This is a genomic window from Massilia norwichensis, assembly GCF_024753245.1.
Lineage (GTDB): Bacteria > Pseudomonadota > Gammaproteobacteria > Burkholderiales > Burkholderiaceae_D > Telluria > Telluria norwichensis.
The window spans coordinates 1-54,378 of sequence record NZ_JANUGX010000039.1 but is presented as its reverse complement, the minus strand read 5'-3'; the positions used below and the strand labels follow the sequence as shown (position 1 = coordinate 54,378).

The following is a 54,378-nucleotide window of genomic DNA, read 5'->3' as shown; positions in this document are numbered from 1 at the left end:
GTTTGCAGGTCGGGCAAGAAGGTCAATCACGTGCGAGCGCGCTACACCAAGGACAACGCAAACAGGCTTTACTGCCCGTCCTTGTCCAATAAGGGTGAGCGCGCAATCCACTTTTTTTCGCGAGCCAGCTCGACCGCTTCGCGCAGGATCTCCGCTTCCATGGTTTTCTTGCCCAGCATGCGCTGCAGTTGTGCGATCTGGGCGCGTGCCGCTGCCAGCTCACTCGCTGGTACGACCGACTCACCGGAATGCACCGCGACCAGGGCGCCTTCCCGCTCGAGCTTGCGCCAATTGAACAGCTGGCTGGCACTGATGCCATGTTTGCGGGCCACCAGCGATACGCTCATGCCCGGCTCGTACGTTTCCTTGACCAGCGCAGCTTTCTCCTGCACTGACCAGCGGCGGCGTCGCTCTTCGGACACCGTCACGACTTCGATGGTTTGGTTGTTTCTAGTCATACTCACAGTCTTATTCCTATACGTAAGGATACAGCATCGACTGTGTCTGGTACTTCAAGGGGCTATCTCAGCAGCGCCCCAGCTCAGATGGACCATGTCGCCAAAGGCTTTGACTGCGAAATACACAAGCATTCCTATTGCGACTGCGAAAATTGCAAGAAGCGCTATTTGGGGCTCATCTCGACGCATACTATTCACCATGTAAATTGTTTAATTTAGTTAACATATTGATATGATGTGGCGCGTCGATATCTTGGCATGGCTGGGCTCTCAAGACTTGAAGCGACGCAGCTCTCATGCTGGATCGGCTGAACCGTGTTGCATTTGATGAGCAAATTTGGATAAAGCGGTGAGGGCGAGTCGACCACCTTCGCAAGGGGCACGCAGAGAGACTTCAGCCTTGTGGCATACGCGAGTGGGAGCTATGCTTAACCACGGCAAGCGTTGCAAGTGACAACTCAAGGAGACCGGGTAATGTCACTTTATAAACGCGGAAGTACGTGGTGGATCGACTTCACCACGCCATCAGGGGCGCGCGTCAGGCGCTCGTCTGAAACAAGCAACAAGGTCGAAGCGCAGGAACTGCATGACCGACTGAAGGCGGAGCACTGGCGGCTACAGAAACTCGGGGAGCAGCCCAGGCGCACGTGGGACGAGGCAGCAAGCAAGTGGCTGAAGGAGACCGCCCATAAACGTACTCATCACGAAGATGTGCTAAAGCTGGACTGGTTGCGGCAGTTCCTGCGGAATCGAGTGTTGGCTGACATCACGCGTGACGAGATCGCGGCGATTGGCGCACGCAAGAGGGCCGAGTCGAGCAATGCGACAGCCAACCGCTACCTCGCGCTGATTCGTGCAATCTTGCGTAAGGCATCCTTGGAGTGGGAGTGGACCGGCCGGGTGCCAAAAGTGAAGATGTACCCGGAGCCAAAGCGCCGTGTTCGGTGGATCACGCCGAAGCAGGCAAAGGCGCTGTTGGACGCGCTGCCTGAGCACCAGCGGGACATCGCGTTGTTCGCGCTCGCAACCGGGCTAAGACAGGGCAATGTGGTACGTCTGCAATGGTCGCAAGTTGACATTGAGCGTCGTACAGCCTGGATCGCAGCCGATGAGGCAAAGGGCGGCGAGGATATCCACGTTTCGCTGTGTGACCTGGCGGTGGAAGTACTGGAAGGCCAGCGTGGCAAGCACTTGGAACGCGTTTTCACGTACGACGGAAACCCGATCAAGTACGTGAACACGAAGGCCTGGCGCAATGCGCTGAAGCGGGCCGGCATCGCAGATTTCCGCTGGCACGATCTGCGCCATACCTGGGCCAGTTGGCTGATTCAGAACGGCACACCGTTGTACGACCTGCAGGAGATGGGCGGCTGGAAGTCGGCAGCGATGGTTCGGCGGTACGCGCATCTGGCGCCGGCACACATGGCGCGTCATGCGGCGGTAGTAGATGGACTGCTGCGCGTCACAAGTACGGCACAGTAGGTAGAAGAGGGGACTGCCGGAGATACAAAAAAAGGCGTCACGATCACTCGCAACGCCTTGATTTGATACTGCAAATTCGTGGTAGGCCGTGCTGGGCTCGAACCAGCGACCAACGGATTAAAAGTCCGCTGCTCTACCAACTGAGCTAACGACCCGAAGAAGCAAGATTATATGTTCAATCTGCCGGGCTGTCAAACGCGCAAGGTACTTACTTCAGCGCGGCCAGGCGGTCCTTGGCCGTTGCCGCGGCGGCGGTGTCGGGGAACTTCGACACCAGCTGCTGCAGCACCTTCTTGGCGTTCTTCTTGTCCTTCAGCTCGATGTAATTGCTGGCGATGTTGAGCATCGCGTCCGGCGCCTTGCTGCTGGTGCCGTAGTTCGAGACCACCGCTTCCTGGGCTGCGATCGCGTTCTTGTAGTCGCGCTGGGCGTAGTAGGCGTTGCCGAGCCAGTACTGGGCGTTGGCAGCGTAGGCGGAGTCCGGATAGCGGCGCACGAAGTCCTGCAGTGCGTTGGCGGCGGCCTTGTAGTCGCCCGACTTGAACAGCTCCATGGCGGTGTCGTAGGACTTCTTCTCGGTCGGCAGCACCTCGGCGGTCTGGCCGTCGATGGTCTCCTGGCGCGGCTCGAGTTTCTTGATGCGCGCGTCGAGGTCGGCGTACAGGTCGCGCTGATTCTTTTGCGAAGTCGCGATCTGGTTCGCCAGCACTTCGAGTTGGCCGCGCAGGCGGGCGATTTCCTGCATCGTCTCTTCCTGGTGGTTCAGCATTTCCAGGGTCGCGGTCTTGTCGGACTTGGCGTCGATGCGGGCGTTCATGTCGCGCGACAGGGCGTCGACCTTGGCGCGCAGGTCGAGGATGGCGCGGCGCGCTTCATCGTCGTCGAGCAGGCCGGCGCTCGCGTGCAGGGGCAGCCAGGCGGCGAAGGCGAGGGCGATGGCCGCAAGGCGGGACTGGGACGTTTTCATCATTATCTGGCTCTTCCTAAGCAATACGGGGCGGGATGCAGTCTGCACTGCATCCCGCCCCGCTGTCAATCAACCGGGTGCGCCGAGCCGTATGGGACGGCGTCGGCAGCGTACCGATTATTGGTAGACGATGTCGGCGCGGCGGTTTTCAGCCCAGGCCGCTTCGTTGCTGCCGGTTGCTTTCGGCTTTTCTTCGCCCAGCGACACGGCTTCCATCTGGTTCTCGGCCACGCCCAGGGCAGCCATCGAACGGCGCACGGCTTCGGCGCGCTTCTGGCCCAGGGCCAGGTTGTACTCGGTGCCGCCGCGTTCGTCGGTGTTACCTTGGATCAGCACTTTGCGCTGCTTGTTCTTGGTCAGGTAAGCCGAGTGGTTTTCGACGACCGGCTTGCCGTCGTCGCGCACGACGTAGCTGTCGTAGTCGAAGTAGACGCTGCGGTTCGCCAGGACGCCTTTCGGGTCGTTCAGCGGATCGACGGCACCGGTTTCGACCGGGCGGACGTCGCGGCTGGTGTCAGCCGGCGGTGCGGTTTCGGCGACCGGGGTCTTCTCGACCACCGGGGTTTCCTGCAGTTTGGTCGACGAGCAAGCCGACAGCAGGGCTGCAGCCGAGGCGATGAAAGCGATAGTTTTAATGTTGCGCATGGTTTTTCTCCTGGTCAAAAAATTTTACTTCATAAAGGGGCCCCAGCTGGGCTCCTTGATGTTTCCCGCCTGCGTCGAAAGACGCTGTTTCACACGACCGTCGACGGACACGACTGCCAGCGAGGCACGTCCGCCGGCTTTGTTGGCATACATGATGTATTTGCCGTTCGGCGAAAAACTCGGTTCGGTGGCCCCATCGGCCAGGCGCTGTTCCTGGCCGCTGGCCAGGTCCATCGCGTACAGATTGAAGCCTCCATCGCGTTGCGAGATCCACGCCAGCGTCTTGCCGTCCGGGGATATACGAGGAGAAATGTTATAGCTGCCATTAAAGGTGACGCGGGTGGCCGGGCCACCGTTCACGCTCATCTTGTAGATCTGCGGACCGCCGCTGCGGTCGCTGACGAAATAAATGCTCTGGCCGTCGCCCGAGAATTGGGGCTCGGTATCGATGCCATTGGTATTGGTCAGGCGGCGCATGCCGCTGCCATCGGCGTTCACGATGAAGACCTGGGTGCTGCCGGTCTTCGACAGCGACAGGGCCAGCTTGGTGCCGTCCGGCGACCAGGCCGGCGCCGAGTTGCTGCCCTTTTCATTCGAGATGATGGCGCGCTGGCCGGTCACCAGGTTCTGCACGTAGACGATCGGCTTCTGCTTTTCGAACGAGACATAGGCGACCTTGGTGCCGTCCGGCGACCAGGCCGGCGAGATGATCGCTTCGCGGCCGAAGGCGGCCACCTGTTCGTTCTGGCCGTCGGCATCGGCGACCACCAGCTCGTAGCTGTGGTTGCCATTGCCGCGATTTACCTTCACATACGAGATGCGGGTCGAGAAGATGCCGCGCGTGCCGGTCAGCTTTTCATAGACATCGTCGGCGATGCGGTGGGCTTCGAGGCGCGTGTTGCGCGGGCCGACCGCGTCCGACAGCTGCGAAAGCTGGGTCTGCTTGACGGTGTCCATCAGCTTGTAGCGGACCTGGAGGCGGCCGTCGGCCAGGCGGCTGACCGAGCCCACCACGAGGGCGTCGGCGCCGCTGGCCTTGAAGGCGCCGAGGTCGATGCTGGCGCTGTCCGAAATCGCGCGGCCGGCGTCGATCACCTTGAACACGCCGCTGCGCTCGAGGTCGGCGCGGATGATGCTGGAAACTTGCTCCGGTGCGATCGATTCATCGGCGAAGGCCGCCACCGCGACCGGGATCTGGGTGCCGCTCACGCCGGCGATTTCGACGCGCACCTGGGCATGTGCAGCCACGCCCATCAGGAGCGAGGCCGAAAACAGCAGGGTATGTAATTTCTTCATATCAGTTCATTTCCTTCAGTTTGAAACCGACCTGTACAGATCGCTCTACCGTACCATCTTTCTTCTTTGGTAGCGGTGACGATTTGTTAATGCCGCGTTCCACGGCTTCGTCGAAGGCAGGAATGCCGCTGCTCTTGGTCTTGCGCACCGAAAGAATTTCGCCGGTCGGTAGTTGCTCGACCTGGAACACCACTTCCGGATTGCCGGGTACATCGGTGCTGCCCGGATAAGTCGTATTGCCCTTGATCTTTGCTGCGATGCTGGCGATATAACCCTTGTCGATGCGCGGTGCGGTCGATTTCTCGGCGCTGCCGCTGCTGCCCGGGCTGCCGGCGCCAGCCGTCAGGCGTTTCATTTCCTCGGCGCGCAGTTTATCCAGCTTCGCGGCTTCCGCCTTTTCGGCTTTTGCCTTGGCCAGTTTCTCGGCCTTGTCCTGCTCGGCCTTTTCCTTTTTCTTCTTCTCGGCTTCTTCTTTCTTAGCCAGTTCCTGGGCTTTTTTCTTTTCCGCTTCTTCTGACTTCTTCGCCAGTTCCTGCTCTTTCTTTTTCTCTTCGTCGCGCGCCTTCTTATCGGCCAACGCTTTTTCCTTTTTCTCCTGCGCGCGCTTCTCCGCCAACTCGCGCTCGATGCGCTCTTCTTCCTGGCGCTGCTTCAGTTCTTCTTTACGCTTCTTTTCGCGTTCCAGCGCGATATCCGGCTGCTTCGGCGGCGCCGGCTCGACTTTCGGCGGCGGCTCGGCCACGCGCTGCATCGGCGGCGGCGTTTCCGGCTGCGGCTGCGGTTCGGGTTCGACCACGGGCTGCGGCGCCGGCGGGGCAGCCTGCTGCACGCTGGTATCCCAGACCTCGGCCTCGACCGCCACCGGCTGGTTGTTGGTCCAGTTGATGCCGATGACCAGGAAGGCCAGCAACAGGGCGTGCACACCCACCGCCAGGCCGATCGAGGGCCAGCGGTTCGGTTCCGGCGGCACCTGATAAGGCGAACCGCCGGCGGCGTTGCTGTTGTGCTTCGTTGCCGACATTATTTCGTAGCCAATCCAACCCGGTTGATGCCCAACTTCTTGGCTTCCGAGATCAGCTGGATCACATCGTCGTATTTGCTTTCGCGGTCGCCGGAAATCATCACCGGATAATCCGGGTGCTCGGCATGGATCGCGCGCAGGCGGTCGATCGCGGCGGCGCGGTTATCCACGTCCTCGAAGGCTTGCGCCTGCTTGCCGATGATGCCGATCTGCAGACGGGCATCGCTCTTCACGGCGATGTTGATGTAGTCGTCCGGCGGCTGGGTCGAGCGCTCGGCGCTGGGCAGCTTGATCTCGCTGGGATTCTGCGACTGCGGCACCGCCATGAAGATGATGAGCAGCACCAGCATCACGTCGATGTAGGGCACGACGTTGATTTCGGATTTCAGCTTGCGGCGGCTGCTCCGCAGATTGCTGTTGAATGCCATGTTCTTTTAGCGCGACTGGCGCTGCAGGATGTTCGAAAATTCCTCGACGAAGCTTTCGAAGCGGATCGCGAGGCGGTCGATATCGTGGGTGAAGCGGTTGTACGCGACCACTGCCGGGATTGCCGCGAACAGGCCGATCGCGGTGGCGATCAGTGCTTCGGCGATGCCGGGGGCGACCACGGCCAGGGTTGCCTGCTGCACGTTGGCCAGGCCGCGGAAGGCGTTCATGATGCCCCACACGGTGCCGAGCAGGCCGATGTACGGAGACACCGAGCCGACCGAGGCCAGGAAGTTCAGGTGGGTGTCCAGGTGATCGAGTTCGCGGTGGAAGGCGGCGCGCATCGCGCGGCGGGCGCCATCCAGCACGGCGCCGACGTCGAGGGCGTCGCGGGCGGCCTGCTTGCCCTTGATGAATTCGCCCATGCCGGCCTCGAAGATGCGGGCCAGCGGACCGCTCTGGTCGCGCTGGTTGCTGGCGCTCTGGTGCAGCGTGTGCAGATTGCCGCCGGCCCAGAAGCTGCGCTCGAACTGTTCGGTCAGGCGGCGCGCGGCGCGGATCGCAAACACCTTGCGGAAAATATAGGTCCAGCTGATCACCGAAATCGCGAACAGCAGGGCCATGATCAGCTTGACGAGGAAGTGCGCGTGAAGGATCAGTTCAATAAAGGAGAGGTCTTGGACTGCGTTCATCAGTATCGGTTATTTGGTCAAATGTTCAGTCGGCGCGCATTTTAGCAGCGGCGGAATCGGGGATGGAGCGGGGGCGCATCGTCTGCGCATCCACGCAGCCCACTTTCACGTTGGCGGTCGACAGCAGGGTGTCGCCGCGCCAGGCCTGTTGCGCGAACTGGACCGAAGCGCGGCCGAGTTTTTCCACGCTCAGGCGCAGGGTCAGTTCGTCATCCAGGCGCGCGGACGACAGGTAGTCGACGCTGGCGCTGCGCACCACGAAGGCGGCGCTTTCCTCGTCGAGCAGGTTTTGCTGGTGAATGCCGAGCGAGCGCAGCCATTCCGTGCGCGCACGTTCGAAGAACTTCAGGTAATTGGCGTAATACACGATGCCGCCGGCGTCGGTGTCTTCGTAATAGACCCGCACTGTCCAGGTGAAAACTGAAGGCATTTCAGCTGCCATAAATGAAAATGGGAAACATTTTACGCGATTTTCTACTTGTTTATGTACGCTGGCATACATAAACATCCGAAATGCGCGTGGGACCAAATGGCTGGTCCGATGTTAAATGGGCATGAGTAAACGCCAAGTGTGCATACTCAGCCAAGAACTGTAACACTTTCTCACAACCTGCGTCGCCACAGACACACGCTTGAGGAAACACAAACCGGGGTCAGACACCGGTTTGTGCGAATTCAAGCTTAGGTGCGCTTGATGTTGAAAGGCGAGAAGCCCTGGCAGGTCGGCATCATTTCGATCAGATTGACGTTGACATGCGGCGGCAGGGTGGCGATCCAGTAGGCGGTCTCGGCGATGTCTTCGGCGGTCAGCGGCTGGGTGCCTTCGTAGACCTTGGCGGCGGCTGCGTCGTCGCCCTTGAGGCGCACGTTCGAGAATTCGGTGCCGCCGCACAGGCCCGGCGCCAGGTTGGTGGCGCGCACGCCGGTGCCGACCAGGTCGGCGCGCAGGTTCAGCGTGAACTGTTCGACGAAGGCCTTGGTTGCGCCGTACACATTGCCGCCCGGGTAGGGGTAGTGGCCGGCCACCGAGCCGAGGTTGATGACCAGGCCGCTGCCGCGCTCGACCATCGAAGGCAGGACCGCATGGGTCATGGTCACCAGGCCCTTGACGTTGGTGTCGATCATGGTGTCCCAGTCTTCCAGCGGGACTTCATGCGCCGGCTTGGTGTTGAGCGCCAGGCCGGCGTTATTGATCAGGACGTCGATCTGGCGCCAGGACTGCGGCAGCATCGACAGCGCTTCCTCGATCGAGGCCTTGCTCGTCACGTCCATGGCGACCGGCAGCGCCGATTCGCCGAGCTCGCGGGCCAGCGACTCCAGGCGATCCTTGCGCCGCGCCGCGAGCACCACCTGGTGGCCGTTCCTGACGAAGGTGCGCGCCATCGCGGCGCCGAAGCCGGCCGATGCGCCGGTAATGAAAACGATCATGATGGAATCCCGGGTATTGGAGGGTGAAGATGAACTGCGAGATTGTAGCCGAAATGATCATTGCTTACCCCATGTGTCATCCTTTACAATCGGCAGTTCCATTACGTCTCACGTAACTGGCGAAAACCGCCTCCGCAGGCGGCCAAGGTGGAGATCCACCGGGGAGCGTGAGATGTCGTTTGCCGTTCGCCTGGGCAGCCTTCGACGGGTACGCTTCGTATCGCGGCTGCCGTGTATTCGCTCCCGCCCCGGTTCAGCGCTGCCTGTTGCCTGGTACTCTTATCGATTGGAGTTTTTTTCATGTTTGCAAAAGATCACACGCTCGCCAACGTCGACCCGGAACTGTGGGATGCCATTCAGAAGGAAAACACCCGCCAGCAAGACCACATCGAGCTGATCGCATCGGAGAATTACACCTCGCCGGCCGTGATGCAGGCGCAGGGCTCCCAGCTGACCAATAAATATGCGGAAGGCTATCCGGGCAAGCGCTACTACGGCGGCTGCGAATACGTCGACGTCGCCGAGCAACTGGCGATCGACCGCGTCAAGCAGCTGTTCGGCGCCGAAGCGGCCAACGTGCAGCCGAACTCGGGCTCGCAGGCCAACCAGGGCGTGTTCTTCGCCATGCTGAAACCCGGCGACACCATCATGGGCATGTCGCTGGCCGAAGGCGGCCACCTGACCCACGGCATGGCCCTGAACATGTCGGGCAAGTGGTTCAATGTGATCTCCTACGGCCTGACCGAGAAGGAAGACATCGACTACGAGCAGATGGAGCGTCTGGCCCGCGAGCACAAGCCGAAGCTGATCATCGCCGGCGCCTCGGCCTTCTCGCTGCGCATCGACTTCGAACGCTTTGCCAAGGTTGCCAAGGAAATCGGTGCGTACTTCATGGTCGACATGGCCCACTATGCCGGCCTGATCGCAGCGGGCGAGTACCCGAACCCGGTGCCTTACGCCGACTTCGTCACCTCGACCACCCACAAGTCCCTGCGCGGCCCGCGCGGCGGCATCATCCTGATGAAGGCCGAGCACGAAAAGGCCATCAACTCGGCGATCTTCCCGGGCATCCAGGGTGGTCCGCTGATGCATGTGATCGCCGGTAAAGCGGTCGCCTTCAAGGAAGCGCTGTCGCCGGAATTCAAGGCCTACCAGCAGCAGGTGGTCAAGAACGCGAAGGCCCTGGCCGACGCCCTGATCGCACGCGGCCTGCGCATCGTCTCGGGCACCACCGAGTCGCACGTGATGCTGGTCGATCTGCGTTCGAAAGGCCTGACCGGCAAGGAAGCGGAAGCCATCCTGGGCCAGGCGCACATGACCTGCAACAAGAACGGAATCCCGAACGACCCGCAGAAACCGTTCGTGACCTCCGGCATCCGCCTCGGCAGCCCGGCCTTCACCACCCGCGGCTTCAAGGAAGAAGACGCGACCAAGGTGGGCAACCTGATCGCCGATGTGCTGGACAACCCGCACGACGCCGCGACCATCGAGCGCGTCAAGGCCGAGGTCAAAGTCCTGACCGACAAGTATCCGGTCTACGCTTCGTAATCTCTGACGCCACAGCGGCCCGGCAACGATGAAATGCCCGTTCTGTCAGCATGAAGACACCCAGGTCCTCGATACCCGCGTATCCGAGGAGGGCGATTCCATCCGCCGCCGGCGCCGCTGCGCGCAGTGCGACAAGCGCTTCACGACCTACGAGCGCGTCGAGCTCTCGATGCCGATCATCGTCAAGAAGAACGGCAGCCGCACCGAATTCGAATCCTCCAAACTGCGCGGCAGCCTGATGCTGGCCCTGCGCAAGCGTCCCGTAGCCGCCGGCGCCATCGACGCCGCCGTCTCCTCGATCGAGGAAAAACTGCTCACCAGCGGCCGCCGCGAAGTCGACAGCGTCTACGTCGGCGAGCTCGTGATGCAGGAACTCAAGCGTCTCGACAAGATCGCCTACATCCGTTTCGCCTCCGTCTACAAGAACTTCGAAGACCTGGCCGAGTTCCAGGAAGCGATTGCCGAAGTCGGGCCGGGCGCGAAAACACCGCCTGTATAAAGTTCCGTCCTTTAGATTGAGCACCCGCCACGGCTGACCTGAGCCCGCCTGATAACTTCTCGTCTCCCTGAACCGAGACTGGAGGTAGAGCATGGCCGGCCATCGAGCCCATCGTCCTTGCGCCGGCTTCACGCTGGTGGAAGTGCTGGTGGCCCTGTTCGTCGTGGCCCTCGGCGTTGCCGGGGCCGCGGCCGTGCAGGCGGTGGCCGTGCGTGCCGCCGGCGAGGCAGCGCGGCTGGCCGACGGCATGCGCCTGGCCGATTCGCTGGCCCAGCGCATGCGCGCCAATCCCGCGGCGATGGCACTGCCGGATGCCGCCAATCCCTATCTGCAGTTCGACGTACAAGCCAGCGCCTTGCCGGCCGCGCCGGCGTCCTGCTATGGCAGCGCCGATTGCGGACCCGCCGAACTGGCGGCCTTCGATCTGTTCGAGACCGCCGCGCAGCTGGCCGGCCGCTTTCCCGGTGGGCGCATGCGCGTCTGCCGCGATGCGCAGACGCCGGGCGCGACCGGCCTGCTGGCCTGGGACTGCACGGACACGCCCGGTGCGCCGGTCACGGTCAAGCTGGGCTGGCATGACAGGCAGGCTGCCCCCGATGCGCCCGAGGCACCGGCCGTGTTCCTGACGCTCGGGGAGGGCGCGCCATGATCGGCTTGTCGCGCGCCAGCCAGGCCGGCCTGACCCTGGTCGAGATGATGGTGGCGATGGCCATCGGCCTGGCCGTGGTGCTGGCCGCCGCGCGCCTGCTGGGCCTGGCCAACCATGCCTACGCCGCCCAGGTCGAAGCCGCCGCCCTCGACGATGCCGGCCGCTATGCGCTCGATATCGTCGGCCGTGCCGTGCGCCAGACGGCCCATGCCGATCCGCTGCAACTGGACTTGTCGGCGCCGGTCGACGTGCTGCCGGCACGCCTGGCTGGCCTCGATGCGCGCTCGCTCGGCAGCAGCACGGCGGGCATCGCCACGCCGCTGGCGGCGGTCGCGAACGGCAGCGACGTGCTGGCCGTGCGCTTTCCCGGCGCCGGCGGCGGCACGAATGGCGACGGCAGCGTTCTCAACTGTGCCGGCTTTGCCGTCCCTTCGTTCGAAGAGGGCTGGAGCATCTTCTATGTCGCCAAGAATGGCGACGGCGAGCCCGAGCTGCGCTGCAAATACCGTGGCAGCGGCAGCGGCAGCTGGAGTGCGCACGCCGTCGTCGCGGGCGTCGACAGCTTCCAGGTGCTGTATGGCATCGACACCGATACCCCGCGCGACGGCGCCGCCAACCGCTACCTCAACGCCGACGCGATCCAGGCCCTGGACGCTGCCTTCGCCGGACTGCCGGCGCAGGAGCTGAATCGGCGCACCTGGTGGAAGCGTGTGGTCAGCGTACGTGTTGCCCTGCTGCTGCACGGTGCGCGGACCACGCGGCACGGGGCCGTGAATACCGAGTTCCAGTTGTTCGGGCCGCTGCACGCGGCGGAGGCGGCGGCCGGCGATACCGGGACCGTGGTGCGCGAGGATGCCTTGCCGGACCAGTTGCGGCGGCGCGAACGCAGGCTGTTCTCGATGACGGTGGCGCTGCCCGCGGGCGCTTTATGAGCTTGCCTGCAATGAGCTTACCAACGATGAGCCTGCCAGCGATGCGCTTGCGCCACGGCCACCGCCACCACCACCGTCAGCGCGGCGCGGCCCTGGTCTGCGCGCTGGTGCTGATGATGGCGGCCATGCTGGTCGGCGTATCGGTCTGCCGCGCCGTGTTCGCTTCCATCGCCTCCGCCGGGGCCGAGCGCGAGCGCAGCATTGCGCACGAGGCTGCGGAAGCGGCGCTGCGCGATGCGGAGCGCGACATTGCGTCGGATGCTTCCGGCACCGATCCGGCGCGGGCTGCCCAGTTCACGGAGCCTGGCGCCGGTGGCTTCGTCGACGGTTGCGGCCGCGCCGGCTCGGCGCGTGGACTATGCCTGGCGTCCTCGCCGCCGGCCTGGCAGGTACAGGATCTGGTTGAACCCGACAACCCCGCGCTCGTGGCCTACGGGCACTACACCGGCGCGCAGCTGGCGACCGGCCAAGGCTTGCTGCCGGCACGCCCGCCGGCCTACCTCATCGAAAAGATCGTACCGCCGGGTGCCGGCGAAGCGCTCGGCAGCTTTTACCGGATCACGGCAGTCGGCTTCGGCAGCCGTGGGACGATGCAGGTCGTGCTGCAGTCGGTGTACCGCAAGCCCAAGCCCGCGCCGCCGCCACCGTCATCTGCGCCGGGCGAGGCCGGCGACATCGGCCAGGCACCGGATGCCGCGGCAGCGCCGCCAGATGGGGCTGGACCGCCCTCCGGCAATCCAGCGCCGGCGCCGGCGCCCGTCCAGCTCCCGGCCGGACGCATCGGCTGGCGCGAAATCGTCAACTGGCCGCAGCTGCACGCCCAGGCCATCGAATAAGCAAAGCAATGAAAACGAAGTGAAAACAAAACGAGGGATCCATGAACATGAAGAGCGGTTTTACCCTGATCGAAATGCTGGTGGTGCTGGCCATCCTCGCCATCCTGGTGTCGGTGGCCTACCCGAGCTATGCCGGCCACGTCGTGCGCACCAAGCGCACTGAAGGACAGATCGCCTTGTTCGAAGCGATGCAGCAGCAGGAACGCTACCACTTGCAGCACAACACCTATGCCGAGTTTTCCTCGAGCAGCGAAGACGCGGCGCCGCAAGGTTTTCGCTGGTGGTCGGGCGCCACCGCGGCCGCGAGCCTGTACGAGCTGGACGCGCATGCCTGTCCGGGTCGCGACATCGCCGATTGCGTCGAGCTGCGCGCCACGCCCGGCACGGCCAAGGTCGACGCGCGCTTCCGCGACCCCGAATGCGGCGTACTCACCTTCGACAGCCAGGGCAGGCATGCGGCGGCGGGGAGCGGGCGTTGCTGGCCGTGAATCGATGGCCTGGCAGGGCGGCGCGCCAGGCCGGCTTCTCGCTGATCGAACTGCTCGCCGTGATGGCGATCCTCGTGATCCTGTTGGCGGCCGGGGCCCCGGACCTCGGTCAGCTGGTCCGCACCCAGCAGCTGAAGGCCGCCACCGCCGACCTGTTCGCCGCCATCGGCCTGGCGCGTGCCCAGGCACTGGCGCGCGGCGAGCTCGTCACCCTGCTGCCGAAGGGCGCGGGCGGCGCCGACTGGCGCCAGGGCTGGACCGTATTCGTCGACCGCGACGGCGACCGCCTGCCGGGGCCAGCTGACACCATCCTGGCCGAGCACGGCCCGCTGGCGCAGGGCATCGCCGCCGACTTTTCCTTCACGACCTCGGCGCCGCCTTTCTATATCGCCTACAATGGCGCCGGACGTAGCTGCCGCGACAGCAACCCGGCGGCGGCGCGTTACGGCACGCTGTCGCTGTTCCATGGCGGCGGCATCCGCCGTATTAAAATCAATATGCTGGGCCGGGCCCGCAGCTGCGACCCGGCGCGCGATGCCTCCTGCGACGGTCCCGCCGCGCCGCCATCGTGAACCGGGCGAACCGAGCGAACTGAGCAAACCGAAAAGAGACAAGTGCTGATACTGAGCGATACCGAAGGCATGGCCCTGGCCCTGGAATGGGCAGCGAAGGGCATGTACATCACGGCGCCGAACCCGCGCATCGGCTGCGTGATCGTGCGTGACGGCGAAGTGATCGGCGCCGGCCACACCCAGCCGGCCGGGCAGGCGCATGCCGAGATCCAGGCGATGCGCGATGCCCAGGCACGCGGGAACGATGTGCGCGGCGCCACCGCCTACGTCACGCTGGAGCCGTGCAGCCATTACGGCCGCACGCCGCCATGCTCGAACGCGCTGATCGAGGCCGGGCTGGGGCGCGTGGTGGCGGCAATGGTCGATCCGAATCCGCTGGTGGCCGGGCGCGGCCTGGCGCAGCTGGAAGCGGCCGGCATCGCGGTCAGTTCGGGCGTCATGGCCGACGAAGCCTACGAATTGAACATCGGCTTCTTCAACCGCATGCGCGTCAAGAAGCCCTGGGTGCGCCTGAAGACGGCCGCCAGCCTGGACGGCATGACGGCGCTGGACAGCGGCGAGAGCCAGTGGATCACGAGCCCGGAAGCACGCGCCGACGGCCATGCCTGGCGCGCCCGCGCGCAGGCGATCCTGACCGGCATCGGCACCGTCAAGGCCGACGATCCGCAGCTCACGGTACGCGGCATCGATACGCCGATGCAGCCACGCCGTGTGATCGTCGACAGCCGCCTCGAGATCGATCTCGGTGCGCGTATCCTGCAGGGCGAGCCGTGCTGGATCGTCGCCGCGCAGGCGAGCCCGGAAAAGGAGGCGGCATTGCGCGCCGCCGGCCATGAAGTCATCATGCTGCCCAACAGCAGCGGCAAGGTCGACCTGCCGGCGCTGATGCTGGAATTGGGCCGCCGCGAGATCAACGAGCTGCACGTCGAAGCGGGCGGCAAGCTGAATGCCTCGCTGGTGCGCGAAGGCTGCGTCGACGAACTGCTGGTCTACCTGGCGCCGAGCCTGATCGGACCGGGGCAGGGCATGTTCGCGCTGCCGCCGCTGGCCCGTCTGCAGGACAAGTTTGCATTGCGCTTCCATGGCGTGCAGCAGGTCGGTCCCGACCTGCGCATCCTGGCGCGCTTCAATCATCAAGAGAAGGAATAAGGCTGTATGTTTACTGGAATCGTCGCTGCCGTGGGCAGCATTCAATCGGTCAAGCCGCTCGAAGGCGGTTCGTTCGCGGGCGTGCGCCTGCAGATCGAGGCCGGCGGCCTGGGGCTGGATGACGTCGCGTTGGGCGACTCGATCGCCATCAACGGCGCCTGCATGACCGTGGTCGAAAAGACCGGCAACGCGTTCGCGGTCGACGTCTCGCGCGAAAGCCTGAACCGCACCGCGGGCCTGGACCAGCCGGGCGAAGTGAACCTGGAAAAGGCCCTGACCCTGGCCGAGCGTCTCGGCGGCCACCTGGTGTCCGGCCACGTCGACGGCCTCGGCACCGTGCACAGCTTCGAGCCGATCGGCGAATCCTTCAAGCTGGTCATCGACGCACCTGTGGAGCTGGGCAAATACCTGGCGTACAAGGGTTCGATCGTGGTGAACGGCGTGTCGCTGACCGTCAACAGCGTCGAAGACCTGGTCGATAACGGCAGCAAAGTCTGCCGCTTCTCGATCAACCTGATCCCGCACACCATCGCCGTCACCACGCTGAAGCACCTGCATGCCGGCGCCAAGGTCAACCTCGAGATCGACCTGATCGCGCGCTACGTCGAGCGCATGCTCACCGCGGCAAAAGCTTGAGCGCAAGCCCGGCTGCGGCCGGGCAAATTTTCTCCGATTCTCCTTTGTTTGGCGTAGACTGCTGGCAACTTGAACAGTAGGCAGAGCATTCGCTCGCCGCAAAGGAGACAAAGGATGATTCGTGGTGTAAAACCATTTGTGCTGCTGACCCTGCTCGCCGCCGCCGGCATCGGCTCGGCGGAAGGCATGCGCAGCTATCGTTCGCTGGCGATGTCCGCCAACGGCGAGCGCCTCGCCGCCATCGAGGCCGTCGAGGGCGAAGCGAAGACCGGTGCGCGCATCGTCGTGCGCGATACGGCGACCGGCAAGATCGTAAGCAGTGTCGAGCAGGCCGATTGCGTGCAATGCCGCGTCGAGGCGCCCGTGTGGTCGCCGGATGGCAGCGCGATGGCGCTGATCAGCACCGACAGCAAGACCGGCACCGCCACGGTCCAGGTACTGCGCGACGGCAAATTCAAGCCGGTGGCCACGGTCAAGGGCGTGGCCAATACCGTGCGCTGGTCGCCCGACGGCCGCCAGCTGGCCTTCCTGGCCACCGTCGGCGCGAAAAAGCTGACCGGCGCGGTGGAAGCGGGCGCGCGCCAGATCGGCGAGATCGGCGTGGCCGAGCAGGAAGACGAGCAGCGCATCGCCGTGGTGTCCGCCGGCGGCGGCGACTTCAGGCTGGTCTCGCCCGCCGACACCTTCGTCTACGAATACGACTGGACCCCGGACGGCAAAGGCTTCGTGGTCACCAGCGCCAAGGGCAACGGCGACAACAACTGGTGGATCGCCACCCTCGGCCACGTCGATGCCGCGACCGGCAAGCTGCGCGTGCTGGCCGCGCCGAAAATGCAAATGAACATGCCGCATGTGTCGCCGGACGGCCGCACGGTCGCCTTCATCGGCGGCCTGATGAGCGACTTCGGCTCGGTCGGCGGCGACGTCTACACGGTGTCGATCGACGGCGGCGAGCCGGTCGACGTGACCCCGGGCTTTGCCGGCACCTTCAACGGCATCGCCTGGCGCGGCAACCAGGTGCTGGCCTCCGTGCTGGCCGGTGCCGATGCCGGCGTGGTGGCGATCGACCCGGCGGCGCGCAGCAGCCGCGTGTTGTGGAAGGGCCCGGTGACGGCTTCCGCCTCGCGCGACGGCCGCTTCGTGTTCAGTGCCGACGGCAAGGTCGCGGCATCGGTGCAGGAAGACTACGAGCACGCGCCGCGCATCGTCGCCGGCCGCCTGCCGGAAATGAACGCGATCACCCGCGACAACGCATCCTTCGCCCCGGCCGTGTCGGCGCAAAGCGTCAGCTGGACCAACGAGGGCTACAAGGTGCAGGGCTGGCTGGTCGGCCCGCGCAAGGTCGATGCGGGCAAGAAGTACCCGATGATCGTGCAGGTGCACGGCGGGCCGGCGGCAGCCGCCACGCCGCGCTACATCGCCAACGGCGAGGGTGGCAACTCGCTGGTGCGCGACCTGGTCAACCAGGGCTACTTCGTGTTCATGCCGAACCCGCGCGGCAGCTATGGGCAGGGCGCCGCCTTCACCAGCGCCAACCGCAAGGACTTCGGCGGCGGCGACTGGCGCGACATCCTGGCCGGCGTCGACGCCGCCATCAAACAGGCGCCGGTGGACGGCAATCGCCTGGGCCTGATGGGCCACTCCTACGGCGGCTTCATGACGATGTGGGGCGTGACGCACAGCCAGCGCTTCAAGGCCGCGGTGGCCGGCGCCGGCATCGCCAACTGGATCAGCTACTACGGCCAGAACGGCATCGACCAGTGGATGGTGCCTTTCTTCGGCGCCACCATGTACGACGACCCGGCCGTGTACCGCGCCGCCTCGCCGATCGAATCGATCAAGGCGGCGAAGACGCCAACCCTGATCTATGTGGGCGAGCGCGACGTCGAATGCCCGCCGGCGCAGTCGATGGAGTTCTGGCACGGCCTGAAGGCGATGGGCGTGCCGACCACGCTGGTGATCTACGAAGGGGAGGGGCATGCCTTGCGCAAGCCCGAGCACCAGAAGGATTTGCGCAGCCGGCAGATCGGGTGGTTCAACAAGTACCTGAAGTGAACCTGCACCGCCGTCGTCCCCGCGCAGGCGGGGACCCAAGTTTGCTGGCGTTTCGTTAGCTCATACAGAACCTGGATTCCCGCCTGCGCGGGAATGACGGTAGTACTTATTCAGGCGCCTTCTGCGCCCCGGCCGCGATCTGCGCCGTCTGCGCAGCCTTCTCCGGATTCAGCACCACCTGCACATAGTTGTCCGGCCGCAGATAGCGCTGCGCCGCCCTCTGCAGGTCCGCCACGCTCAGCTTCTGCACTTCCTTGTCGAAGGTGAGGATGGTGGCCGGGTCGGTGCCCTCGGTCAGGGAGGTCTGTAGTGCCGCCAGCCAGTAGCCGTTTTCCTGCAGCGACTTGCGGTAGGTCTGCAGCCAGTTGGTCTTGACCTTGTCGAGGTCGGCCTGGTCCGGGCCCTGGGTGCGCATGCGCTCGATCTCGGCGAAGGTCGCGCTCAACACCTTGTCGACGTTTTCCGGACCGGTCGGCAGCGTCACGCCCACCGTGTAGTGGGCGTAGGGGATGCGCGTCATCGAGGCTTCCATGCCGCCGCCGTAGATCAGGCCCAGCTTCTCGCGCAGCACGTCGATGATGCGGATGTTCATCACCTCGGCCAGGGCCGACAGGCGCAGCTCTTCGAGCTCGGTGACGTCGGCGGCGCCGGTGAAGGTCAGCGAGACCGTGCTCTTGTCATCCTGGCCGCTGTTCACTTCCTTCTTGACCACGCCCTTCACGGGGCGGATGCCGAGATCGCGGTAGGCCACCGGGATATCCGGCGTCGGCAGGCTGGCCAGGTAGGTCGCCAGCAGCGGCTTGATCGACGCGACGTCGAAGCTGCCCACGAAAATGAAGGTCAGGTCCTTCGCGCTGGAGAAGCGCTGGCGGTAGATGTCGATCGCGCGGTCCAGGTCGATACTGGCGAAGTCCTCCGGCTTCAGGGCGCGCGGGGCACGCGGGTTATCGCCGTAGAGGGTCGAGACCAGCACGTCGCCGAAGGCGGCGCCCGGCTGCGAGGCGCGGTTGCGCGCCAGTTCCATCTGCTTGCCGATGAAGGATTTGTACAGGTCCTCGTCGCGGCGCACGCCGGCGAACTTCAGCCACACCATCTGCAGCATGGTCTCGACCTCGGTGGCGCCCGCGGTGCCGGCGACGACGTCGGTGTTGTTGCCCAGGCCCGCGCTGACGGCGGCCGCCTTGCCGGCCAGGATCTTGCGCATGTCCAGCGGCGAGAAGTCCTTCAGGCCCATCGCGGCGACGATGGTGTCGGCATAGCGGGCGTTATACATGTCCCTGGTCTCGAACAGGCTCTGACCGCCGAAGCGCGCGGCGCTCATCAAGACCTGGTCGTTGCGAAAGCCGGTCGGCTTGAGGATCACCTTCACGCCGTTCGACAGCACTAGACGCGTGGTGCCGAGCTGCTCGTCGCGGCTTTCGGCGACGATGCGGCCCGGCGCGGGCGGCTGCTCCATCAGGCGCGCCGCGACCGCCTTTTCGTCGCGGGCCTGGACGTCGCGGCGCTCGGCGTTCGAAACCGCGGCCAGCAGCTGCTCGCCGGTCGGCACCGGGACGTCAAGCTTGGCCGGGCCGGTGTAGATCACCAGCTTGCCCGAGTCGGCCGGAATGGTGCGGCGCGCATAGGCGTTGATTTCGTCGAGCGTGATGCCGGGCAGGAGTTCGGTCACGTAGCGATATTCGTTCTCGATGCCGGGGATCGATTCGCCCTCCAGGAAGTTGCGGATGGTCTCGGCGGCGAGGGCGGCGGAATCGGTGTTGTCGCGTTCGTTGTGGATGCGTTCGTAGTTGCGCATCACGCTTTTCTTCACGCGATCCAGTTCGGCCGCCGTGAAGCCGAAGCGGCGCGCGCGTTCGTTTTCCTGCACCAGGGCGTCGATCGCCGGCGTCGCGCCTTTTTCGCCCAGCGCGGCCATCGCGTTGTAGGAGCGGTAGCGCGGCGTCAGGCGCCCGAGCGCGCTGCTGGCGCCCATGAAGGGCGGCGAGGGCAGCTGCGCCAGTTCGGACAGGCGCTGGTTCAGCATGCCGGCGAACAGGCCTTCGATCAGCTGCTCGCGGTAGCCGCCGATGGTGGCGCGCTCGCTGTAGGGCGTCACCGGATAGCGGATCAGGACCGAGGCCGGGCCGGCTTCCTTGTCGGTGACCACCAGCGCCTCGGTGCCGGTGCGCGGCGGGATCTGCGCATAGGTGCGCGGACGCGGCGAGGCCGGGTTCTTCAGGCTTGAAAAGTGGCGCTTGATCAGCGTTTCGGCCTGGGCCGGATCGATGTCGCCGACCGCCACCACGGCCATCAGGTCGGGCCGGTACCAGTCGCGGTAGAAGCGGCGCAGGGCTTCGGGCTTGAAGCTGCGCAGCGTGTCTTCCTTGCCGATCGGGAGCCGTTCGGCGTAGCGCGAGCCGTTGAACATCTTCGGCATCAGGACCTTCTGCATGCGGTCGCCGGCGCCTTTACCGAGGCGCAGTTCCTCGAGCACGATGTCGCGTTCCTTGTCGATGTCGGCATCGTTCAGGGTCAGGCCCTGGGCCCAGTCCTGCAGCACCTGGAAGGCCTTGTCGAGGTCCTGCTTGCGATCGGCCGGCACTGGCAGCACGTAGACGGTCTCGTCGAAAGAGGTATAGGCGTTCAGGTCGGCGCCGAACTTCACGCCGATCGACTGCAGGTAGGACACCAGTTCGTGTTTCTTGAAGTGGGTCGAGCCGTTGAAGGCCATGTGCTCGGTGAAGTGAGCCAGGCCCTGCTGGTCTTCATCCTCGAGGATGGAACCGGCCTTCACCACCAGGCGCAGCTCCAGCTTGTGCTCGGGCTTGCGGTTCTGCTGGATGTAATAGGTGAGGCCGTTCGGCAGCTTGCCGACCTTCAGCTGGGGCGAGACCGGCAGCGGGGCGTTCAGGTCGAGCTGGGCAGCATTGGCAACCGAAGCCGCCAGCGGGGTCGCCAGCAGGACGGCAGTAAACAGGGCGGTACGGACAAAGCGGGCGGTCATGCGCAGGCGCTCCGGTGAGCAATAAAAAATTCATTCTACCTTGGGCAACAGCCTGTACAGTTGTTGCTGAACGCCATTCTTGCACTGTCGCGGTGCAGAGCTCGTTGTCATTATGCAACAATTTGATATGCCCAGCGCCGGCATCGGCGAAGCCGGGCTGCAAATGCCGGCATCGAGCCCGGTGGAAGGCTGGCAAATCCATTAAAATAACGGGTTTCAGCACAGGACTTCGCATGCCCATCTCCACTACCCAGGAAATCGTCGACGAACTGCGCGCAGGGCGCATGGTCATTCTGGTCGATGAGGAAGACCGCGAGAACGAGGGCGACCTGGTGCTCGCCGCCGAACACGTGACGCCCGAGGCGATCAACTTCATGATCCGCCACGCGCGCGGCCTGGTCTGCCTGACCCTGTCGGAAGAGATCTGTGACCGCCTCGAACTGCCGATGATGACGAGCCGTAACGGCACCTCCTTCGGCACCAATTTCACGGTCTCGATCGAGGCGGCCGAGGGCGTCACCACCGGCATCTCGGCGGCCGACCGCGCCCGCACCATCCAGGTGGCGGTGGCGAAGAACGCGAAGCCGGAAGACCTGGTGCAGCCAGGCCACATCTTCCCGCTGCGCGCGGTCAAGGGCGGGGTGCTGATGCGCGCCGGCCATACCGAAGCGGGCTGCGACCTGACCCAGATGGCGGGCTTGCAGCCGGCCTCGGTGATCTGCGAGATCATCAAGGAAGACGGCACCATGGCGCGCCTGCCGGACCTGCTCGAGTTCGCGCAGGAGCACGGGCTGAAGATCGGCACCATCGCCGACCTGATCCATTACCGCAGCCAGACCGAATCGCTGATCGAGCGCGTGGCCGAGCGCCAGCTGTCGACGGTGCACGGCGACTTCCGCCTGGTCGCCTTCCGCGACAAGCCAAGCGGCTGCGCCCACCTGGCGCTGGTGCACGGCGCGCCGGAAGGCGACAAGGAAGCCCTGGTGCGCGTGCACCAGCCGGTGTCGATCATCGACCTGCTGGACAACCGCGCGACCTCGCACTCCTGGAATCTGTCGGCGGCGATGCAGGCGATCAAGGCGGCGGACAGCGGCGTGATCGTGCTGCTGAACTGCAGCGAAACGGCCGAGCAGCTGTTCGGCCAGTTCGAGGACAAGTCGGCGCCGCGCGCGGCGGGCCGTGCGGCCAACCTCGACCTGCGCACCTACGGTATCGGCGCGCAGATCCTGAAGCAGGTCGGCGTGCGCAGGATGAAGCTGCTGGCGAATCCGCGCAAGATGCCGTCGATGGTCGGTTTTGACCTCGAGGTAACGGGTTACCTGGCGAAGCCCGAAGCATAAATATCGATGGCGTATCAGGCGCGAGCGGCGCGCCTGACGCGGTACCATTCATCCATTCACATTCACGAATCAATAGAAGAAGAGGCAGCCATGACGGTAGGAACTTTTGAAAGCAACATGCAGGGTGAAGGCCTGCGCATCGGGATCGTGCAGGCACGATTCAATGCCGACGTCGGCCACGGCCTGCTGTCGGCCTGCCTGGCGGAGCTGAAGCACCTGGGCGTGGCGGACGAGGACATCCTGCACGTGACCGTGCCGGGCGCACTGGAAATCCCGCTGGCCCTGCAGAAGATGGCCGAGACCCAGCAGTTCGACGCCCTGATCGCCCTGGGCGCCGTGATCCGCGGCGAAACCTACCACTTCGAGCTGGTCTCGAACGAGTCGGGCGCCGGCATCACCCGCGTCGGCCTGGACTACGGCATGCCGATCGCCAATGCCGTGCTGACCACCGAGAACGACGAGCAGGCCGAGGCCCGCATGGCCGAGAAGGGCACCGACGCCGCCCGCGTCGCGGTCGAGATGGCCAACCTGCTGCTCGGCCTGGACGAGCTGCAGGCTGAAGAAGAGTAAACGTAGCAAGGTAAAGACATGACTGACAATAGCACGCACGCCAACCCGAACAAGAACCGCACGCCGCGTCACCGCGCGCGCGAGTTCGCGCTGCAGGGCCTGTACCAGTGGCTGCTGAACAATGAGCCGGCTTCGACGGTCGCCAAGAACATCCGCGGCGCCCACGGCTTCGACAAGGCCGACAGCGAGTACTTCACCGAACTGCTGAACGGCGCGATCGCGCAATCGGTCGAGCTGCGCGAAACCATCGCCCCCACGGTCGACCGTCCGATCGCCGAAATCTCGCCGATCGAGCACGCGGTGCTGCTGATGGGCGCCTGGGAGCTGAAGAACAAGATCGAGATCCCCTACCGCGTCGTGATCAACGAAGCGGTCGAGCTGACCAAGTCCTTTGGCGGTATCGACGGCCACAAGTATGTCAATGGCGTTCTGGACCGTCTGGCCGGCAAGCTGCGTCCGGACGAGGCGGCGGCCGACGCCAAGCGCTGATCGGCTCGGACGTATATATATTAGTGAGAAGCCGTCCCGGGTAACCGGGGCGGCTTTTTTTATTGCCGTCAGCGAACCGGTCGGGGTTCTCGTGCTCCACGCTAAGCCGACGCCCGGATGCCCAGATCCTGGTCCCTCGGCGCGTCATGGTTCATACTTGATGGGTAGGCTGAAATGCATGTCCATTCTCAGCCGGCATATTTATTTAGGGGATGTCACCGTCATTCAAACCTGTCCAGCAAGGAAAAACTATGCGTTCCTATTCGTCCGATAGCCCAGAAGCTGTGTCCCGATTGCTTGCTTTAACCGTGATAAGTGACGGCGGGGGATCGCCGCCCGAGATTTCGGCAACTTACCGGTTGGGTATCCTCGACCATGCCAGGATCGATGCAGATCTTTTCGATCAAGTTCTTCGCGAGTTGACTGCCGATCTACCAAGCGGCTCTGACGGCCTGGTCAGGGTCGATGCCGGCATGATCGACCAATGCCTGGCCGAGATCGTGCAGCCGGACCTAAGGCTGCGTGTATGGAAGGCCATGTGGCAACTGGCATACGCAGACGATAGTTTTGCCCATGCCGAACTCGCCTTGCTTCAGAGGGCGACGCAGGCTTGGGGAATAGAAGCGGATGCCAATGGTAACGGCCGGATTGCCGGCGCCAACGTCACTTGAGAGTCCGCTTTTAGCCAGGGGCGTTAGCGCTTCCAAAAAAGAAGGCCACCGCGGCTCTCGCCAACAGTGGCCTTCGACCAGGAACCAGTACGAGGTGCTTACAGCCCGGCGACAGTCTCGCCGCTCTGGCTCGCACCTTGGGCGGCCTCGACGGCAGGGGTGTCGGCCTTGTGGGCCGGCGGCGCCGACTTCTGCACCAACTGCGGGGCAGGGGCGGACGGCGGGGTGAAGATCGGTACGTTCTTGCCGCTTGCCACCTGCTTCAGGCGGCGGTATTCGGCCAGGACCTTGTTGCCATAGCCGGAGTCGTCGTCGGATGCGCCGGCGCCGACATAGGTCTTCAGGCCACCTTCGACCGAACCGGTGCGGGTCACGTAATCCTTCAGGATCTGGGCGCCGACACGGATGTTGGCGACCGGGTTGAGGGCAGCCTTGGAGCCGCCGACTTCCTCGAACTTGTCGCTGTGGACCTTGGACATGACTTGCATCAGGCCCTGGGCGCCCATCGGGCTTTCCGCGAAGGGATTCAGTCCGGATTCGATCGCCATCACGGCCAGGATCAGCAGCGGGTCGAGCTTGATCTCGTGCGCGGTGCTGTAGGCGGTGGCAACGAACATGTTGGCGGCGTCACCGGCGACCCGGTAACGGCGCGACAGCCATTCGGTCACGTACTTCTGCTGGCGCGAGGAACGCGCCGTGTGCTTGTCATCGCTGTTGGCAACTTCGATGGCATCGTCTGCCTTGGCGGCCAGCTGGGCCGGGGCGGCAGCGGCAACCTGGACGCTTGGTTGCGGGCTCAAAAAGTCCGACACCCGTTTTGCCAGATCGGGGCGGTTGTACAGCAGGGCAAGCATTGCTACTGCGGATAGACCGAATACGGTCAGGGTATGTTGTGCGGTCGTGAGGAGACCGCGTACCGTTTTTGCCACGGAAGACCACGTGACTGGCTGGCTGGCCATCTGTTGGACAAGCTTTGTGCTCGTACCGATGAATCGATGAATCATCGTCTCTCCTTTGTCGCGGAAAAAGCCTCCCCATGCGGCGCCAAAAGCGCTGCCTTCAGGGTACCTAATGCCGTGCATCAGAAAACCGTCCGTCGCCGCGGTGTCGATCACCTTGCGGTCGAGGAACGCCGTCATTGCTTGCTACAGCTGGGCAGCGCTGCAGTGGAGGTGCCCAGTGGCTAACAACTGTCTCGGGGTTAGGTTGGGCAGACGCCCAGTGAAAACACTCCTAAAATGTCGTTGGGGCCCCGACCCCGTGAAAGAATGAGACCGGCTAAAATCACGTCTTGGACGGGCCTGTCTCACTTGGTAGCCGGATTGTAGAAGCTGGTTTATATCAAGTCAATACTAGCTCAATCGTGCGTTATTACTTTTAAATCTAACTTTTGTTGCCTAGCTCATCAATTCTTTGGCAAATCAACCACTTGCCGCCGATTGTTAGATCTGCTCAAAAGATGTAAAAAAGAATTAAAAACTAGATGAACTATTCAGATTTACGAGATTTTATTGCAAAGTTGCAAGAAATTGGCGAATTAAAGCATGTTTCGGCACCGGTCTCGCCGAACCTCGAGATGACGGAAATCTGCGACCGGGTCTTGCGAGCCGGTGGGCCAGCTCTTCTGTTTGATAACCCGACCGGTCATAAAGTTCCCGTGCTCGGCAACCTGTTCGGTACGCCGCGCCGGGTCGCCCTGGGCATGGGGGCCGACGACATCGGCGAGCTCAGGAAGATCGGCCACGTGCTGGCGCGCCTGAAGGAGCCGGAGCCGCCCAAGGGCTTCCGCGACATCATGGATCTGGGTTCGCTCGTGAAGGCGGTCTGGGACATGTCGCCGAAGGAAGTGAAGGGCGCGCCCTGCCAGGAGATCGTCTGGGAAGGGCAGGACGTCGACCTCGGCCGCCTGCCGATCCAGCATTGCTGGCCGGGCGACATCGCGCCGCTGATCACCTGGGGCCTGGTCATCACCAAGGGGCCGCACAAGAAGCGGCAGAACCTGGGCATCTACCGCCAGCAGGTGCTGGGGCCGAACAAGGTCATCATGCGCTGGCTGGCGCACCGCGGCGGCGCGCTCGATTTCCGCGAGCATTGCATCGCCAATCCCGGCAAGCCCTATCCGGTGGCGGTGGCGCTGGGCGCCGATCCGGCCACCATCCTCGGCGCGGTGACGCCGGTGCCGGACACGCTGTCCGAGTACCAGTTCGCCGGCCTGCTGCGCGGCCAGCGCACCGTGCTCACGAAAGCGATCGGCAGCGAGCTGCGGGTCCCGGCTGCCGCCGAGATCGTGCTGGAAGGGCATATCTACCCGGACGAGAAGCATCCGTCCGGCTTCGAGCACGCGCTGGAAGGCCCGTATGGCGACCACACCGGCTATTACAACGAGCAGGACTGGTTCCCGGTGTTTACGATCGACCGCATCACCATGCGGCGCGACCCGATCTACCACTCGACCTATACCGGCAAACCGCCGGACGAGCCGGCCGTGCTGGGTGTGGCGCTGAACGAAGTCTTCATCCCGCTGCTGCAGAAACAGTTCAGCGAGATCACCGACTTCTACCTGCCGCCGGAAGGCTGCAGCTACCGGATGGCGGTGGTGCAGATGAAGAAGCAGTATGCCGGCCATGCGAAGCGCGTGATGATGGGCGTGTGGAGCTTCCTGCGCCAGTTCATGTATACCAAGTTCATCGTCGTGGTCGACGAAGACGTCAATGTGCGCGACTGGAAGGAAGTGATCTGGGCCATCACGACCCGGGTCGATCCGACCCGCGACACGGTCCTGGTCGACAACACGCCGATCGACTATCTGGACTTCGCATCCCCCATTAGCGGACTCGGCAGCAAGATGGGTATCGACGCCACCAACAAGTGGCCGGGCGAGACCAATCGCGAGTGGGGCACGCCGATCGTCATGGCGCCGGAAGTGAAGGCGCGCGTGGACGATATCTGGCAGCAACTGGGGCTGTAAGCAGGCATCCGTGCCGGGTATGCACTATATATATGTGCATGTCCGGCAAACGCCGCGGCGCGCCAACCGGCGTTTGCCGCCAGCCGTTTGCTCGGTTATAATGATTGCTGGCGGGCCCCTGCGCATTGCGGCATGGTTTACCTGGTCAGGTCGGGAACGAAGCAGCCAAAGCCGTTCACCGCAAGTGCCGCAGATCAGGCTCGCCTCCTCATTCAGAACAACAGCTGCCGCGGCAGCTGTTTTCGTTTCCGCTTTCCTGGCTTCAGTCTGCGCTTCACTCCGAATCGATTTCGGCCTCGAACGGCCGCTCGGACAGCGCCACCAGCGGATTTTCCTTCAGCAGGTCCTTGTCCAGCTTCAGCCTTACCTGGTGCTTCGCATCGGTGGCATAGCGGCGTTCGCCGTCCTTCGTCTTGATGCTGATCTGGGCCGGCTTGTCGAACTTGAAGATCACCGATTTCATCGTCGGCACGAACACGCTGAACGCGCCGGCTACCTTGCCGATCGCGGCATTGGCTTGCGGGACAGCGCCCATCACGCTCGCGTAATGCCACTGCATCGCTTCCGGCAGCACGGCGCCGATGTCGAAGCTCGCAGCCGATTTTTCGCTGGCGGGCAGGCTGGTCCAGATCCTGGCGTCGCTGGCCAGCCATTGCTGGTTGGGGACAATGCGCGTGCGGCCGGCGGCGTCGAGCGGCAAGGGCGTGCGATTGGTGCCGTCCACCACGACCAGCTTGACGTCGCCCGGGGCGATCGCCTTGTTGACCGGAATCAGCCGGGCGTACAGGATGACCTTGTCGCGTTCGCCCATCGGCAGGGCGTAGAACTTGTCCGCCTTGACGGTGTCGACCAGTTTTCGGTAAGGAATCCACTCGCGCTCGGCAGCCTGGGCATCGGCGGATAGTATGAGCGACAACAGCAGCGGTGCGGCGGCGAGCGTTTTCATATTTTCCGTATTGAAATAAAAATATCAGTGTAGGGGAATTTTCCCGGGGCGTCGATTATTGGCTCGTCAGGCCCGGTCTACGGTAAAATTCCGGTATGTCCTATCAAGTCCTCGCCCGCAAATACCGTCCCCGGAACTTCGAAACGCTGGTCGGCCAGGAGCACGTGGTCCGTGCCCTGACCCATGCGCTGCGCACCGGGCGGCTGCACCACGCCTACCTGTTCACCGGCACCCGCGGGGTGGGCAAGACGACGCTGTCGCGCATCCTGGCCAAGTCGCTCAACTGCGTCGGTCCGGACGGGCAGGGCGGTATCACGGCCGAACCCTGCGGCGTGTGCGAACCCTGCCGCGCGATCGATGCCGGCCGCTTCGTCGACTATGTCGAGATGGACGCGGCGTCCAACCGCGGCGTCGACGAGATGGCCCAGCTGCTGGAACAGGCGGTGTACGCGCCGAGCAATGCGCGCTTCAAGGTCTACATGATCGACGAGGTGCACATGCTCACCAACCACGCCTTCAACGCCATGCTGAAGACGCTCGAGGAACCGCCCGAGCACGTGAAATTCATCCTCGCGACCACCGACCCGCAAAAGATCCCGGTGACGGTGCTGTCGCGCTGCCTGCAGTTCAACCTGAAGCAGATGCCGCCGGGTCACATCGTCGGCCACCTGGAAAACATTCTCGGCCAGGAAGGCGTCACTTTCGAACAGCCGGCCCTGCGCCTGCTGGCGCAAGGCGCCCACGGTTCGATGCGCGACGCGCTGTCGCTGACCGACCAGGCGATCGCCTACGCCGCCGGCGCCGTCACGCTCGACGCCGTGCAGGGCATGCTGGGCGCACTCGACCAGTCCTATCTGGTGCGCCTGCTCGATGCGCTGGCGCGCCAGGACGGCGCCGACCTGATGGCGGTGGCCGACGAGATGGCCAGCCGCAGCCTGTCGTACAACGGCGCGCTGCAGGACCTGGGCACGCTGCTGCACCGCATCGCGCTGGCCCAGACCGTGCCGACCGCGGTGCCGGAAGACCTGCCTGAGCTGGCCGACATCCAGCGCCTGGCGACCGTGTTCGATCCGCAGGAAGTGCAGCTGTATTACCAGATCGCCGTGCACGGCCGCAACGAGATCGGCCTGGCGCCCGACGAATATGCCGGCTTCACCATGACCCTGCTGCGCATGCTGGCTTTCCGCCCGGGACAGGGCGGGGCCGAGCAGGCGGCGGCAGCGCCGGCACCCGCCGCGATCGCACGTCCATTGCCGCAGGGCCAGGCCGCGCGCCCGGCCGCTGCCGCTGCCTCGGCCGCCGCACCGGCCCGCGCGGCTGCGGCGGCACCGGCGGCACCGCAGCCGCCGGCGGCCCAGCATGCCCCGGCAGCACAACAGGCGCCAGCAGCCCAGCCGTCCGGCGGCGCGGCATTGAGTCCGGCCCGCGCCGCGATCAATGCCGCGCTGGAAGCGGCCCGTGCCGCCGCGCGCATGACGACGGGCGGTGGCGGCGGCAGGCCGCGCCCGGCAGCGCCGGAGGCACCGGCGGCAGCGCCGGCAGCCGGCGCGCCGGCGCCTGCGCCGGTGTCCGCCCCTTCGGCGCCCGCACCCGGCGCGGCACCGATGGCCAGCGCCGCGCCTGCGGCCCCAGCCGCCGCCGCGCGCCCATCCGCACCGGCACCCTGGGACCAGCCGGCCGCGCGCCCGCAGCCCCAGGCCATGGCCCAGCCGCAGCCGGCAATGCGCCAGGCCCCGGCGCCGATGCAGGCCCAGGCCCAGCACCAGGGCTATGGACAGGCGGTGGCCGACGACGAGCCGCCCTCCTGGGTCACTGAATTTTCCGACGACACGGCGGTCGCCGCCGAGGCCCCGGCCACCGTGAGCGCGCCGCCGGCCGCACGCGCGCCGGCACCGAGTGCGCCGACGCATGCCTACGTCATCACGCCGGTCCCCGCGATCGGCTGGGACGGCAACTGGCCGGCGCTGGCGGCCTCGCTGCCGCTGCGCGGCGTGGCCCAGCAGCTGGCCTTCCAGACCGAACTCATCGGCTGCACCTCGGACGGCTCGTCCGCGACCTTCCGCCTGCGCGTGCCGGTCGATACCCTGCGCGCCAGCGGCAACAGCGAAAAGCTGTGCGCGGCGCTGCAGGAACGCTTCCCGGCGGTGCGCGTGAACATCGACACCGAGATCGGCCCGGTCTGGTACACCGCCAGCGCCGAAGCCAAGGCGCGCCGCGAACGGCTGCAGCGCGAAGCCGAGGAAACGGTCGGCGCCGATCCCTTCATCCAGGCGCTCGAGCACACCTTCGACGCCTTCGTGGTGCCCGGTTCGGTACGTCCGATCGGCACCTGACATTTTTCAGTCTTACCGACTTTTTTGGAGAACACCACCATGATGAAAAACCAGCTCGCAGGCATGATGAAGCAGGTCCAGTCCATGCAGGACAACATGAAGAAGGCGCAGGAGCAGCTGGCGCAGATCGAAGTCGAAGGCCAGTCGGGCGCCGGCCTGGTCAAGGTGGTCATGACCTGCAAGAACGACGTCAAGCGCGTCACGATCGATCCCTCGCTGCTGGGCGACGACCGCGACATGCTGGAAGACCTGGTCGCAGCCGCTTTCAACGACGCGATCCGCAAGGCCGAAGCCACGACCCAGGAAAAGATGAGCGGTCTGACCGCCGGCCTGCCGATTCCGCCGGGCTTCAAGATGCCGTTCTGATGTCCAAATCGCTCGACTTCCTGACCGAGGCCCTGCGCCGCCTGCCGGGCGTCGGTCCGAAGTCGGCGCAGCGGATGGCCTTCCACCTGCTGCAGCACGACCGCGAAGGCGCCGCCATGCTGTCGCGCGCCCTCTACCAGGCGGTGGAGGCGGTGCATCACTGCGCGATGTGCAATACCTTCTCCGAACTCGAGGTCTGCGAGCTGTGCTCGGATCCCGAGCGCGACCATGCGCTGCTGTGCGTGGTCGAGACCCCGGCCGACCAGCTGATGATCGAGCAGACCCTGACCTGGAAGGGGCTGTACTTCGTGCTGATGGGCCGGCTGTCGCCGCTGGACGGCATCGGTCCGCGCGACCTGCACCTCGAAAAGCTGGTCAACCGCGCCGCCGACGGCATCGTCAGCGAAGTGGTGCTGGCCACCAATTTCACCAACGAGGGCGAGGCGACCGCCCACTACATCAGCGAGATGCTGAAGGCGCGCGGGCTGAAGGTCAGCCGCCTCGCGCGCGGCGTTCCCGTCGGGGGCGAACTCGAGTATGTGGACGCGGGCACGATTGCGCGCGCCATGCTCGACAGGCGAAGTGCATAATGGGCCTCCCGCCAGGGTCCGCCTTTACTCGATGAGCCTGCGGAATTCCTTGCGGTAGCGGTTCACGGTTCACGGTTGATGGTACGCAAACTGCATACCAGGTCCGCTGCTATCGTGGGCCTCATTCGACCGTAGTTTGACCGGAATCGAGCATGCACCTTGTCGACATCACGATGTTTTACGCGGCCGAAGGCGGCGGCGTCAGCACCTATCTGAATGCCAAGGCGCAATGGCTGGCACGCCGCAGCCATGTTCAGCACACCATCCTCAGCCCCAACGTCGAAACCTGCGACGACGCCGTGCCGGCGCTGGTCCGCATTCCCGCCGCCGGGTTGCCCGGCTTCCATGGCTATCGCATGCCGCTGTCGGTCTCGGGGCCGGTGCGCCTGCTCGAAGCAGCCAGCCCCGACCTGGTCGAGGCGGGCGATGCCGGCCACTGCGCCTGGGCCGCGCTGCGCATGCGCAAGCGCTACAAGGTGCCGGCCATCGCCTTCTACCATTCCGACCTGCCGCGTCTGGTGCAGCCGCGCCTGGGCCGCTGGATCGCACGCGGCACCTGCCACTACCTGGCCAACCTGTATCGCCAGTTCGACCTGGTGCTGGCGCCCAGCCGCGTGATGGTCGAGCAGCTCGAGGAGATGGGCGTGCGCGGCGCCGTGCACCAGCCGCTGGGCATCGATTCGCGCATCTTCCATCCGGGCCGTGGCGACGAAACCCTGCGCGAGCACCTCGGCCTCGACCCCGATACCCGCCTGCTGATCTACGCCGGCCGCTTCACCGCCGAGAAAAAGCTGCCCGTGCTGGTCGAGGCGGTGCGCAAGCTGGGTTCGCGCTACCACCTGATCCTGGTCGGCGGCGGCGGCCCTGGCGCGGAGCTGCCGCGCGCGCCCAACATCACCGTCGTGCCCTTCGAGCGCGACCAGCGCCAGCTCGCGCGCCTGCTGGCCAGCTGCGACCTGCTGGTCCATCCTGGCGATTGCGAGACCTTCGGCCTGATCGTGCTGGAAGCGATGGCCTGCGGCCTGCCCATCGTCGGCACCAACGGCGGCGGCGTGGCCGAGCTGGTCGACCGCGAGACCGGCATCCTGGCCGAGCCGAACAATGTCGACAGCCTGGCCGGCGCGATCGAGGCGATCTACTACCGCGACATGGTGCGCATGGGCGCGGCGGCGCGCCGCAAGGCCGCCGAGCGTTACGACTGGAACGAGATCCTGCCGCAGGTGCTGGGCCGCTACGACAGCCTGCTGGGCGGCTACCAGCCGATGCCGCGTGCGCCGGAGGGCATCTGTGTCACCGACTGAGCCGCGCCTGGACACCCAGCCACGCATGCTGTGCGTGTCGATCCACGACGTCGCGCCGGCCACCTGGCCCGACTGTCTGCGCCTGGTGCAGGCGATCCGCGCGGTCGCCGACATCCCGCTGACCTGGCTGGTGGTGCCGCACTACCATTTCCGTCCCGAGCGCTCGGTGGCGATGGAGGCCGGACTCGACGCGGCCATGGCACACGGCGACGAACTCGCGCTGCACGGCTACAGCCACCTCGACACCGAAGCGAACGGCGGCGGCCTGCGCGCGCGCTTCCTGCGCAACGTCTACACGCGGCGCGAAGGCGAGTTCGCGGCGCTCAGCCTGATTGAGGCGCGGCGCCGGCTCGCGCTCGGCCTGGAATGGTTCGGCGCGCGCGGCTGGACGCCGACCGGCTTCATCCCGCCGGCCTGGCTGCTGGGCGAGGGCGCCTGGCAGGCCCTGCGCGAGTCGCCTTTCGACTACACGACCACGTTCAGCCACTTCCACCTCCTGCGCGGCGGGCCAGGCAGTATCGAACGCGTGAAATCGCCGTCGATGGTGTACGCGGCGCGCAACCGCAGCGGCCGCTGGCTGTCGCCGAAGGTGGCCGACGCCACCGCCGCGATGCTGAAGGACTCTCCACTGGTGCGCTTCAGTCTGCATCCGCCGGATGCTCGCTATCCCGAGCTGGTACGGCATACCCAGCGCGTGCTCGAACGCCTGCTGGCGCAGCGCAGCGCTGTGACCAAGGCCGAGTGCGCGAGGCGCCTGTCCGGCAAGGAAGCCGGTACCGGCGCCGGCACGCTTACCAACGGTGGCGACCCCAATAGCCGCCACCCCAGTAGCCCGGACCCCAGCCGGGGCCCGGCCCATAGCGCTGCAGGTCGTCTTTCGTGCTGAGGCTCAGGATGCAGCTGCGCCAGGGATCGGAATCGACGGCATAGCCCAGCCGCGAACAGGCGGGACCGTAGATTTGCATGAGACTGGCCATCTCGGCCTGCTTTTGCGCGGCGCGTTCCTGCGGCGTGCTGCAGGCGCTCGTCGCCAGCGCCAGGCACAGCAGGGCGCCAGTAGCGGCAGGGGACGGCAAGCGAAATGAAAGGAAGGACATATGGCCTCCAGGTCGACGGCGCTATGCGCCTTGGGTCAAGCATAGCGCAGGCGGCCCGGACGTGCCCGGATTCGTGCAATCGTACGCGTGAGGCCGGGTCGTGCAGCGTCGTGCAGGCTCGCTGAGCTCGAAGATTTCTGGCAAGATGCCCGTTTTCCCTCATGGAGACGACGATGGCGCGACGGGCATGGCTGATCTGGGGACGGCGTACGCTGCTGCTGATCCTGGCCCTGGTGTTGCTGGCCATGCTGGGTGTCTGGCTGTTCCTGCGTGCCAGCCTGGCGCAGCTCGACGGCAAGGTCGTGTCGCCGCAGCTGAGCGGTTCCGTGACCGTCACGCGCGACGCCAACGGCGTGCCGACGATCAGCGGCGCCGACCGGATCGACCTGGCCTATGCCACCGGCTACGTGCACGCCCAGGAGCGCTTCTTCCAGATGGACCTGCTGCGCCGCAGCGCCGCCGGCGAGCTGGCCGAGCTGTTCGGGCCGAAGGCGCTGCCGCTCGACCGCGCGCATCGCCTGCACCGCTTCCGCGCCCGTGCGCTCGAGGCGCTGGCGCGCCTGAGCCCGGAGCAGCGCCGCTTCGTCGAGCGCTATGCCGCCGGCGTCAACGACGGCCTGAACGCGCTCGGCGCACGGCCTTTCGAATACGCGTTGACCGGCGCCAGACCGCGGCCCTGGACCGCGGCCGATTCGCTGCTGACGGTGTGGGCCATGTACATCGATTTGCAGGGCAACCAGGAGGCACGCGACCTGGCGCGCGGCTGGCTGGCAAGCCACACCACGCCTGAGCAGCGCGCCTTCCTGATGCCCGAAGCCAGCCGCTGGGATGCGCCGCTCGACGCCCCCGGCGTGGATGTGGCCGCGGCGGCCGTGCCCGCCGCGCCGCCCGCATGGTGGCACCGCAAGGATGCGCTGCCGGCGCGCCAGGTGGCCGGCATCGATTTCACCGACGCGGTCGGCAGCAACAACTATGCGGTGGCCGGCACGCGCACCGCCAGCGGGGTGGCGATCGTCTCGGACGACATGCACCTCGGCCTGCAGCTGCCGAATACCTGGTACCGGCTGGCGCTGCGCTTTCCCGACGCGCAAGGCGGGCAGCGGCGCGTGGTCGGCGTGAGCCTGCCGGGCGCGCCGCCGCTGGTGATCGTCGGCAGCAATGGTCATGTGGCCTGGGCCTTCACCAACAGCTATGCCGACACGCTCGACCTGGTCCGCCTGGGCACCGACCGCGCACGCGCCGGGCAGGTGCGGACGCCGGCCGGCTGGGAGACGCCGCTGGAAAAGGTCGAGACGATTTTGGTGAAAGGCCAGCCGGCCGAACGCGTGCTCGTGCGCGAGACCAGCCTGGGACCGATCCGCGAAGCCGGCGGCGAACTCTATGCGATCCACTGGATCGCGCATGCGCCGCAGGCGGTCAACCTCGAACACCTGCGCATGGAAACCGCGACCACGCTGGACGACGCGATGGCGGTGGCGGCCGTCGACGGTATCCCGGCGCAGAACATCCTGATCGGCGACGAGCGCGGCAATATCGGCTGGACCGTCGCCGGCATCCTGCCGCACCGTCCCGCGGCCGGACGCGGGCTGGCCGTGTCCTTCCCGCTGGACGCGAGCGGCACTGTCCCGGCCTGGGACGGCGTGCTGGCGCCGGCCGACTATCCGCATGTGGTGAATCCGCCGGGTGGGCAGCTGGTGACCGCCAACAACCGCCAGCTGGCCGGACCGAACGCGCAAGTGCTCGGCGACGGCGGCTTCGACCTCGGCGCGCGTGCGCGCCAGCTGGGCGAGGGCGTGCGCAGCCTGGGCGACAAGACCGACGTGCCGGCCACCTTCCGCGCGGCGCTCGACGATCGCGCGCTGTTCGTGCAGGAGTGGCGCGAGCGCGCCCTGGCGGCGCTCGACGACGCGGCCGTCGCCGGCCATCCGGAGCGTGCGGAGTTCCGCCGCCTGCTGAAGGAAAGCTGGGATGGCCATGCCAGCACTGGCTCGGTCGGCTACCGCCTGGCGCAGCAGTTCCGCTGGTCGTTGTACGAGCTGGTGTTCGCCGGCGCGAATGCCGAGATGGCCAGGCTCGATCCGAAGGCCAGCATGCAAAGCGCCAGCTCGCGCTGGTCGGCCGTGCTGGCGCGCCTGCTGGACGAGCGCCCGGCGGCCTGGCTGCCGTCCGGCTACGCCAGCTGGCAGGATCTGCAACTGGCCGCGGTCGACCGCACGATCCGCGATGTCACCAAGGACGGCACGCCGCTGGCCCGGGCCACCTGGGGCGCGCGCAACACGGCGGCGATCGCGCATCCGATCAGCATGGCGCTGCCTTTCCTGAAGCGTTGGCTGGGCGCGCCGCCCGACCAGCTGCCGGGCGACGCCAACATGCCCCGCGTGGCAGGGCCGAAGTTCGGCCAGTCGGAGCGCCTGACGGTGTCGCCGGGGCGGGAAGAAGAGGGGCTGTTCGACATGCCCGGCGGGCAGAGCGGGCATCCGCTGTCGCCCTGGTTCCTGGGCGGGCATGCGGACTGGGTGCGCGGGAAGCCGACCCCGCTGCTGCCGGGGCCGGCCCAACATACGCTCTTGTTTTCACGGTAGCGGCGCCCGCGTGGGCTCGGGGAGCCCACCTTGCGTCACTTCGCTGCTTCGGGCACCCACAGCGACTGCAGCATCCCGGTGACGGCATCGGCCGGCGCCGGACGGCCCAGGTAGAAGCCCTGCACCAGGTCGCAGCCGTATTCTTCCAGCAGCACCAGCTGCTCGCCGGTCTCGACGCCCTCGGCCACCACCACCATCTTGAGTCCGTGCGCCATCGCGATGATGGCGCGCGTGATCGCGGCGTTTTCGGAATCCTGCGGCAGCCCGCTGATGAAGCTGCGGTCGATCTTCAAGGCCCGCACGTCGAAGCGCTTCAGATAATTCATCGACGAGTAGCCGGTGCCGAAGTCGTCGATCGACAGGTAGACGCCGATGCCGCGCAGCTGTTCCAGCGTGGCCAGCGTGGCCTTGGCGTCGTCCATCAGCGTGCCCTCGGTCAGCTCGAGTTCGAGCAGGCGCGGATCGAGGCCGGTGTCGTGCAGGGCGGACAGCACGATCTGGCTCAGGTTCTCGTCCTTGAACTGCTTGGCCGACAGGTTCACCGCCATGCGCACCGGACGCCGGGTCAGCTTCTGCCACGCGCGTGCCTGGCTGCAGGCGGTGCGCAGCACCCATTCGCCGATCGGGACGATCAGGCCGGTCTCCTCGGCCAGCGGGATGAACTCGGTGGGCGAGATCACGCCGCGCTCGGCATGGCGCCAGCGCACCAAGGCTTCGACGCCGACGATCTCGGACGAGCGCACGTCGAGCTGCGGCTGGTAGAGCAGGTAAAGCTCGTCGTTCTGCAGCGCCTTGCGCAGGCCGACTTCCAGCTTCACGTGGCTCATGATCTGCATCGTCAGCGAAGACGAGTAGAGCTTGGCGTTGTTCTTGCCGCAGTTCTTCGCGTGGTACATCGCGGTATCGGCGAATTTCAACAGCGAGGTGCAGTCGTCGCCGTCTTCCGGGAACAGCGAGATGCCGATCGAGGCGGTCACGAAGATCTCGTTGCCCTCGATGATGAAGGGACGGCGCATCGCATCCTTCACGCGGTGGGCGACGTTGAGCGCGTGCTCGACCCGGTCCAGGTCGGGGATCAGGATCGTGAACTCGTCGCCACCCAGCCTGGCCAGATTGGTGTCCGGGCGCGCTTCGAAGTCGCGCGTGATCGAGTCGCCGCGCGACAGCAGGTCGCTGGGGCGGATGGTGTCGCGCAGGCGGTCCGAGACCTGCTGCAGCAGCTGGTCGCCGACATTGTGGCCGAGCGTGTCGTTGATGCGCTTGAAGGCATCCAGGTCCATGAACAGCACGGCGAACTTCTTGTTGCCGATCTTCGAACGCTGCAGCTCGCGCTCCAGCATCTCCAGGAAGGCCTGGCGGTTCGGGATGCCGGTCAAGCTGTCGCAATAAGCCAGGCGCCGGATCTGCTCTTCGGCGCGTTTGCGCTCGCTGATGTCGCGCACCAGGCCCAGCACTTCGTTAGCGCCGGTGGCGACCAGGCGCGCCTCGAAGTGCTGGGGCTGGCCGAAGCGGATCAGTTCATATTCGACCGAGCGCACCTGCTGGATGCGCAGGGCGACCTCGACCTGCTCCAGCATGCGCTCGGCGATATCGCGCGGCAGTACCTCGCTGACGTGCTTGCCCACGCATTCGTCGACGGCGACGGCTTCGCGCGCGCCGCGCCGTTCGCGGCCGGGGTGCTCGCGCCCGGGCTCATAGTCGAGGTAGACGCCGGCGCCGTTCATGCGGAAGAAGGTGTCCGGGATCGCCGCCAGCACCGCGCGGTTCTGGGCATCGGCGATGCGCAGGCGCACGATGGCGTCGCTGGCGCGCAGCACGTACAGCACGCGGTGTCCGAGGATGGGCCAGTTGATCGGCTTGGAGACGAAGTCGGTGGCGCCCGCCTCGTAGGCGTTGGTGACGGCTTCGAGGTCGTCGCCGCCGGTGACCATCACGATCGGCACGGTGGCGCCGTTTTCCGAATCGCGGATCGCCCGGCAGGCGGCGAAGCCGTCCATGCGCGGCATCTCGACGTCCATCAGGATCAGGTCGGGCGCGTAGTCGCTGGCGTATTTCACGGCCTGCATGCCGTCCTCGGCCTCGATGGCATCGAGATTGACGCCCTCCAGCATCTCGAGCATCAGGAGGCGCATCACCGGATCGTCGTCGGCAACCAGGACGACTCCGCGCCGGTTCGCGCATTTGTTGGAGCTGGGGGCTGGCATGTCAGGTTTCCTTCTCAAGGAGGGCGGTGAGCGAGCCGCGCACCGCCTCGAATTCCTGTTCCATGTGGGTCAGGAGGGAATCTGCGCCTTCGGTGGTATCGGCGCGGCCGAGGTGCTCCATTTCCTTGCACAGGGCGGCGAGGGCGTCTGCGCCGACGTTGGCGCTGGCGGATTTCAGCGTATGGGCGATGCGCCGCACGTCGCCGGTCGCCATGTCGTCGATGGCGAGGCGCAGCGTGGAGAGCTGCTGCGGGGTGTCGTCCACATAGGCGTTGATCACCTTCTGCACCAGGGCGTCGCCGCGCTCGCGCGACAGCATGCGGATCTTTTCGAGCGCGCTGCGGTTGATGACGTCGCGCTGGATCACCTCGACCGATTCGCGCGGCAGGCGCGGCGGCTCGTCGTCGTGGTGCACGGTGGCCGCCAGCGGCAGCGCCATCCAGCGCCCGATCACGGCCGCCAGTTCCTGCTGGCTGAAGGGCTTCGACAGGTAGTCGTCCATGCCGGCGGCGAGGCAGGCTTCGCGGTCGCCCTGCAGCGCGTTGGCGGTGATGGCGATGATCGGCAGCACCCGTCCGCGCCCGGCCTCGCGCTCCTCGCGGCGGATTGCGGCAGTGGCGGCGAAGCCGTCCATCACCGGCATCTGGCAATCCATCAGCACGCAGTCGTAGGGACCGGCGCCGGTGCCGGTGCGCACCGCGTTCAGGGCTTCCTCGCCGTTGCGGGCGCAGTCCACGCGCAGCTCCAGGCTCTCCAGCATGGCGCGCGCGACTTCGATGTTGACCGGGTTGTCCTCGGCCAGCAGCACGCGGCGGGCGCGCGGCCGGCCGGACTCCGGGGGCAGCGGGTTGGGCGGCACGAAGCGCGGCGCCGGCGCCACCTGGCCGCGCGGACGGGTCGCCAGGCAGGCGAACAGGTCGGCCGCACGCGCCGGCTTGATCAGCTGGTAGGCGACGCCGGCCTCGCGGCGCTGCACCGGGTCGGCCGCCAGCTTTTCGGGACTCAGCAGGATCAGGCGCGTGGCACGGGTCGCGGCCTCACTCTTGATGGACGCCGCCAGCAGCAGACCGCTGGCCTGTTCGAGCTCCATGTCGAGAACCGCGGCGTCGTAGGGCGTGCCGGCGCGCGCCGCTTCCTGCAGGCGCTCGAGCGCTTCGACGGCGCTGTCGGCGCCGTCGCATTCGATGCGCCAGGCCGCCAGGTGGCGCTCCAGGCCGATGCGGCTCGCATCGTTCTCGTCGACCACCAGCACGCGCAGGCCGTCGATGGTGTGCTGGTGGTCGCCCGGCGCATCCGGATCGACGCGGCGCTTGTCGAACGCCACCGTGAACCAGAAGATCGAGCCTTGCGACCGGGCGTTGTCGACCCCGATGGAGCCACCCATCAGCTCGACCAGCTGCTTCGAAATGGCCAGACCGAGCCCGGTGCCGCCGAACTTGCGGGTGGTCGAGTCGTCCGCCTGCGAGAAGGCTTCGAAGATGCGGCCACGGGCTTCGCGCGAGATGCCGATGCCGGTGTCGTGCACCTCGAAGCGCAGCATCACCGCCTGGTTGTCCTCGCTGGCGATGCGTACGCGCGCCAGGATCCGCCCATCGTTGGTGAACTTGATCGCGTTGCCGAGCAGGTTGGCCATGATCTGGCGCAGGCGGTTCGGGTCGCCGCAGATCGCCACCGGGATGTCGTTGGCGATATCGAAGTGCATGGCGATGCCCTTGGCCTCGGCCTGCGGCGTGTAGACGGTGTGGATGTCGTCGAGCAGGTCCCACAGGTTGAAGTTGATGTACTCGACGGTGAGCTTGCCGGCCTCGATCTTCGAGAAATCCAGGATGTCGTTGATGATCACCAGCAGGTGCTCGCCCGACTGCTTGACCAGCTGAGTGTAGTTGCGCTGGGTCTCGGTCAGTTCGGTCCCGAGCAGCATCTCGGCCATGCCCAGCACGCCGTTCATCGGGGTGCGTATCTCGTGGCTCATGGTGGCCAGGAAGGCGCTCTTCGCGCGGCTGGCGGCTTCGGCGGCGTTCTTGGCCTTTTCCAGCTGCTCGGTGCGCACCGAGACCTGGCGTTCCAGCTCGTCGCGGTGGTGGGTGAGGGCCTGGCCGCGGCCCTCGACCTGGGCCAGCATATTGTTGAAGCTGTCGATCAGCGCGCCCAGCTCGTCGTTGCGCTGGTGGGCGATGCGCAGCGTGTAGTTCTGGCTGGCGGCGACCTTCTGCGCAGTGTTGATCAGCTTGGCGATCGGATCGGCGATGCTGCGCCGGATGCGCCGCGCCAGGATCCACGACACCAGCATGCCGATCGCCAGCGCCCCGGCCATCACGCCCATCGCCCGCGCCAGGCGCAGCCAGACCGGCCGCTGGTCGGCTTCGACCATGATGACGCCGGCCGGTGTGTCGCCGCCGTCCGGTCCGACCTGGCGGTAGACCCGCATGCTCGGCAGCCAGGGCTGGCTGGCGGCGCGCGTCGCTTCATCGAGTGCTTCCTGGCCAAGGTCGGGCATGCTGTCGAGCTGGACGCTCTCGCTCCCTTCCATGCGCCAGGCGGCGAAGGGACGGCCCTTGCGATCGTACAGCACGGCCCCGACCAGCGCCGGCCGCGCCGAGGCTGCCGACAGGATCTGGCTGGCGAGCTTGCGGTCGTTGAACTGCAGTGCATCCTGGCTGCTGCGGGCCAGTACCAGGGCCAGCGCATTCAGCCCGGCGGCTTCGTTGCGGCGGTGCTCGGCCACCGAGGCCAGCGCGAACGCGAGGAACGCGATCAGCAGCGCGCTGGCCGCCGACAGCAGGCACATGGTCGTCAGTTTGTAGCTGAGGCTGGAACGCTCGAATGTCGGCATAGTCGGGGAAATCCATAGGGAAATAACTTTCCCGCAAGAAGGGACTATAGGGGAGCGTTTGTTTGCCGCATTTGTGGTGCATCAAAGTAAAAAGGGACGCACGAATGCGTCCCTTCAATAACGAGGCTGCGAAGCGTCAGCAGCAGCCGCCGCTCTTGCCGTTGCCGTACTTGGCCTGCTGGCGCTCGCGGAAAAACTCCTCGTAGCTCATCATGGGCTGACCGGGGTGGGTCTTTTCCATGTGCGCCACATAGGTGTCGTATTCCGGCAGGCCGACCATCAGGCGCATGCTTTGCCCGAGGTATTTGCCAGCCTGTGCGAGCGTGCTGAACATGATTTAAGCCTCGACCGCCGGTTCGACCGGCACGTATGGGGTTTCCTTGGCGCTCGGACGGGCTTCCTTGTTGGCCCGCATGGCGGTACGGATGCCGTAGAACAGCACGGCCACCACCACGAACATGAAGAAGCCGCACAGCGTGGCGTCGACGTAGTCGTTGAAGATCACGCGGCTCATCTGGTCGAGGCTCTTGGCCGGCGCCAGCACCTGGCCCTGGTCGAGGGCCGCCTGGAATTTGCTGGCGTGGGCCAGGAAGCCGACCTTGACGTTCGGGTCGAAGATCTTCTGCCAGCCGGCGGTCAGGGTGCAGATCAGCAGCCAGATGGTCGGCACGATGGTGACCCAGCCGTACTTACCGCGCTTCATCTTGAACAGCACGACGGTGCCCAGGGTCAGCGCGATACCGGCCAGCATCTGGTTGGCGATGCCGAACAGCGGCCACAGGGTGTTGATGCCGCCCAGCGGGTCGACCACGCCCTGGTACAGGAAGTAGCCCCAGGCCGCCACGCACAGGCCGGTGGCGATCAGGTTGGCCGGCAGCGACTCGGTGCGCTTGAAGGACGGCACGAAGGCGCCCAGCAGGTCCTGCAGCATGAAGCGGCCGGCGCGGGTGCCCGCATCGACGGCGGTCAGGATGAACAGGGCTTCGAACAGGATCGCGAAGTGGTACCAGAAGGCCATCATCGCCTTGCCGCCGATGACGTTCGACAGGATGTGGGCCATGCCGACCGCCAGGGTCGGGGCGCCGCCGGCGCGCGAGATGATGGTGTTCTCGCCGACGTCCTTCGCCATCTGGGTCAGCATCTCGGGGGTGATCACGAAGCCGAGATTCGATACCGCGGCGGCCGCGGTCTGCGCGGTGGTGCCGACCAGCGCGGCCGGGCTGTTCATCGCGAAGTAGACGCCCGGATCGATGGTCGAGGCGGCGACCAGCGCCATGATGGCCACGAAGGATTCCATCAGCATGCCGCCGTAGCCGATGAAGCGGGCATGTTTTTCGTTCTCGATCATCTTCGGCGTGGTGCCCGAGGAGATCAGCGCGTGGAAGCCGGACACGGCGCCGCAGGCGATGGTGATGAAGAGGAAGGGGAACAGCTTGCCGGACCAGGCCGGGCCGGTGCCGTCGATGAAGCGGGTCAGCGCCGGCATCTGCAGCATCGGGGCGACGAACACGATGCCCAGCGCCAGGGCGACGATGGTGCCGATCTTGAGGAAGGTCGACAGGTAATCGCGCGGCGCCAGCAGCAGCCACACCGGAATCACGGAAGCGACGAAGCCGTAACCGATCAGCATCCAGGTCAGCTGGGTGCCGGTGAAGGTGAACATCGGGGCCAGGGTGGGCGAATCGTGCACCCACTGGCCGCCGATAATCGCCAGCATCAGCAGCACGAAACCGATCAGCGAGACTTCGCCGATGCGGCCGACGCGGATGTAGCGCGAATAGACGCCCATGAACAGCGCGATCGGGATGGTGGCCATGACGGTGAACGAGCCCCACGGCGAACCGGTGAGCGCCTTCACGACGATCAGCGCCAGCACGGCCAGGATGATCACCATGATCATGAAGGTGCCGAACAGCGCGATCACGCCCGGGATCTCGCCCATTTCGGACTTGATCAGGTCGCCCAGCGAGCGGCCGTCGCGGCGCATCGACATGAACAGCACCATGAAGTCCTGCACGGCGCCGGCGAACACGACGCCGGCCAGGATCCACAGCATGCCCGGCAGATAGCCCATCTGCGCGGCCAGCACCGGGCCGACCAGCGGGCCGGCGCCGGCGATCGCGGCGAAGTGGTGGCCGAACAGCACGTAGCGGTTGGTCGGCACGAAGTCGAGGCCGTCGTTGAATTTGTAGGCCGGGGTCTGGCGGCGGGCGTCCAGGCCCATGACCTTGTCGGCGATGTACAGACTATAGAAGCGGTAGGCGATCAGGTAGACGCACACGGCGGCAACCACGATCCAGACTGCGTTGATGGATTCGCCGCGGTTCAACGCGACGTAGGCGAGCGCAATCGCGCCCACCAGCGAAAGCGCGGCCCAACCCAGCCGGCTTGTAAGACGATTCATGGTGACTCCTCCAAGTGAAGCTTTTATGTCAGTGCTGTTCTTGCTTACATTACTGGCAAGCTACCGGTGAGTATCTTGCACGCCTTTGTCCATCACAAGCGCATGATTACGCAGCCATCTACGTGGGACTACGTAGAGCAACCGGCTTCAGCTCGGATCGGCGATCGGGCGTACAATTTCATGTTACGACGAAATCCATGCGCACGGAATGAAGTTAAGGCAGAAGTTCATTTTTCTCGCGATCGCCCCGCTGATCGTGGCCCTGTGCGCGATCGCGCTGTTCATCCGGCAGCAGGCAGTCACCCTGGCCGAGCAGCAGCGCGCCACCATCCAGCAGGCCTGGCAAGCCACCAAGCAGGCCGAGCTGCAGCATTACGTGGAGCTGGCCTCGCACGCGATCGCCCACCTCACCAGTTCCGGGCGCAAGGACCCGGCCACGCTGGAAGAGGCCAAGCGCGTGCTGGCCTCGCTCAGCTTCGGCAACGACGGCTACTTCTTTGTCTATGACATGGAAGGCCGCAACCTGATGCACCCGCGCCAGCCGGAGCTGGTCGGGCGCAACCTGTGGAACATGCGCGACCAGTTCGGCGCGCCGACCATCCAAAACCTGATCGCGGTGGCGAAGCGGGGCGGGGGACTGGTGCGCTACAACTGGGCCAAGCCCTCGAGCGGGGTGGCCGCGCCCAAGCTCGGCTACGTGGTCTTGATCCCCGACTGGGGCTGGATGATGGGCAGCGGCCTCTACCTGGACGACGTCGACGCCGCGCTGGAGAAGGTCGACGCCCAGCAGTCGCACAATATCGAGACCACGATGTGGTGGATCGCCGGCCTGGCGATCCTGTCGGCGCTGGCGATCGGCGTCTCCGGGCTGGCGCTGAACGTCAGCGAATCGCGAGTCGCCGATGCCAAGCTCAAGGTGCTGGCCCAGCGCGTGGTCGATTCGCAGGAGAGCGAGCGCGCCCGCCTGTCGCGCGACCTGCACGACGGCATCAGCCAGTGGCTGGTGTCGATCAAGCTGCAGATCGAGGCCGGCGTGATCCGCCTGGCCGGCAGCCAGGACCAGCAGCAGCAGGCGCGCGCCAGCTTCGAACGCACCGCCGAGGAGCTCAACAAGGTGCTGGGCGAGGTGCGCCGCATCTCGCACGGCCTGCGGCCGACCCTGCTCGACGACCTCGGCCTGGCTGCCGCGCTCGAGCACCTGGCCGATGAATTCAGCCAGCACAGCGGCATGCCGGTCGCCTTCTCGACCACCGGCGAGGTCGGCAAGCCGCCGCAGGTGGTGGGGACGGTCCTGTTCCGCATCGCCCAGGAAGCGTTGACGAATATCGAGCGGCACGCCGGCGCCTCGACCATCTCGCTGGCGCTCGAACGCCGCCGCAACGCGCTGACGCTGGCGATCCGCGACGACGGCGCCGGCTTCGATGCCGACGACGTCGCCAAGCATCCGCAGCGCGGCATCGGCTTGCGCAACATGCTGGAACGGCTGGACGCGATCGGCGGCCAGCTGCGTATTACCTCCTCGGCGGCGGGCACCACGGTGTGCGCGATCGTCGACCTGGATCATTGGAATCATGACGACTGAAACGACTCAAGCACTTGTGCGCATCATGCTGGTGGACGACCATCCGCTGGTGCGCGACGGCCTGCGCGCGCGCCTGGAAGCGGTGCCGCATTTTCGCGTGGTGGCCGAAGCCGGCTCCGGACCGGAAGCCCTGGCCATCGTCGATGCCGCCCAGGTCGACCTGGTGCTGATGGACATCACCATGCGCGACGGCGGCGGCATCGAAGCCACCGCCCAGCTGGGCCGCAGCCACCCGGACATCGCCGTGCTGATCCTGTCCATGCACGACAAGCTCGAATACGTGAGCCAGGCGATGCAGGCCGGCGCGCGCGGCTACGTGCTGAAGGATGCGCCGGGCAAGGACATTGTGCTGGCGATCGACACCGTGATGGCCGGCGGCATCTACTACAGCGCTCCGGTGGCGCGCCAGCTGGCCCGCCCGGACGCGCCGGACAACCAGCTGACCTCGCGCGAGCAGGAAGTGCTGCGCCATCTCGCCAACGGCGAATCGAACAAGCAGATCGCGCGCGCGCTCGATTTGTCGGTGCGCACCGTCGAAACCCATCGCCTCAACATCAAGCGCAAGCTCGGCATCGAAGGGCAGGCCGAGCTCATCAAATTCGCGGTCCAGCACGCTTCGTAAGCATGCGTGTGCAAAGTGTATCCATGTGGAAACATTTCAGTTGCTTTCTGATAAACCGTGCACTACTATTAATGAATTAACCAATCATGCATAAACGCTAACCCGCTCCATGGTCGCCACCCCATTCCCGTTGGTTGAGATCCGTTCCGTGGCCAACGCGCAGAACGAATGGGTTGCGCTGCTGCTGCGTGCGCCCGAAGGCAGCTTCGACGAGACGACGCTGCAGGCCATGTTCGGCGTGCCCGACCTGCTGGCCGCGGTGGCGCCTCTCGATTGCATCCTGCTGCTGGACTCCCTGGCGGCCCTGACACCCCCGATACTGAAACTGCTGCCGCCGAACCGTGTGGTGCTGGCGGTCGACGCCGGCGCGCTGGCCGGCGAGGGCGTGGCGTCGCGCCTGGCCGAACTGCAGATGGACGGCTTCCGCGTCCTGCTGGACGGCCCGCTACCGGCCGACCTGCCGCAGCCGAAAGCACTGCGCAGCGTCGCGCGCAACCTGCGCATCCACGGCACGCCGGCCACCGGCTCGCTGCCGGCGCTGTTCGGTCCGCACCTGGCGTACGGCGTCGACACCCAGGACGCCCTGCGCGCCGGCGAGAACGCGGGCTTCGGCTGGTTCTCGGGCGCCTATGCGCTCGACGATGCCGACAGCGCCCAGGACCCGCAGCAGCACGACGACGGCACCACGCGCCGGCGCCTGATGACCATGCTGGCGCTGCTCTCGCGCGACGCCGATTCCTGCGAACTCGAAGCGCAGCTGAAGCAGGACCCGGCGCTGAGCTTTCATTTGCTGAAGCTGGTGAATTCGGCGGCGTTCTCGAGCGGCACCCACATCGCCAGCATCGGCCAGGCCATCAGCCGCATCGGCCGGCGCCAGTTGCAGCGCTGGCTGCAGTTGCTGCTGTACGCGCGCCAGCATCCGGACGGCCCACCGAACCTGCTGCTGCCGGTGGCGGCCCGCCGCGGCGCCCTGCTCGAAGAACTGTGCAAGCGCGACGGCGGCGACCGCGACGAACAGGACCTGGCCTTCATGAGCGGCGTGTTCTCGCTGCTCGACCGCCTGTTCCGCATGCCGATGGCCGCGCTGCTGGGCGACCTGAAGCTGCCGGGCGACGTCGAAGCGGCCCTGCTCGCGCGCGAAGGCCTGCTGGGCCAGCGCCTGCTCCTGTGCGAGACGCCCAGCCTGGACAGCGCGGCCCTGGAAGCGGCCGGCCTCGACAGCCTGTCCTGGTGGCAGTGCCAGCTGCACGCCTATCACTGGGCCATACAGGTGGCGCGCAATGTCTGATATCGCCGCCTGCAGCGCCGCCATCTGCCAGGCAGTCCTCACGCTGCGCGGCGACGCGCTGCATGCCGAACTGGGACGCATCGCCGGCGGCCTGCTGGCGGTACCCGAAGCCACCTTCATCGCCGGCAGCGGGCCGGCCGCAGCGCAAGACGGCCTGCTGGCGGCCCAGGTCTGGCAGAACGGCAGCAGTCTGGGGCGCTATGAACTGCGCGGCCGCGCCTTCGCCGACGCCGACCAGCACCAATTGGACGCCCTGGCCACGCTCACCGCGACCCTGCTGCAGATGCACGGCCTGGCCCAGCGCACCACCCACGCCTACGCCCAGGTCGAGGCCCAGCTCGCGCACCAGTCGCAGATCCTGGACCAGATCCACGAATCGGTGCTGACCACCGACCGCCTGGGCTACATCACCAGCTGGAACCGCGGCGCCGAGCAGCTGTTCGGCTACAGCGCGGTGGAAGCGGTGGGACGGCACATTCTGTTCCTGTACGTCGATGAAGCGGAGGAGGGCACCGACTTCCCTGACGCCTTCGCCGAGCAGGGCGGGCGCATGATGGAAGTCCGGCGCCGCAAGAAGTCGGGCGAGATCTTCTGGGCCAGCCTGTCGCTGTCGCCGCTGCGCGACCTCGAGGACAACCCGGTCGGCCTGATCGCCTACCTGACCGACATCACCGAACGCAAGCTGGCCGAAGACCGCCTGCACCACCTGGCCTACTACCAGGAGCTGACCGGCCTGCCGAACCGCACGCTGTTCGCACGCCTGGTCGACCAGGGCCTGATGTCGGCCCAGCGCAACGAGGGCACGGCCTGCGTGCTCTACGTCGACCTGAACCGCTTCAAGCTGATCAACGGCACCCTCGGCCGCACCGTCGGCGACGAACTGCTGCGCCAGGTCGCCCAGCGCTTCCGCAGCACCCTGCGCGACGAAGACGTGGTCTCGCACCTGGCCGCCGACGAATTCGCGATCGGCCTGTTCGACGTGCGCCAGCACTTCGAAGCGACCACGGTGGCGCAGAAGCTGCAGGCGGTGCTGGAAGCGCCATTCCAGATCGCCGGCCACGACCTGCGCGTGGGCGCCAGCATCGGCATCAGCGTCTACCCGCAGGACGGCGCCGATGCCGAAACCCTGCTGCGCATGGCCGACATCGCGATGCAGCGCGCCAAGGAGCGCGTCGAGAACCCCGACCACAGCGTCGCCTTCTACCGCCTCGACATGAACGAGGGCATGCAGCAGCGCATGCAGATCGAGACCGGCCTGCGCCATGCGCTGGGCCACGGCGAACTGCTGCTGCACTACCAGCCGAAATTCGAAATTGCTAGCTCCCGCCTGGTCGGCGCCGAAGCGCTGGTGCGCTGGATGCACCAGCAGCGCGGCATGGTGCCGCCTTCCGAATTCATTCCGCTGGCCGAGACCACCGGCCTGATCGTGCAGGTGGGCGAGTGGGTGCTGGAGCAGGCCTGCGCGCAGGCGGCGATCTGGCAGCGGGCCGGCTTGCCGCCGTTCCGGCTGGCGGTGAACGTGTCGGCGCGCGAGTTCACTTCCTCGCTGCCTGGACGGGTGGCGGATACGCTTCGCCGGTATCGTCTCGAGGCTTCCTGGCTGGAGCTGGAGATTACCGAGAGCACGCTGATGCACGATATCGACTACGTCATCGGGATCATGGATCGCATCAGTGCGCTGGGCGTGGCTTTGTCTTTGGACGACTTCGGGACTGGGTACTCTTCGCTGAGTTATCTGAAGCGCTTCCCGATCGATACCCTCAAGATCGACCGCTCGTTCACGATGGGCATCCCGCTGGATGTGAGCGACTGTGCGATTGCCAGCACCATCATCAGCATGGGGCGCAAGCTGGGGCATCGGGTCATCGCCGAGGGCGTGGAGACGCTGGAGCAGACGGAGTTCCTGCGGCAGGCGGGGTGCGATGAGGTGCAGGGGTACTTGTATGGGAAGCCGCTGCCGGCGTATGAGTTTGAGAAGGCGTTGCGGGAGAATTGGCTGCTCGTGGCCTAACCACCGCCGGTCCTCGCATCTGAACCGTCATTCCCGCGAAGGCGGGAATCCAAGTGCGGTTGAGCAGCCGAAAGCCTCAAACCTGCCTGTCCAGCAACGATTTATGTATAATGCGGTTCCCCAGGAAGCGTGGCCGAGTGGTTGAAGGCAGCAGTCTTGAAAACTGCCGACGGGGGAACCCGTTCGTGAGTTCGAATCTCACCGCTTCCGCCAAGTATGCTAAAGACCGCCTTTGAGGCGGTTTTTTGTTTCACGAGTAGTTTCCGAACTAATTCCTCATCATCAACAAGCACAACTGCAATAGTTGTCAAATGCAAGTTGATGAGTCATCTCGACCGACGCGCCAAGACGCGTATGCCACTTGTTCGACGCGCACGTATATAGAGGCCAACTGAGTGATGTAATGACTACAATCAACTTCTTTAGAGTGTTTTGCCATGGTATGCGAACCGAATTCGTTGCTGTACTGTTAAGTATTGCTACTCTGTCTCAACGTAACTAGCAAGTAGCGAGCAGCGAGCAGCCGATGCACTTGCAGTCTCACTTGAGGCCAAATTTCCTCATGCGAAGCCTAACTGCAGTCTGTCTCCGAGTAGGCGAGTTGATGTCACTCAGTCACCGCGGAGATGCCTCGACAATGAGTAGTTGTATGTCACGCACAGTGTCGACACAACTTAACTTATATGTTAAGATCCTGCTTAACCATGAAAGTCTTCCGAATCAATCAACAACAGGCCTATGAGTTGGTGGCCAAAATCCCTCCTGGGACTCAGCTCATTTCTGCGATTAAGCAGAAATGGGAAGTTGTTGTCATCCCTAGTGACCCCAAATTTCTCAGCGGCCGATTCCCTAAAACGATCACGAAATATGTTGATGATTCTCAAAAGAAATCGGCAATTTTGCGTTGTCTAAGCGAAATTTATGCTGCCTCATGCGAAGAAAATTTCTTAGCTGCAATTGAGCAGAGTGGTATCGCTTGTAAGCCAGCACATACTTTCAAGTTTGAAGGTGGCACCCATCGGCTGTTGGAATTAAAGCCAAATAAGAAAGACAGGTTATATTTTTATCCAGCGAGAGACGGACGGAAAGTGATTTTTTTACTTATGGCGTTTCATAAGAAAGACCAGCAAACGCCAGACGAGGTCTCCGGGCCTTGTGAGGAAGAAATTAAAAAAATCCTTCGATCACGTGGAAATTTTGAATTCAATGAGGAAAAAAATGTTGCGAAAAAATGAGATCGTTGCTGCGCAGGTGTCGGAAAGGAAAGCTCTGTGGGCTGCCGTTCGCCGAGCTGAGCCGATCCAGCAGGTTCGCAGACTGATGCGTAGCAAGCAAATTCTTAACAAAGAACTTGCGGAAAGAATGGGAGTGTCGGAGGCTGCGGTTTCCCGACTTCTTCGAGGTGATCAGAATATTCAAATTGATACACTTTTTATGCTGGCCGATGCATTGGAAGAGCCCCTTGTGATTTCGGTTGGGAACAAAGAAGAATCGGTCTCCTATTCTTATGATGGGGTTATTGAGTCTCACACTTTTTTTGAGGAAGCCGAAGGTGACGAGAGGGGTGGCTCCAACGTAATTCGTTTGGATATGTTCAAAAGACGCCCGGTGAGCGAGGTTGTTCCTCGATATTTCTCTTCGGAAAAATTCGCAGCTGCAGGGGGTTAGGAATTATGAATCCTGGAGCTATTTTTCTTTCCCGTCTTGAATTTGTTCGATTTGAGGTTGAGGTCAATCGTGATTATGTGAATCGAAGCGAGAATTCAGTCTTTCCTCAACTCGAGTTTGACTTTCATAATGTGACATTCGATCTTGGCTCAAACCTCGACTATCCAGAGGAAGAGGTGGGAGATCCGCGCCATTTTACACTTTCACTAAAGCTTTCTATCCGTCAGGAAAAGCAATCTGACGGAGTTGTTTTGCCTTATTCGTTTAATATTGAAGGTGTTGCCTATCTGCATTTTCGTGGGAGTGATGAAGGTTTGATGCGATTTAAGTATGTGCGCGGCACTGGGTATCCAATGTTGTATAGTGCATTTAGAGAGCAAATCGCAAACTTCACTAGTCGAAGTGAGCATGGGCTTTGGTTCTTGCCTAGTCCTACTTTTACAAAGATGGTTGATGAGAATGCTCCACAAGATCTGCTGAAGTGGGAGGCTGCAAAAAACTCCCGCGAAGATGATATGCCGCCAGTTGGGTTTAAGCCGAAACCTGCGCCAGTCAAAAAGAAAGCGGCAGTTCGCAAGAGTAATTCGGCCTAAGATCATCGAGCCAGTTTAAGCAATCAATTAATGCAATGTTTGCGGTAGTTTTTCAGTTGATTAATATATTAGTGTGAAGCTGTGGCGGTTTTGGGTATGGCAAAACAGTAGCTAGAGAAGCTTGTATGGCTTCCACTAAACTATGAATAATAATAGTTGGGATATATATGCATAGGATTACAGCAGGGCTGCTTCGCGATTTTGTGGCAAGTTATCAATTGCAAGAAATGTCGGAGTCGGAGCAATTCGAAAGATTGGTCAATCATTGTGTTATTACTCCCGAAGCAGTTGAAGGCTACGACCTCGCAGATGTAACTTCTGGGTCGGGTGATGATGGTCTCGATGGATGTTGTGTTTTGATTGATGAGGAGGTAGTTGTATCTCCAGAAGATTGCGAAGCATTGTTAAGTGACGGTAGACGTCATCACAATGTAAAACTCATCCTCACGCAGGCAAAAACATCTGAAGCAATGGATTTAGGTGAATTGCTTAAGTTTCAAGCTGCTGTTGATAGGTTTTGTCATGATTTTGACAACATGCCAAGTGATTCAATTGAAACGAATGCAAAAAGAATTTATTCATCAGCTGTCGATAAGGCTGGGAGCATCCGCAACGGAAAGCTATCACTCATCCTCCGTTATGCATATACCGGGCGATATCTTAAACCTAAAGAAATAGAACAAGCGAAATCCGAATTGCTTGCAAAATTGAATGATGAAGGCTATTTCTCTGAAATTGATTACGTTGTATTAGACCGAGAAGGCCTAGTTCGCGCTTTTAATTCAACCACTGCACCAATTGAGGCAAAGATTGACGCGTTTTCAATCGCTCCACTTCCGCCTATTTCTGGCGTTGAGGAGGCATATCTCGCCGTGGTGCCAGCGAAAAATTTTGTCACGAACATGTTGTCAGATGACGAGAATCGTTTGAGAAATCATGTCTTCGAGGAAAACGTTCGAGCGTTTCTTGGTGCAGAGAATCCCGTGAATAGTGCGATTGGCGAGACAATCTCAAGTCAAGACTCTAAATCTCGTTTTCCTGTCCTGAATAACGGGATTACTGTTGTTAGTCCCGATGTGAGAGTTCAAGGCTTAAGTATTACGTTCGTCGATTTTCAGATTGTCAATGGGTGTCAGACATCTAATATGCTTTGGCTTAATCGTGATCGGCTAGATGAAACTACAATGGTCACGATTAAGGTAATCGAAACTGATAGTGAAGATGTTTTCTCGGATTTAGTTAGGGCGACTAATAATCAAACGAAAATAGATGACGATCAGTTTTTGTCGCTGCAGCCCATCGTTCGGAGGATTGAGACTTATTTCAACTCGTATAACGACGACGAAAATCGACTGTATTTCGAAAGGCGTGACCGCCAATATGTTGGCCAAGGCGTCCCAAATATCAAAGTTTTTGACTTGAAACTTTTGGCCCGGTGTCTATCAGCAGTATTTTTGGCACGCCCGGATCTATCCTACCGCTTTCCCAGGAAGATATTCTCCGACCGCAGTATTGCTGATGTAGCTTTTAGCCAAGAAAACCACGAGGCTATTTATTATGCATGTTGTTTGTTGTATTATCGAATGGCGATACTGTTTAGTAATCAACAACTTCCTAGCGATGCAAGAAAATTTAAGTGGCACATTATGTCTTTATTCGCGCGACGCGTTGGTGGTTCGAAAATGCCAACTTTAAGAGATCGAAAGATCGAAAAATGGTGTGGCAAGATAATTGACGTTATTTTGAATGATCCTAAGGAGTGCAAAAAGATTATGAACTCTTGTTATGATGCATTCAAGGCGCTTGGGGATGTATCGGACGATAGATTAAAGAGGCAAGCTGTATATGATCAAGTTTTGAAAAACGAGTCATCTAAATAATATATTTTAGTTCTGTCTGGTTAAAAATTAGGAAATGTTTAGGGGCGAAGGTTTGGGATGTCAGTTGTTATGATATAGGCCTTCGCGTCTATGTAACTGTCGAGCGAATGCGGACGTGTGATTGACTCAATTGCATCGGCTCGCTCTCCAGTCAGAGGCGAAAGCCAAGTAATTCTTCCGGTGTTTTATAAAGATGTTTTGTAACATCAGTTGTTTTGATGGCGGATGAGTGTGGGGATATGAAAATCGAACTGTTCGACTGTTTGTTCGAGCTGGCTAGGATGAGCTTGTGTGATGCTAGAAACCGGTGTCGAGAAGATTGTTTTTTTGTGCTGATGCAGGCTGGGGGAAAGTTATAATATGCGTGGACGTTGAGGAGCTATCGCCCATAGTCTTTTTTCGGGGAAAAGATAATTACGCATCATGCCGAAGAAGGGTTGTAATTACGGGATATGGGATTATTTCGTTGCGGAGCTTAGAGACGGTTTAATAACTCAGCGGAAACCCATTCTTCGCAATAATGTAGAGCCGAGCGCAATGAAGATCATCGCTTCCGATACATCGAGACGCTGCTCATAATCTCGGACAAGGCGGCGGTAGCGCATCAGCCACGCAAAGGTCCGCTCGACGACCCAGCGTCGCGGTTGTACTTGAAAGCCGTCCTGGCCCTGCAATCCACGTACAACTTCGACGGTGAAGTCGAGATAGGCCGCCTTGTCCAACAAAGTGCGCCGGTCATAGGCGGCATCCCAAACAGATGCTTGACCCAAGGCCAACGCTTGACCAAGGCATCAAGCACTAGTTGCGCGCCCGTTGAATCGGCGACATCGGCGGGCGTTAGATTCACCGCTAGCAGCCGCCCGTCAGTATCGACCGCGATATGTCGTTTGCGACCATTGATCTTCTTGTGTGCATCGTAGCCGCGCTCGCGAGCGCCCGGCGCCTTGACGGACTGGCTGTCGACGATGCCCGCCGAGGGAGCAACTTCGCGCTGCTCGCACATCCGGTCCAGCATCAATGCCAGATCATGGATCGTTCGGAACAGGAAGCGCCGTACCAGGCGACGGAACCAGTAGTACACCGTTTGATAGGGAGGAAAATCGTTCGGCAGCATTCGCCATTCGCAGCCTGAACGGACCAGGTAACGAAGTGCATTGATCACCTGGCGAAGCTCTGTTCTGCGTGGGCGTCCGGTACGAGCAGCGCCCGGCAGTAATGGCTCGATGAGTTTCCATTCCTGATCACTCACATCAGTGGGATAACCCCTGCGCTCCTTGG

General features: G+C 63.8%; 45 protein-coding genes, 2 tRNA genes, 1 other RNA gene, 2 pseudogenes and 1 riboswitch. Of the genes and pseudogenes, 32 read left to right on the top strand and 18 right to left on the bottom strand.

What is annotated here, in order from left to right:
• A pseudogene (locus NX782_RS24085) lies at positions 1-458 on the bottom strand (transposase); the annotation flags it as partial.
• 474 nt (positions 459-932) lie between these two features.
• On the opposite strand from NX782_RS24085, the gene NX782_RS24080 reads away from it, so the two are divergent.
• A complete protein-coding gene (locus NX782_RS24080; RefSeq protein WP_258848037.1) occupies positions 933-1,940 on the top strand; it encodes a tyrosine-type recombinase/integrase in 1,008 nt (335 codons plus the stop codon).
• Positions 1,941-2,019: 79 nt separating this feature from the next.
• Here the strand turns inward: NX782_RS24080 and NX782_RS24075 are convergent.
• The 9 genes from NX782_RS24075 to NX782_RS24035 all read right to left on the bottom strand — a co-directional run bounded on the left by NX782_RS24075 (position 2,020) and on the right by NX782_RS24035 (position 8,415).
• A tRNA-Lys gene (locus NX782_RS24075) sits at positions 2,020-2,095 on the bottom strand.
• A gap of 53 nt (positions 2,096-2,148) precedes the next feature.
• The gene (gene ybgF, locus NX782_RS24070) at positions 2,149-2,910 is read right to left on the bottom strand and encodes a tol-pal system protein YbgF (protein WP_258848036.1); all 762 of its coding nucleotides are present in this window, start codon (positions 2,908-2,910) and stop codon (positions 2,149-2,151) included.
• Between the two features lie 114 nt (positions 2,911-3,024).
• The gene (gene pal / locus NX782_RS24065; protein ID WP_258848035.1) at positions 3,025-3,552 is read right to left on the bottom strand and encodes a peptidoglycan-associated lipoprotein Pal; all 528 of its coding nucleotides are present in this window, start codon (positions 3,550-3,552) and stop codon (positions 3,025-3,027) included.
• 24 nt (positions 3,553-3,576) lie between these two features.
• Positions 3,577-4,848, bottom strand: coding sequence for a Tol-Pal system beta propeller repeat protein TolB (gene tolB / locus NX782_RS24060; RefSeq protein WP_258848034.1), 1,272 nt, complete (start codon positions 4,846-4,848; stop codon positions 3,577-3,579).
• A gap of 1 nt (position 4,849) precedes the next feature.
• Entirely contained in the window at positions 4,850-5,869 is a 1,020-nt protein-coding gene (gene tolA / locus NX782_RS24055; RefSeq protein ID WP_258848033.1) for a cell envelope integrity protein TolA, read from the bottom strand.
• Complete coding sequence (locus NX782_RS24050; protein ID WP_258848032.1) at positions 5,869-6,297, bottom strand: biopolymer transporter ExbD; 429 nt, start codon at positions 6,295-6,297, stop codon at positions 5,869-5,871. Before NX782_RS24050 ends, tolA begins: the two co-directional genes overlap by 1 nt.
• Before the next feature lie 6 nt (positions 6,298-6,303).
• Entirely contained in the window at positions 6,304-6,987 is a 684-nt protein-coding gene (gene tolQ / locus NX782_RS24045; protein ID WP_258848031.1) for a protein TolQ, read from the bottom strand.
• Between the two features lie 25 nt (positions 6,988-7,012).
• On the bottom strand, positions 7,013-7,417 hold the full coding sequence (gene ybgC, locus NX782_RS24040; RefSeq protein ID WP_258848030.1) for a tol-pal system-associated acyl-CoA thioesterase: 405 nt from the start codon (positions 7,415-7,417) through the stop codon (positions 7,013-7,015).
• 251 nt (positions 7,418-7,668) lie between these two features.
• Positions 7,669-8,415 (bottom strand): SDR family oxidoreductase, encoded by a 747-nt coding sequence (locus tag NX782_RS24035; RefSeq protein WP_258848029.1) that lies wholly within the window; start codon positions 8,413-8,415, stop codon positions 7,669-7,671.
• Positions 8,416-8,517: 102 nt separating this feature from the next.
• A riboswitch (ZMP/ZTP riboswitch) is annotated at positions 8,518-8,618 on the top strand.
• 97 nt (positions 8,619-8,715) lie between these two features.
• Here NX782_RS24035 and glyA point away from each other — a divergent pair.
• From glyA to NX782_RS23985, 10 genes are all read left to right on the top strand, one after another.
• Positions 8,716-9,963: a serine hydroxymethyltransferase gene (gene glyA / locus NX782_RS24030; protein WP_258848028.1), complete on the top strand. Its 1,248-nt coding sequence runs from the start codon at positions 8,716-8,718 to the stop codon at positions 9,961-9,963.
• Between the two features lie 28 nt (positions 9,964-9,991).
• Positions 9,992-10,462 carry a transcriptional regulator NrdR gene (nrdR, locus tag NX782_RS24025; protein WP_258848027.1) on the top strand — a complete coding sequence of 157 codons (471 nt, stop codon included), beginning with the start codon at positions 9,992-9,994 and terminating at the stop codon, positions 10,460-10,462.
• A 91-nt stretch (positions 10,463-10,553) separates the two neighbouring features.
• The gene (gene pilV / locus NX782_RS24020) at positions 10,554-11,111 is read left to right on the top strand and encodes a type IV pilus modification protein PilV (RefSeq protein WP_258848026.1); all 558 of its coding nucleotides are present in this window, start codon (positions 10,554-10,556) and stop codon (positions 11,109-11,111) included.
• Positions 11,108-12,043 carry a PilW family protein gene (locus tag NX782_RS24015; RefSeq protein ID WP_258848025.1) on the top strand — a complete coding sequence of 312 codons (936 nt, stop codon included), beginning with the start codon at positions 11,108-11,110 and terminating at the stop codon, positions 12,041-12,043. Before pilV ends, NX782_RS24015 begins: the two co-directional genes overlap by 4 nt.
• Before the next feature lie 11 nt (positions 12,044-12,054).
• A complete protein-coding gene (locus NX782_RS24010) occupies positions 12,055-12,879 on the top strand; it encodes a pilus assembly PilX family protein (RefSeq protein ID WP_258848024.1) in 825 nt (274 codons plus the stop codon).
• Positions 12,880-12,920: 41 nt separating this feature from the next.
• Positions 12,921-13,367: a type IV pilin protein gene (locus NX782_RS24005; RefSeq protein WP_258848023.1), complete on the top strand. Its 447-nt coding sequence runs from the start codon at positions 12,921-12,923 to the stop codon at positions 13,365-13,367.
• Positions 13,364-13,939: a GspH/FimT family pseudopilin gene (locus tag NX782_RS24000; RefSeq protein ID WP_258848022.1), complete on the top strand. Its 576-nt coding sequence runs from the start codon at positions 13,364-13,366 to the stop codon at positions 13,937-13,939. The genes NX782_RS24005 and NX782_RS24000 overlap by 4 nt, the downstream gene beginning before the upstream one ends.
• Before the next feature lie 69 nt (positions 13,940-14,008).
• Complete coding sequence (ribD, locus tag NX782_RS23995; protein WP_308633106.1) at positions 14,009-15,088, top strand: bifunctional diaminohydroxyphosphoribosylaminopyrimidine deaminase/5-amino-6-(5-phosphoribosylamino)uracil reductase RibD; 1,080 nt, start codon at positions 14,009-14,011, stop codon at positions 15,086-15,088.
• A 6-nt stretch (positions 15,089-15,094) separates the two neighbouring features.
• Positions 15,095-15,724, top strand: coding sequence for a riboflavin synthase (locus NX782_RS23990; RefSeq protein ID WP_258848020.1), 630 nt, complete (start codon positions 15,095-15,097; stop codon positions 15,722-15,724).
• 114 nt (positions 15,725-15,838) lie between these two features.
• Entirely contained in the window at positions 15,839-17,779 is a 1,941-nt protein-coding gene (locus NX782_RS23985; protein WP_258848019.1) for a S9 family peptidase, read from the top strand.
• Between the two features lie 106 nt (positions 17,780-17,885).
• Here the strand turns inward: NX782_RS23985 and NX782_RS23980 are convergent, their stop codons facing one another.
• The gene (locus tag NX782_RS23980; RefSeq protein WP_258848018.1) at positions 17,886-20,762 is read right to left on the bottom strand and encodes a M16 family metallopeptidase; all 2,877 of its coding nucleotides are present in this window, start codon (positions 20,760-20,762) and stop codon (positions 17,886-17,888) included.
• A gap of 233 nt (positions 20,763-20,995) precedes the next feature.
• Here NX782_RS23980 and ribBA point away from each other — a divergent pair, with 233 nt between their 5' ends.
• From ribBA to NX782_RS23960, 4 genes are all read left to right on the top strand, one after another.
• On the top strand, positions 20,996-22,102 hold the full coding sequence (ribBA, locus tag NX782_RS23975; RefSeq protein WP_258848017.1) for a bifunctional 3,4-dihydroxy-2-butanone-4-phosphate synthase/GTP cyclohydrolase II: 1,107 nt from the start codon (positions 20,996-20,998) through the stop codon (positions 22,100-22,102).
• Between the two features lie 90 nt (positions 22,103-22,192).
• Positions 22,193-22,672, top strand: a complete 480-nt coding sequence (gene ribH / locus NX782_RS23970) for a 6,7-dimethyl-8-ribityllumazine synthase (RefSeq protein ID WP_258848016.1) — start codon at positions 22,193-22,195, stop codon at positions 22,670-22,672.
• An 18-nt stretch (positions 22,673-22,690) separates the two neighbouring features.
• Positions 22,691-23,161, top strand: a complete 471-nt coding sequence (gene nusB / locus NX782_RS23965; protein ID WP_258848015.1) for a transcription antitermination factor NusB — start codon at positions 22,691-22,693, stop codon at positions 23,159-23,161.
• A 251-nt stretch (positions 23,162-23,412) separates the two neighbouring features.
• On the top strand, positions 23,413-23,832 hold the full coding sequence (locus NX782_RS23960; RefSeq protein ID WP_258848014.1) for a TerB family tellurite resistance protein: 420 nt from the start codon (positions 23,413-23,415) through the stop codon (positions 23,830-23,832).
• 98 nt (positions 23,833-23,930) lie between these two features.
• Here NX782_RS23960 and NX782_RS23955 read toward each other — a convergent pair whose 3' ends face one another.
• On the bottom strand, positions 23,931-24,686 hold the full coding sequence (locus NX782_RS23955; protein ID WP_258848013.1) for a transglycosylase SLT domain-containing protein: 756 nt from the start codon (positions 24,684-24,686) through the stop codon (positions 23,931-23,933).
• A gap of 629 nt (positions 24,687-25,315) precedes the next feature.
• Here NX782_RS23955 and ubiD point away from each other — a divergent pair.
• Both ubiD and ffs read left to right on the top strand, forming a co-directional pair.
• Positions 25,316-26,800 carry a 4-hydroxy-3-polyprenylbenzoate decarboxylase gene (ubiD, locus tag NX782_RS23950; RefSeq protein WP_258848012.1) on the top strand — a complete coding sequence of 495 codons (1,485 nt, stop codon included), beginning with the start codon at positions 25,316-25,318 and terminating at the stop codon, positions 26,798-26,800.
• A gap of 109 nt (positions 26,801-26,909) precedes the next feature.
• Positions 26,910-27,008, top strand: an RNA gene (gene ffs / locus NX782_RS23945) — signal recognition particle sRNA small type.
• Between the two features lie 66 nt (positions 27,009-27,074).
• Here the strand turns inward: ffs and NX782_RS23940 are convergent.
• Positions 27,075-27,746 carry a hypothetical protein gene (locus NX782_RS23940; protein ID WP_258848011.1) on the bottom strand — a complete coding sequence of 224 codons (672 nt, stop codon included), beginning with the start codon at positions 27,744-27,746 and terminating at the stop codon, positions 27,075-27,077.
• Between the two features lie 95 nt (positions 27,747-27,841).
• On the opposite strand from NX782_RS23940, the gene NX782_RS23935 reads away from it, so the two are divergent.
• The 6 genes from NX782_RS23935 (at position 27,842) to NX782_RS23910 (ending at position 36,015) form a co-directional block, all read left to right on the top strand.
• A complete protein-coding gene (locus NX782_RS23935; protein ID WP_258848010.1) occupies positions 27,842-30,079 on the top strand; it encodes a DNA polymerase III subunit gamma/tau in 2,238 nt (745 codons plus the stop codon).
• A 39-nt stretch (positions 30,080-30,118) separates the two neighbouring features.
• Positions 30,119-30,445 (top strand): YbaB/EbfC family nucleoid-associated protein, encoded by a 327-nt coding sequence (locus tag NX782_RS23930; protein WP_258848009.1) that lies wholly within the window; start codon positions 30,119-30,121, stop codon positions 30,443-30,445.
• On the top strand, positions 30,445-31,035 hold the full coding sequence (recR, locus tag NX782_RS23925; protein ID WP_258848008.1) for a recombination mediator RecR: 591 nt from the start codon (positions 30,445-30,447) through the stop codon (positions 31,033-31,035). Before NX782_RS23930 ends, recR begins: the two co-directional genes overlap by 1 nt.
• Positions 31,036-31,187: 152 nt before the next feature.
• Positions 31,188-32,336 (top strand): glycosyltransferase, encoded by a 1,149-nt coding sequence (locus tag NX782_RS23920; RefSeq protein WP_258848007.1) that lies wholly within the window; start codon positions 31,188-31,190, stop codon positions 32,334-32,336.
• Complete coding sequence (locus NX782_RS23915; RefSeq protein WP_258848006.1) at positions 32,323-33,222, top strand: DUF2334 domain-containing protein; 900 nt, start codon at positions 32,323-32,325, stop codon at positions 33,220-33,222. The genes NX782_RS23920 and NX782_RS23915 overlap by 14 nt, the downstream gene beginning before the upstream one ends.
• 384 nt (positions 33,223-33,606) lie before the next feature.
• Positions 33,607-36,015, top strand: a complete 2,409-nt coding sequence (locus tag NX782_RS23910; protein ID WP_258848005.1) for a penicillin acylase family protein — start codon at positions 33,607-33,609, stop codon at positions 36,013-36,015.
• A gap of 35 nt (positions 36,016-36,050) precedes the next feature.
• Here the strand turns inward: NX782_RS23910 and NX782_RS23905 are convergent, their stop codons facing one another.
• The 4 genes from NX782_RS23905 to NX782_RS23890 all read right to left on the bottom strand — a co-directional run bounded on the left by NX782_RS23905 (position 36,051) and on the right by NX782_RS23890 (position 43,456).
• Positions 36,051-38,219, bottom strand: coding sequence for a putative bifunctional diguanylate cyclase/phosphodiesterase (locus NX782_RS23905; RefSeq protein ID WP_258848004.1), 2,169 nt, complete (start codon positions 38,217-38,219; stop codon positions 36,051-36,053).
• A 1-nt stretch (position 38,220) separates the two neighbouring features.
• Positions 38,221-41,052: a hybrid sensor histidine kinase/response regulator gene (locus NX782_RS23900; protein ID WP_258848003.1), complete on the bottom strand. Its 2,832-nt coding sequence runs from the start codon at positions 41,050-41,052 to the stop codon at positions 38,221-38,223.
• A 136-nt stretch (positions 41,053-41,188) separates the two neighbouring features.
• Positions 41,189-41,386, bottom strand: a complete 198-nt coding sequence (locus tag NX782_RS23895) for a YbdD/YjiX family protein (protein WP_258848002.1) — start codon at positions 41,384-41,386, stop codon at positions 41,189-41,191.
• Positions 41,387-41,389: 3 nt separating this feature from the next.
• Positions 41,390-43,456 carry a carbon starvation CstA family protein gene (locus NX782_RS23890; RefSeq protein ID WP_258848001.1) on the bottom strand — a complete coding sequence of 689 codons (2,067 nt, stop codon included), beginning with the start codon at positions 43,454-43,456 and terminating at the stop codon, positions 41,390-41,392.
• 208 nt (positions 43,457-43,664) lie between these two features.
• On the opposite strand from NX782_RS23890, the gene NX782_RS23885 reads away from it, so the two are divergent.
• The 9 genes from NX782_RS23885 (at position 43,665) to NX782_RS23845 (ending at position 53,100) form a co-directional block, all read left to right on the top strand.
• Entirely contained in the window at positions 43,665-45,038 is a 1,374-nt protein-coding gene (locus NX782_RS23885) for a cache domain-containing protein (protein ID WP_258848000.1), read from the top strand.
• Positions 45,028-45,660, top strand: a complete 633-nt coding sequence (locus NX782_RS23880) for a response regulator (protein WP_258847999.1) — start codon at positions 45,028-45,030, stop codon at positions 45,658-45,660. The genes NX782_RS23885 and NX782_RS23880 overlap by 11 nt, the downstream gene beginning before the upstream one ends.
• Positions 45,661-45,769: 109 nt before the next feature.
• Entirely contained in the window at positions 45,770-46,948 is a 1,179-nt protein-coding gene (locus NX782_RS23875) for an HDOD domain-containing protein (RefSeq protein WP_258847998.1), read from the top strand.
• Positions 46,941-48,959, top strand: coding sequence for a putative bifunctional diguanylate cyclase/phosphodiesterase (locus NX782_RS23870; RefSeq protein ID WP_258847997.1), 2,019 nt, complete (start codon positions 46,941-46,943; stop codon positions 48,957-48,959). Before NX782_RS23875 ends, NX782_RS23870 begins: the two co-directional genes overlap by 8 nt.
• 123 nt (positions 48,960-49,082) lie before the next feature.
• Positions 49,083-49,172: transfer RNA gene (locus tag NX782_RS23865), tRNA-Ser, on the top strand.
• Positions 49,173-49,663: 491 nt separating this feature from the next.
• Complete coding sequence (locus tag NX782_RS23860; protein ID WP_258847996.1) at positions 49,664-50,194, top strand: hypothetical protein; 531 nt, start codon at positions 49,664-49,666, stop codon at positions 50,192-50,194.
• Positions 50,166-50,627, top strand: coding sequence for a helix-turn-helix domain-containing protein (locus NX782_RS23855; protein WP_258847995.1), 462 nt, complete (start codon positions 50,166-50,168; stop codon positions 50,625-50,627). The genes NX782_RS23860 and NX782_RS23855 overlap by 29 nt, the downstream gene beginning before the upstream one ends.
• 5 nt (positions 50,628-50,632) lie before the next feature.
• Positions 50,633-51,220 (top strand): hypothetical protein, encoded by a 588-nt coding sequence (locus NX782_RS23850; protein ID WP_258847994.1) that lies wholly within the window; start codon positions 50,633-50,635, stop codon positions 51,218-51,220.
• A gap of 167 nt (positions 51,221-51,387) precedes the next feature.
• The gene (locus NX782_RS23845; protein WP_258847993.1) at positions 51,388-53,100 is read left to right on the top strand and encodes an AIPR family protein; all 1,713 of its coding nucleotides are present in this window, start codon (positions 51,388-51,390) and stop codon (positions 53,098-53,100) included.
• Between the two features lie 494 nt (positions 53,101-53,594).
• On the opposite strand, the pseudogene NX782_RS23840 reads toward NX782_RS23845, so the two are convergent.
• A pseudogene (locus tag NX782_RS23840) lies at positions 53,595-54,378 on the bottom strand (IS5 family transposase); the annotation flags it as partial.

Excerpts from the sequence above, each read along its gene's own strand:
- pilV (WP_258848026.1), top strand. The coding sequence starts at position 10,554 with ATGGCCGGCCATCGAGCCCATCGTCCTTGCGCCGGCTTCACGCTGGTG.
- NX782_RS23875 (WP_258847998.1), top strand. The coding sequence starts at position 45,770 with ATGGTCGCCACCCCATTCCCGTTGGTTGAGATCCGTTCCGTGGCCAAC.
- nrdR (WP_258848027.1), top strand. The coding sequence starts at position 9,992 with ATGAAATGCCCGTTCTGTCAGCATGAAGACACCCAGGTCCTCGATACC.
- NX782_RS24005 (WP_258848023.1), top strand. The coding sequence starts at position 12,921 with ATGAACATGAAGAGCGGTTTTACCCTGATCGAAATGCTGGTGGTGCTG.
- pal (WP_258848035.1), bottom strand. The coding sequence starts at position 3,552 with ATGCGCAACATTAAAACTATCGCTTTCATCGCCTCGGCTGCAGCCCTG.
- NX782_RS23890 (WP_258848001.1), bottom strand. The coding sequence starts at position 43,456 with ATGAATCGTCTTACAAGCCGGCTGGGTTGGGCCGCGCTTTCGCTGGTG.
- NX782_RS23930 (WP_258848009.1), top strand. The coding sequence starts at position 30,119 with ATGATGAAAAACCAGCTCGCAGGCATGATGAAGCAGGTCCAGTCCATG.
- NX782_RS24035 (WP_258848029.1), bottom strand. The coding sequence starts at position 8,415 with ATGATCGTTTTCATTACCGGCGCATCGGCCGGCTTCGGCGCCGCGATG.
- NX782_RS23990 (WP_258848020.1), top strand. The coding sequence starts at position 15,095 with ATGTTTACTGGAATCGTCGCTGCCGTGGGCAGCATTCAATCGGTCAAG.
- NX782_RS23850 (WP_258847994.1), top strand. The coding sequence starts at position 50,633 with ATGAATCCTGGAGCTATTTTTCTTTCCCGTCTTGAATTTGTTCGATTT.
- NX782_RS23940 (WP_258848011.1), bottom strand. The coding sequence starts at position 27,746 with ATGAAAACGCTCGCCGCCGCACCGCTGCTGTTGTCGCTCATACTATCC.
- NX782_RS23960 (WP_258848014.1), top strand. The coding sequence starts at position 23,413 with ATGCGTTCCTATTCGTCCGATAGCCCAGAAGCTGTGTCCCGATTGCTT.
- nusB (WP_258848015.1), top strand. The coding sequence starts at position 22,691 with ATGACTGACAATAGCACGCACGCCAACCCGAACAAGAACCGCACGCCG.
- ribBA (WP_258848017.1), top strand. The coding sequence starts at position 20,996 with ATGCCCATCTCCACTACCCAGGAAATCGTCGACGAACTGCGCGCAGGG.
- NX782_RS23895 (WP_258848002.1), bottom strand. The coding sequence starts at position 41,386 with ATGTTCAGCACGCTCGCACAGGCTGGCAAATACCTCGGGCAAAGCATG.
- NX782_RS23985 (WP_258848019.1), top strand. The coding sequence starts at position 15,839 with ATGATTCGTGGTGTAAAACCATTTGTGCTGCTGACCCTGCTCGCCGCC.
- NX782_RS23845 (WP_258847993.1), top strand. The coding sequence starts at position 51,388 with ATGCATAGGATTACAGCAGGGCTGCTTCGCGATTTTGTGGCAAGTTAT.
- tolA (WP_258848033.1), bottom strand. The coding sequence starts at position 5,869 with ATGTCGGCAACGAAGCACAACAGCAACGCCGCCGGCGGTTCGCCTTAT.
- NX782_RS23900 (WP_258848003.1), bottom strand. The coding sequence starts at position 41,052 with ATGCCGACATTCGAGCGTTCCAGCCTCAGCTACAAACTGACGACCATG.
- ubiD (WP_258848012.1), top strand. The coding sequence starts at position 25,316 with ATGAACTATTCAGATTTACGAGATTTTATTGCAAAGTTGCAAGAAATT.
- NX782_RS24015 (WP_258848025.1), top strand. The coding sequence starts at position 11,108 with ATGATCGGCTTGTCGCGCGCCAGCCAGGCCGGCCTGACCCTGGTCGAG.
- NX782_RS24050 (WP_258848032.1), bottom strand. The coding sequence starts at position 6,297 with ATGGCATTCAACAGCAATCTGCGGAGCAGCCGCCGCAAGCTGAAATCC.
- tolQ (WP_258848031.1), bottom strand. The coding sequence starts at position 6,987 with ATGAACGCAGTCCAAGACCTCTCCTTTATTGAACTGATCCTTCACGCG.
- NX782_RS23935 (WP_258848010.1), top strand. The coding sequence starts at position 27,842 with ATGTCCTATCAAGTCCTCGCCCGCAAATACCGTCCCCGGAACTTCGAA.
- NX782_RS24080 (WP_258848037.1), top strand. The coding sequence starts at position 933 with ATGTCACTTTATAAACGCGGAAGTACGTGGTGGATCGACTTCACCACG.
- NX782_RS23855 (WP_258847995.1), top strand. The coding sequence starts at position 50,166 with ATGAGGAAAAAAATGTTGCGAAAAAATGAGATCGTTGCTGCGCAGGTG.
- NX782_RS23870 (WP_258847997.1), top strand. The coding sequence starts at position 46,941 with ATGTCTGATATCGCCGCCTGCAGCGCCGCCATCTGCCAGGCAGTCCTC.
- NX782_RS23920 (WP_258848007.1), top strand. The coding sequence starts at position 31,188 with ATGCACCTTGTCGACATCACGATGTTTTACGCGGCCGAAGGCGGCGGC.
- NX782_RS24010 (WP_258848024.1), top strand. The coding sequence starts at position 12,055 with ATGAGCTTACCAACGATGAGCCTGCCAGCGATGCGCTTGCGCCACGGC.
- NX782_RS23910 (WP_258848005.1), top strand. The coding sequence starts at position 33,607 with ATGGCGCGACGGGCATGGCTGATCTGGGGACGGCGTACGCTGCTGCTG.
- NX782_RS23885 (WP_258848000.1), top strand. The coding sequence starts at position 43,665 with ATGAAGTTAAGGCAGAAGTTCATTTTTCTCGCGATCGCCCCGCTGATC.
- glyA (WP_258848028.1), top strand. The coding sequence starts at position 8,716 with ATGTTTGCAAAAGATCACACGCTCGCCAACGTCGACCCGGAACTGTGG.
- ribH (WP_258848016.1), top strand. The coding sequence starts at position 22,193 with ATGACGGTAGGAACTTTTGAAAGCAACATGCAGGGTGAAGGCCTGCGC.
- ybgF (WP_258848036.1), bottom strand. The coding sequence starts at position 2,910 with ATGATGAAAACGTCCCAGTCCCGCCTTGCGGCCATCGCCCTCGCCTTC.
- NX782_RS23860 (WP_258847996.1), top strand. The coding sequence starts at position 49,664 with ATGAAAGTCTTCCGAATCAATCAACAACAGGCCTATGAGTTGGTGGCC.
- ribD (WP_308633106.1), top strand. The coding sequence starts at position 14,009 with ATGGCCCTGGCCCTGGAATGGGCAGCGAAGGGCATGTACATCACGGCG.
- NX782_RS23905 (WP_258848004.1), bottom strand. The coding sequence starts at position 38,219 with ATGCCAGCCCCCAGCTCCAACAAATGCGCGAACCGGCGCGGAGTCGTC.
- NX782_RS23980 (WP_258848018.1), bottom strand. The coding sequence starts at position 20,762 with ATGACCGCCCGCTTTGTCCGTACCGCCCTGTTTACTGCCGTCCTGCTG.
- ybgC (WP_258848030.1), bottom strand. The coding sequence starts at position 7,417 with ATGCCTTCAGTTTTCACCTGGACAGTGCGGGTCTATTACGAAGACACC.
- recR (WP_258848008.1), top strand. The coding sequence starts at position 30,445 with ATGTCCAAATCGCTCGACTTCCTGACCGAGGCCCTGCGCCGCCTGCCG.
- tolB (WP_258848034.1), bottom strand. The coding sequence starts at position 4,848 with ATGAAGAAATTACATACCCTGCTGTTTTCGGCCTCGCTCCTGATGGGC.
- NX782_RS23880 (WP_258847999.1), top strand. The coding sequence starts at position 45,028 with ATGACGACTGAAACGACTCAAGCACTTGTGCGCATCATGCTGGTGGAC.
- NX782_RS23955 (WP_258848013.1), bottom strand. The coding sequence starts at position 24,686 with ATGCTTGCCCTGCTGTACAACCGCCCCGATCTGGCAAAACGGGTGTCG.